This window comes from Pseudoalteromonas prydzensis (assembly GCF_011050055.1).
GTDB lineage: Bacteria > Pseudomonadota > Gammaproteobacteria > Enterobacterales > Alteromonadaceae > Pseudoalteromonas > Pseudoalteromonas prydzensis_A.
In genome coordinates this window covers 1-57,671 of sequence record NZ_DRGM01000012.1, presented here as the reverse complement: position 1 = coordinate 57,671, position 57,671 = coordinate 1, and the positions used below count along the sequence as shown (strand labels likewise).

Sequence of the window (57,671 nt, the reverse complement as noted above, 5' to 3'; positions counted from 1 at the left end):
AGCCTTATTAGGTAAGTTCAAAAAGGCCGGTATTCCTGTTGTATCACTGTTTATTAGTGGCCGCCCGATGTGGGTGAACGCGGAATTAAATGCCAGTGATGCTTTTGTTGCTACTTGGCTGCCTGGTAGTGAAGGGGATGCCCTGAGCGATGTGTTATTTGCCAATGCTGATGGCTCTGTGAATCATGACTTTAAAGGTAAGTTATCATTCTCGTGGCCAAACAACCCAATCGACAATGCAAATCGAGGGGACACTGATTACGCGCCATTGCTGCCATACGGTTTTGGTTTAACGTACGCAGATAAAAATACGCTAGGTGATGACTTAGCAGAGCAAAGCCAAGTAACCGAGCAACTTGAAGACTTAGTGTTATTTGAACGTGCTGTAAAAGCGCCGTGGAGCTTGCAGCTGCAAAGTGGTGAGCAGCAAAAAACTATGGTAAGCAGCCGAGCAGCTGTGGGGGCTGTCAGTGTGAAAACCTTTGACAAAGACGTGCAAGAAGATGCGCGTGCTATCACCTTTACTGGAGAACAGCTTGCTGCAGTGCGGTTAATGGCTGCATTTCCGTCTGACTTACGTTCGTTTGTTGAAAAACAAGGGCAGCTACAGATGCAGATCAAAGTTGATAAAGCAGGCACCAGCCCACTGTGGTTAGGCATGCAATGTGGCGATGATTGCCAAGGTAAGTTAGATATCACTGAGCGACTAAATAATGATGCACAGTGGCAAACAGTGAATATTGATCTAGCCTGTTTTGCAGAGCAAAACGTCAACCTTGGTCAGGTGTTTTCACCGTGGCAATTAAGTACCCAAGGTGATTGGCAGCTATCAATTGCGAAATTAACAGTGAGTAGCAAACATACACAGGAGTCGGCTATCCTATGTCAATAAAAACTCCAACACTATTATTATTGGTAGGCGCACTTAGCGCCTGCCAACAGGTAGTGCAAACTGAGCCTGTAACTGCCAGTTTAGGTGATGGTTGGCAGCTGGTTTGGCAAGATGAATTTAATGGCTCACAAATTGATTCGCAAAAATGGCAGCATGAAGTGAATTGCCGTGGTGGTGGCAATGACGAAAAACAATGTTATACCGCCCGTGCAGAAAATAGCTTTGTCGATCAAGGTCTGCTGCATATTATTGCTCGTAAAGAGCAGTACACAGGAGCTAAGCATAATCGCGATGAAGTTAGTAGCGATGCTGAGCGAGCAATCACCCAAACCCAACCGTTTACCTCGGCACGTTTACGCAGTAAAGGTTTAGGCGATTGGCAATATGGCCGCTTTGAAATACGCGCCAAATTACCCGCTGGGCAAGGGGCTTGGCCGGCAATTTGGATGCTGCCTACTGATTGGCAATATGGCCGTTGGGCCTCGTCTGGCGAAATAGACATTATGGAAGCGGTTAATCTTAAAGTGCCAACAGACGATAAAACCGCGCCAGCAGGCACACTCGAGAGTCGTGTACATGGTACTTTGCATTATGGCGGTCCAGCACCGAGCAATGTTTACAGTGGTACAGCGTATACCTTTGCTGGCGATCAAAATCCTGCCGATACCTTTCATGTTTATGCTCTTGAGTGGCAGCAAGATGAAATGCGCTGGTATGTGGATGATATTCATTTTGCTACCTTTAAAAGTGAGCAGTGGTATTCAGTTAGTGAGCAAGCTGATGGTACGTTAGTGGAAAACTCAGGTTTTGCACCTTTTGATAAACGCTTTCATATGCTGTTGAACTTTGCGGTTGGCGGTAATTGGCCTGCTAACGTGAATGAAAAAGGCGTGGATGAAAGTGGCTTCCCAAAACAGATGCTGGTGGATTACGTGCGAGTATTTGAGTGTAGTGCTAACCCTGAAACCGGCAAAGGCTGCGCCACCTATCAAGACTCTGCTAAGCAGATCATAGGTAAACGACTTTAAGTTATTTGGGTCTTAAGCCTGCGGTTACATCGCCGAACTCGTTGTAATCGCAGGCTTAAGACTCATCTTATCATTTATATATAGCCAAACCACCCAGTATTAGCGATTTAATTTTTGTAGTAATAGCTGGCGAATTTTTCGTGCAGTCAGTTCATCCACTTCCCCAAGAATGCCTTTTACATCATCAGGTGTGTGTTCACCAAGCTTAACATCGTCATTAAATACATAATGATTAAAGAAAGTCTGCCAGTGAGCTTTATGGCTTGTGGGTAAGTCTTTAATTGCCAGCATACTGTGCAGTAGTGCATCAAATGGATTGGCTAAATGATCAGCTGCTTGGCGCCACCAATAGTTAACCAGTACATTAAATGCCCCTGGTGCGCTCACCTGATGCCACCAAAGTGCAGGAATAAATATGCCATCACCGGGCGCTAACTTGGCGATCAGCGCGCTGTTTAGCGCCTGTTCAAAGCGGGGGAAACGGTTAAAATCAGGGGCAGCAAAATCAACTAAGCTAACGGCTTGTCCTGCTGGGGTAAATTCCAGCGGGCCAATATATAAGTTATCTACTTGCTCTGGCGGGAATAATATAAATTCACGGCTGCCTGCTGCCACACAGGCAAGGTTGTCGGCATTATCATAATGGGCGGCAATTTGGCTGTGATTACCCACCCACAAGCTCTTTAAACAGTGATGCGACGTGACCTGTAACGGGTTACTGACATTAAACTGCGGCGCACAATAATCACTCGCTGTAGAGCCCATATAATAAGAGTCTGGTTCGGCTATCGTCTTCGCTTGTGCTAATTGGCCAAGTAATGCAACTAAATTGCTCGCATATTGGCTAAAATTAAAGCCGTTCATTTGGGCATTGTAAAAATAACGGCCACGCTCTTTGGCTGGGGCTGAAAATGCCCGTACAGGTGAGTCGCTAGCAAGGCTTTTTAAATAACTCAGTGCTTGTTGATCGCTTTGTTTGGCTTGCTCAACCATAGGCCAGTGCGCGCAAACATCTTTGATCACAACAGGGGTTGTTTGCTCGGCTAAAAAGCTCGGCAAGTCGTCGATGTCATCAATATGGCAGTGCCTGACTTGCTGCTTTATTTGTTGAGCTGCGCTTGGCATTACTGCTGCGCCCATTTTTTATTAAGTAAGGTTGGGATCTGCTCAAGCGATGCAATCGCCATATAAATAGCCTGCAAATAACCACTGTGCTGTAAGGCTTGTAGTTGCTCGCTGGTGAGGGTATTTAAGGTTTGTTGATTGATAGTATAAAAACCGCCGACAGTGACTTTATCAGCATTTTTTTGTTGGTATTCAATTGTAAATGCTTCAATTAAATTAAGCTCAAGGAGTTGTTCAAAAAAAGCGGGGAGGGCTTGATTTTCAAGATGCAGGGTATTCAGTACTTGGGCAATATGGCTTAAGTAGTCGCTATTGCCACCGTGTTCTAAAAACACAGCTTCCCCTTCTGTTGTATTAATACGTGGGCTGTCTAAATCTACATGCACCACTAACGATTGCTCAGGTATGCCTTGGTTATACTGTGTTTGCTGGCCGATTAAAAAAGGTTGGCGCTGCATGCTCAGTGGTAAGTAATTCAGTGCTAAGTTGCCTTGTGTATCGAGTAGTAGGTTTTCGCTATTTTCAAAGCCAAATAAGGCTAATGCTTCAAACTGCCCTGACTGTGGGTGCTTACGAAATACAATGGGTTGATTAGCTTGTACTTTAGTGAATTCACTCGGGTAAATAGCTGTGCAGCTGATGTTATCGCCCCATTTTGCGCCACGTTCGGTGATCACTTTTAATTCTTTATGACTAATATTATCAAGTAAAACATGGTTGGCCATGTGGCCTCCTGATTTTAAATAAGGTTAATTCAATTGGTTAACTTAAACCTGTTAAGTTAAATAGGCTGTAAACCAAAGTTTTTAATATGCTCCAGTAACTGGCGGTTAGTGGGTAAGTTGGCTAACCCTTGCTTTGCAGCTTGCTGATTATTGCTAAAATGCTCAATGATACTTGCGGGCATGTTCATTTTGGGAAATGCCGGTAAGTGCTTCATACCGTATAAAACAAACTGATAACTAGCCGCTGAAAACACTTCTTGGGCACGGTCAAAATCATTCAGCCAAGGACTTTGGTATTGCCATAGCGCAAGGTTATCAAGCAGGGTTTGCGGTATTGTGTTGCTATCTCTATGTGCTTGCCAATAGTCGCTACTACGCTTTGATAACACATAGTGCAGTTTTAAAAACTCAATGATACGCTGCCACCGATAGTGGCATTGTTGATCAAAGCGTTTACTGAGCTGAGGCATGGCCTTGCGGTGAGTTGGAAAGTTTGCCAGTAGCGTGTTTAAGCCCAGTTCCACCATCACCAAAGCTGAGGCTTCCAGTGGTTCGATAAAGCCTGCTGACATACCAATTGCGATACAGTTTTTATGCCAAAACTGTGTTCGATAGCCTGGTTGAAAGCTCAATTCGCGGATGGTTAACTTGTTAATATCGAGCTCACTTTGTGTGGCTTTTAAATAACTTATCAGCTTATCTTTCGCGCCTTGGCTAGATTCATATGCACTTGAATACACCATACCAACACCTCGGCGAGTTTGTAAGCCGATATCCCAAATCCAGCCAGTATCTTGCGCCGTTGCTTTAGTGTAAGAAAGGAGCTCTTGTTCACTGTTAGGGTAGGGGACTTGCACAGCCACTGCGCGGTTATTAAATAGAATATGTTGTTGCGATTCTAGTGGTACCTGATAGTGCTTATCAATTAAGCGGCCATGATGGCCTGAGCAATCAATAAATAAGTCGCCAGTGATCAGGCCGTGATCACGGGTTTTTACCCCACTTATATAACCATCGTCATCGTTGATCACCTCATCAACATGACTGAGCAGATGATTGACATTGAGCTTAGCAACGCAGTGGCGCATTAATAGTTGCGCAAATTTTCCAGCATCTAAATGATAGCCATAGTTTGCCTGTGCTTGATAGTCGCTGTGCAAATGTGTTTTTGGGGCTTTGTGGTGATCGCAAAAGTAAGTTTGGCTGGCAACTGCATGACTAAAGCTAACCGCTTCATGTTGGGCAAACCAATAAGGCGCTATATTTAGGCTTTGATAAGCAACGGGCAAGCTAAACGGGTGGTAGTAGTAGTCGTTACTGTCGTCATTGCTTTTATCATCGCACCAGCCATCAAAACGAGAACCTTGTTTAAACGATGCATCACATTCACGAATGAATTGTGTTTCACTAATACCAATGGTTTTTAAAGTTTTCCGCATGGTCGGCCAAGTACCTTCACCAACACCTAAAGTGGCCACCTCAGGCGATTCAATAAGGGTAACTTTAGCGTTGTGAGTCAGATGCCCTTGAGCGGCTATAAGTCCAGCGCTAAGCCAGCCAGCACTGCCGCCGCCAATTATAATAATATGATTTATCGCGGATATTGCCATTAATAATTACCAAATTAAGTGATATACCCTTGTCATAATGAGGGTATAAATAGCGTAGCAAAAAAAAGCCGCTTTGCAGCGGCTTTTTGACAACAAAATATTAGAAAGCGTAGCGGAAACCAATGTTGTAACGGGCACCGTACTGATTAGCACGTAATAACTGCTCAGAGTAACGAACATAAGTACGTTGTGTTTCGTCTGTTAAGTTTAAGCCTTCAACAAACACAGTTAGCTGCTCGTTTACTGCGTAGTTCACGTTAATATCCCACTGACCATAAGATTCAGTAAAGATAGGCGATGAATGTTGATCAAAGCCATTTAAGAACTCATCACGCCAGTTATACGATAGACGCGCTGATAAACCGTTTAAATCATAAATTGCCGAGAGGTTAGCTGAGTCACTTAACCCCGGTAGTGCAAATTGGAAACCAACAGCATCACGATCTGCTTCAACATCACCAAATACGAAGGTGGCGTTTGCAACGACACCAAATCCAGTGTCGCCAAACATGTGCTGAGCAGCAAGCTCCCAGCCCCATAAGTTACCTGTCTCAACGTTGGTATCGCGGGCAACATCAAAGATAGTTAATGGATCCGTTGCTGCGCCTGTGATGCCGGTACCTTGTGCTGTGCCTTGGTTTTCATTGATCTTGTCATGAATTGCTTGATCAGAAGGGGTGACACCTTCGGCTGCTAAATCTTCGCGAGCTTGTTCTGCGCGCTCACCGACAAATGGGTCACGAATATCACCCATGGTTTCTTGAGTTGTGACATTAACAATAAAGTTTTCAACTTGTTTACGGTAATAACCCGCCGACATATAGCTGCCTTCGCCGTAGTAATATTCAAGTGATAAATCAATGTTATCAGATACAAATGGTTTTAGGTTTGGGTTACCTACAGCTACTTTACGTTGACCCACCTTAGGGTTACCTAAAAATGAGGTGGTGGAACGTAATGAACCTACTGGAGGGCGTGCCAGTGTACGGCTATAAGAGAAACGCGCCATTACATCTTGGGCAACTTCAACATTAATATCTAAGTTTGGTAAAAACTCACTGGTGCTACCTGTACCTTCAGAGAAAATTGTATCACCAAAGTCATAAGACCACTCGTTACCGTTTATCCAGACCATACTATTAGCAGGCTGCTCTGAGCTATCAGAGCTAACGTCAGTTTTTTCATAACGTAAGCCAACCGCCATGGTGACGTACATGTTGTTAAATTCGGTTTCAAAATTAGCTTGCGTGTAGAATGAGAGCGTTTTTTCACTCACACGTTGGTCGTTGTCGATAGGGCCTGCTTGCACCTTGCCATTTAACTCGGCTGGCCAGCTACAGGCACCAATACCACCATCAGGGTGGTCACAATCAATGCTTTCTGCGATTGCCACAATTTCATCAAAATCGGCATCGTAATAGTAGTTAAGTAGTTTGTCGTTACCACCACCTGAAAAACCATCGAGTAAGCCTGAGCTGTCAACACGAGTAAACAAGCTATCGTCGTACCAATCCGCAGAGTTTAACCACCAACCTGCAGCTAGCTGCTCTGAATAAGTTTGTGTAGTTCGAAAATCAATCTTTGTGTGTGATACACCAAAGTTGATGCTTGAAAGCGCACTGCTGTTTTCGTTATACCAAGTGCTTTTAAGCTGATATTGATCAATGTCATTGGTATTGGAGTCTTTATTAACACCGGCAAATAAGGAGCCCATATCGCTTGGCATTAACTCTGCTTGGCCATTGGTTAAAGTCATGCCGATCAACGGAATTTCACCTTGACTAAAGTCAGCCATTTTTTCATCAATATTCACGGTTGGGTTAGCACACGAACCACATGAGGTGTTACCAATGATCATAAATGCATCGTGGCCAATGCCAGCACCGGCACTTTCTGCCGATGAATTATGGGCATCAAACTCAATGTTGAAGTTGTCAGTTACTTGCCAATCAAGGTTTAAACCCAGTGATTTATTTTCGTTGGTGGTGGCACCACGGTTTAAGTTAGTTGAGTAATCCCCACCAAACTCGCTTACTTGTGTGTAGGTACCATTTTCATTGATGTTAGCTGAATTTACGTTACCACCGTTGTTAAACCATACACCAAAACTACGGCCGTCTTTTTCAAACTCAAGTTTTGAATACGTGTAATCAAGTGTTGCGGTCAGTTTTTCAGATGGTGCATATTGTAGTACCAGTTGGCCATTGGTACGTTTACGGGTGTTATCTGAAAATGCATAACCAGCATTTTGCGGATACCACGTAGTGCCGTCTGCACGTTGGTTGTTATCGGTTACTGATAAATTCGGTGATGTTGAAATATCAACATTTGGGATCCAGTTATCAACCGCCATTGATTGCTCGCGGTTGTCACGCTCTTGCACAGAGCCTGAAATTAAAATACCGAATTTGTCGTCATTAAATGTGTTGCTGTAAATACCTGAATATTCGGGAGTAACATCTTTACCAGTTTCATTTGAGGTGTCATGTACGGCTTTTGCACCTACTGAGGCATGTAAACCTGGGTTCGATAAAGGTTTAGCGGTACTGATATTAACGGTTGCGCCAATGCCACCACTTGGAATGTCAGCGCGGGCTGTTTTATAAACTTCAACACCGCTAACACTTTCGGTGGCGATGTCGGCAAAGTCAAATGAGCGGCCACCGGTGGTTGGCATTTGGCGACCATTTAGCGTCACTAAGTTAAACTCAGGGCCAAAACCACGTACGGTGATTTTACTGCCTTCACCGTTGCTGCGGTCAATTGATACACCAGTGATCCGTTGCAGCGATTCAGCAAGGTTAGTATCAGGGAACTTGCCGATATCTTCAGAGGTGATAGCGTCTACAACGCCAGCAGATTGGCGTTTAATATCCATAGACTTAACTAAGCTGCCGCGAATACCTGACACTTGAATAACTTCTATATCTGTTTTTGCAGCGGGCTCTTCTTCGGCGACGGCGGAATGAGGAATTAGCACACTTAAACCCATAGCCATGGACAGACTAATAGCAAGCTGCTTTTTCTTGAAATGTGTGTGGTTCATGCAAATCTCCAGATTTGATTTTATTGTTGTGTTTGTCGTCTAATGTAAGCGCTTACATTTAATTGTAAAAAAAATCGCCGAACCCGACTTTATTTATGTAACCGCTTACATTAAGTTAGTAGAAAGTAAAACAATCGTCAATAGTTATTAGTTTATGTATCTACGGCCAATCAGTATGTTTATGTTATTATAGGGAATATTTAATCATAATTATTTGCTAAGCTGTTGTTTATCTCCATTTTTAGTGGCAAATATAGGTATTAATGTATGATAATACTTGTTAATATCTTTAACTTATAAGTAATGTTAGCAACGAGACATAGGTACGAGGAAGGTTTGCAATGAATACCATTAAAGTGGCAGGGCAATCAGTCACGCCCAATAAAATTATCTGTATTGGCCGTAATTATGCTGCACATATTGCTGAGCTGGGCAATGAAACCCCCAGTGAAATGCTGTTATTTATAAAGCCGAATAGCGCTATCAGTGAACAGTTACACAGTCAGCATAATCAAGACACTTTACACTTTGAGACTGAACTTTGTTTTATCGTTAAAAATAATCAGCTTAGTGCTGTGGGCTTAGGGTTAGATTTAACTAAACGAGCAGTGCAAACGCGATTAAAAACGCAAGGTTTGCCATGGGAGCGAGCGAAGGCGTTTGATGGCTCGGCATTATTCAGTGAATTTGTGGCAATTACAGCTGCGCAGCAGCCATTTAGCTTTCAGCTGACGATTGATGGCCATATCCAGCAACAAGGCGATTGTGGGTTAATGATCCACAAAGCGGATGCCATATTGGCTGAAATTAGCCAATTTATGAGCTTGCAAGATGGCGATATCATTATGACAGGGACGCCCGCAGGGGTTGGTGAAGTCAGTGCCGGCAGTGAGTTTATTGTTCAGCTTTATTTGGATGCTCAACTTCTTCTGGAGCAGCGCTGGCTGGCAGATTAACGTTTAATACTTGTTGCTGATACTGCACAAGAAAGTCAGGAAACGTTGACTCAAGCCATTGTCGTTGCGACATTTGGTATTGAGCTGATGGTAAAATACTTTGCTGTAATACGCGATTAATTTGACGTAGTGCGTTATTAGCAAAGTTATTTGGCGCATTTGCAGAGCAACCTATGGCTCCAAGCACTAAGTTGTTCTGGTGGTCGGCTATTGGCAAAGCAACCACATTACTCAACTCGCTAAAACGATTGTAATAATCGGCTAGGAACGGATAGTCGATGGTATAGTCAATATAGCCATGATTTAGCCTTGCAATGACGGCGCTACTTTCGTTCTCACTGCTCCAACTTAAAGAGGCGTTTTCGTAGCTTTTAGTGTTATAAGCTATTTCATTTATTTTGCGGGTAAATTTTCTTGCAGCGGTTTGGCCAAAAATAAAATGATTGTCTGTGAGTAAGTTAATTAGTTGTACGGGAGCACCATGGCGCAAGCTGATTGCCTTGGCATTTGTGGGTGTGGTAATTATATTAAATGCAGGGTATACCGTAGTTGGTATGGAATAGGCAGCTCGATCTGTGCTTTTTGTACGGTGGATCATACATGGGTAGCAAGCCATTTTTCCTTCATCTAAATATTTGCCGATACGCTTTTGCGGTAATAAAAAACGGGTGTGCTTTATCTCAGGTAATTGTGCAATCAGTTGTTCAACTAAATAATCGCACAGCCCTCCAGCAGGAGCTTGCGTACTTTTCTCTAAATGAAATGGAGCGGTATCACTTTGTAGCCAAGTAATTTCAGTAATCGTGTTAGTGCGATTTGCATATGCGTAGTTACTTGAAAAGTAAAAGAATAGAGTAATAATGTAATACACGCTTCGCATAGTTAAATATCTTACTTGTTAACAACTTATTTTCGAGTATACAACAACTAATATTTTCTGCTACCTAAGACTGAGGGCTGTTATGGAAAGTTATAAAATCTCATACTTTGTTGGTATTTTACCTTTTTGTTTATGACTCAAAGCGTGTTGTGAGGAAGAGGTAAAGCGCGAAGTTAAGCCCAACCAATGTTATTGATTGGGCTAATTTACTTAGAATGGCATTGGATATTGTCTAAATATTGCATCAATATCAGTGAGTGCTTGCTCACTTAGCTCGATATTAAACGCTTCTATGTCTTCTTTTAATTGCGCTAAGCTGGTCGCACCAATAATTGACGAGGTTACGCCATCTACTTGGTCGCACCATGCCAGCGCCAACTGTGCAGGGGTTAGCTGATATTGCTGGGCAATCTCAACATAGTGACTAATTGCTTGTTGTGATTGCGCGGTATCACGGAATAAGCCGTTACGCTGTACTAAGGTCCAGCGGCTTCCTTCAGGGCGAGCGTCATTGAGATATTTACCCGTTAACATACCGCCTGCGAGTGGCGACCAAGGAAGATAGGCAATATCTTCATGAATACATTGCTCAATTAAATAAGGCCAATCTTTGGCATGTAATAAACTAAACTCATTTTGAATTGATACCATGCGCGGTAAATTATGTTGCTCACTTAAACGTAGAAATTGGCTTATACCCCAGGGCGTGTCGTCAGATAGGCCACAATGTTTAATTTTACCGGCTTTAACGCAATCATTTAAACCTTCCAGAATGTCTAACATACCTGCCGTGTGCTGCTGTGTATTGGCATCACTAAAGCGGATCATACCAGGCCATTGTTTGCTAAAGTGCGGCGATTGGCGATTTGGCCAATGTAGTTGATATAAATCGATTACATCGGTTTGCAGGCGTTTTAATGATGCATCAACGGCGCTGACCACCGTTTGACGAGTAATATCACCCCCATCACGCACCCAAGCTAGGCCATTACCAGCAATTTTGGTTGCCAGCACTATGTCATTTCGTTTACTTGGATTACGTGCTAGCCAGTTACCTATAATTTGCTCTGTCTTTCCGTAGGTATCAGGCGTGGGTGGAATGGCATACATTTCAGCGGTATCAATAAAATTAACACCTTGCGCTAGGGCGTAAGCTATTTGCTCATCCGCATCGGCTTGATTATTTTGCACGCCCCACGTCATACTGCCTAAGCACACGCGTGATACATTGATACCACTACTGCCAAGAGGGTTATAACGCATAATGATTCCTTATTTAATCTTGCGAGTAGGTTTTAAGAGCCGCTAAAAGAGGTTCACTTAAATTAGCTTTGTTGCCTGTTTTAAAGTTGAACATCACCACTTGTGATGAGCCAATAGTCGTCAACGCGTTTTGTGCTTGGCTAAACACCTTGTAATGCATCATAAAGCGATCAACTTGAATGTCACTGATTGTTACTCCTACAAGCACAGTATCTGGAAACGTAACTGGGCGCTTATAACGGGCGTTATTTTCGCTGATCACCGGTCCTACCCCTGTTTTTTGTAAGTCTTCGAGCAAATTAATTTGATTAAAAAAATCAATTCGGGCAGTTTCAAAATAACGGAAATAAACGACATTATTAACGTGCTGTAAGGCATCCATTTCACCCCAAGCAACATTAATTTTGGTGTGAATAGGGTGTTGTTCTATAAACGATTGCATAAACAAACTCGATTACTGTAATGAATACTCAGGTTAGCAATATGCTGCTTTTAGCTCAAGAAAATTAGAAAAATCATCAAAACATGCTAGCTTTAGTAGTTCACGCTTACGTAAATGATAACTTTCAGTTTGGTGTTTTGATGATTTAAAGGAGCAAATTATGAACTTAGTTGCAGCAAAAATTACCAAATGGTTGGCCCTGCTTGGCCTGCTGGGTTTAGCATTTTTGTGTTATGCAATGGGCAACGCATCAGGTGCTATAGCATTAGTGATCCTTGGCTTTGTATTCGAAGGTGCTTTTTGGTTGTTTGGGCATAGATTATTTACACGCAAGAAAAACCTAGAAGAAGAATCCCCCAGCTGATAACTTGCTTATAGGGTAAAGTTAATTAATAATAACTGTTCATATATACAGTTGTTTGGTTTTGGGAATGAAAAAGTTTATTCATATCGACATGGATTGCTTTTATGCCGCGGTAGAAATGCGCGACAATCCAGCTTTAGCTAATGTGCCGTTGGCTATTGGTGGTAATAGTAGAAGAGGCGTACTGTCGACGGCCAATTATATTGCTCGTGAATACGGTGTGCGCTCGGCTATGTCCAACTATCATGCTAAACAACGCTGCCCTGATTTAGTGATTGTACCTGGCCGCATGCAGGTATACAAAGCAATCTCTCTACAAATTCGCGCTATTTTTCAGCGTTATACCGATTTAATCGAACCCCTTTCCTTAGATGAAGCCTACCTTGATGTCACCGACAGCACAGCGTGTAAAGGCAGTGCGACATTAATGGCGCAGCAAATCCGTGCTGATATTTTTGCCGCTACTGGCTTAACCGCATCAGCAGGTGTGGCACCAATAAAGTTTATTGCCAAAATCGCCAGTGACGAAAATAAACCAAACGGCCAGTTTGTAGTGTTACCAGAACTAGTTGATGAGTTTTTGGCGCAATTACCTCTAGGCAAAATACCCGGTGTGGGTAAGGTCACTTTGGAAAAGCTTAATTTAAAGGGCTTATACACAGGTGCCGATGTGTGCGAAAAAGGTGTTAACTGGATGCAGCAGCATGTTGGTAACTTTGGCGTGTCGCTGTATCAAAAATGTGCGGGCTTACATATTGGTAAAGTGTCTACAGAGCGGGTGCGTAAATCTCTGAGTGTAGAACATACCTACGAATACAATAAAACCAGCTTACAAGAATGCCTAGAACAATTGCCCATTTTGTTAGAAGAACTTACTCGACGATTAGCAAAACAGCAATTACAACAACGCATCAATAAACTCAGTGTGAAAGTAAAATTTGCTAATTTTGTGGTGACATCGGCAGATCAGTCCTATCATCAAATTGACACAGCTATATTTACTGAACTACTAAGCAAAGCGTATCAACGTGGTCAACAGCAACCGGTACGATTACTTGGCATCGGGATTGGCGTAAAAAACGAGCCGCAACAGCATCTTCAGTTAAGTATATTAGACTAAAGGTTTAGAGTGTTTTTTACTCAAGTCTTGCTAGTGTAGAAAGTGAACAACACACATTTATATAACTATAACTATAAGGAGAGCGCTATGCAATCAGTTGTAATTGTACTGCTAGGTATGGTTGGAATGCTTTTTGGTTGGTTTGTTTATTCTAAATTTATCGCCGAAAAGATTTTCAAAATGGATGACAGTTTTGTCACCCCAGCGCATGAACTCGAAGATGGTAAAGATTTTGTACCTACCAATAAAGTGGTGCTTTGGGGGCATCATTTTACCTCTGTCGCAGGTGCTGCGCCAATTGTTGGCCCTGCGATTGCTGTTTACTGGGGCTGGGTGCCAGCCGTATTGTGGGTCGTATTAGGTACTATATTTTTTGCCGGTGTGCACGATATGGGCGCGCTTTGGGCCAGTGCGCGTAATAAAGGCAAATCCATGGGCGCGCTCTCAGAAACCGTGATTGGTAAGCGTACCCGCGCGTTATTTATGATTGTGGTTTTTCTGGTGTTATTAATGGTTAATGCGGTGTTTGGGGTGGTGATAGCAAAATCATTTATCAGTAGCCCAAATGCGGTTTTCCCAGCTTGGGCTGCAATTGTGGTAGCGCTCGTGATTGGTCAATTGTTGCGTAAAAAAATCTCTCTTATTCCGCTGTGCTTTATCGGCGTGGGGATTTTATATTACACCATCTATTTAGGCAGCAGCATGCCTATTACTCTCCCTGACGAGCTATTTGGTTTAAGCGCCAATGCTAACTGGATCATTATTTTATTTATATATGCAGCTATCGCGTCATTGTTACCGGTTTGGATGTTGTTACAACCGCGTGATTTCATCAATGGTATGCAATTATTGGTAGGTTTAGTGCTGTTATATGGCGCAGTTTTTGTTTCTATGCCTGATATCACTGCTCCAGCTTTTAACACGCAAACTGCGATAGATACCCCGAGTATTATTCCTTTACTATTTGTCACCATAGCCTGTGGCGCGGTGTCGGGCTTTCACGGTATTGTGTCATCGGGTACTAGCTCTAAGCAGCTTAATAAAGAAACCGATGGCCGTTTTGTTGGCTACCTCGGTGCTGTGGGCGAGGGCATGTTAGCCCTGATCACTTTGGTTGCTGTAAGTGGTGTGGCGCTTGCTGTATCGCCAGAAGAATGGCATGAAATATATAGCCATTTAGGGGCCGGTAGCGTCGGTGCTTTTGTTAATGGCGGTGCCAACCTAATTGAAACTGGTTGGGGTATTTCAAACGAAATTGCATCGACATTGCTTGCCGTTATGGTGGTGCTATTTGCTGGTACGACGATGGACTCTGGAGTGCGCTTGCAGCGTTATATCATTCAAGAGTGGGGTGATATTTATAATATTAAAGTGATAAAAAATGGCGTAATAGCCACATTGATTGCAGTGCTAAGTTGTTTATTATTGGCCTTTGGTGCTGGTGGCGCTGATGGCAGTGGTGGCATGATCATTTGGCCGTTGTTTGGCTCAACGAATCAGATTTTAGCGAGCCTGACGTTGTTAGTTATTTCGGTGATGTTGATCAAAGCAAATCGCCCAGCTAAGTACACGCTTATTCCGATGAGTTTTGTGCTAGTGATGGCGTTTTTTGCTGGGGTGATCAAGCTTGGCGAGTATTACCAACAAGGTAACTGGTTATTAGTGACATTGGATATCATTGTCTTAATCATCAGTGTGTTGGTGATGCTTGAAGCCTGGTCTGTGATCGCTAAACATCGCGCAGAGAATAAACCCGTAAGCAGTGAGTAACTGATTTATTTTACACTGTAACTGCAAGTTGCCAGCGGCACATAAGCTTGTCGTGCTTTGCTGGCAATAGCTAGTTAAATCAATGATAATAAGGTCCTCAGTTTTTCGACAACAGGACCTTTTTATGGCATATCCTCACGCAGTTGCAGCCCCGCAATTAGATAACGCAAAACATGACGCGCTTATTATTATTGCCGATAATTTTTCACAATTAGACGATCCGAATCTAAGCCTAGCGATTAAAGCGCAAATGGCGGTTGATGCACGTATCGGTAAACAAGTAACGTTCCTCGTGGTTGACTCAAAACGCGTAATTTTAGCGCCGACAGGTCCGTTAAATCGTGATTATGACGATGTCCGTCGTTATTTTGATGCCGCTAAACTGGCGATAATTGAGGCGAAAGCATCGGGTAGTACCAAACCTGCTATTTACTTACCACAAGCAAGCCAAGACAGCCGTTATCAGTATGCCTTAGAAGTTGCCTATTTAGGTGCATGCCAAGCTCTTTGGCAGCCGCTAGAAGCGCGTGAGCATCATGGTGAAAGTATCGAGCCAATCACCCAAATTGCGTTATTTGGTGCCAATGAGCAGACTATTAAAGCGGTTAATGCGATTGCCGCTGGGCAATACGCGGCGCGTGATTTATGTGGCACTGAACCTGAGCGTATGGCGCCACCGCGCTTTGCAGATTACTGCGTAGATTTATTTAAAGGCTCTAAAGTCAGTGTTGAAGTGATTGCAGATATCGCCACTATTGATAAAGAGTACCCAATGATGAGCACGGTAGCTCGCGCTTCATATGCGGTTGAGCGTCATCACCCGCGTGTTGTAAAACTTGAGTATGTGCCAGAAGGTGAAGTAACTCGTACTTTAATGTTTGTTGGTAAAGGCTTAGTGTATGACACCGGCGGCGCGGACTTAAAAGTAGGCGGCTTTATGGCGGGCATGAGCCGTGATAAAGGTGGTGCTGCTTCTGTTGCTGGGTTTATGAAATCAGTTGCTGATTTTGCGCCACAAGGCGTAAAAGTAATGGCTTTTTTAGCGGTGGTACGTAACTCGATTGGCTCTGATTGTTTTGTGCCAGATGAAATTATCACTAGCCGTGAAGGTGTTCGAGTACGTATTGGTAACACCGATGCGGAAGGTCGCTTAGCGATGGGGGATTTACTAAGCGAAATGAAAGAGCTTGCTAAAACGCAAGTGAACCCAGAGCTCTTTACTGTTGCGACACTAACCGGTCATGCTGCCCGTGCTATGGGACCATACAGTGCGTATGTTGAAAACGGCCCTGCACGTGCTGCGAATATCTCTCGTAAATTGGCTGATTGTGGCGATTTATGGGCAGATGGCGCAGAAGTTTCTCGCAGTCGCCGCGAAGACTATGACTTTATTAAACCGCGCACTCTAGCGGATGATGTGCTATCAAGTAACAACGCGGCATCGGCTGTCACTGCGCGCGGACACCAGTTCCCAATGGCGTTTTTAGCGATTGTGGGTGGCCTAGATAAACATGGCACTGACTCTGCCCAGCCAATTCCCTATGTGCATATGGATATTGCCGGTAGTGGTGTTGAAGGTGGCGATTGGCAACATGGCAAACCTACTGCAGCTGGTTTAAGCAGCCTATTTGCGCGTTACTGCTTATAATATTTAATAAGCAAAAGCCCCGCCATTGAACATGACGGGGCTTTGTTACGACTGCATTGTAAGTTAATTAATCTAGCTTAAAGCGACTCACAACATCGCTTAGTTCTTGGCTGCTATGTTTTAAATTATCACTGGCACTAGAAAGTTGTGCTGTATTCGCTAATGAATGCTCCGTTGATTGCGATAATTCATTAATACGTAAATTCACTTCGTCAGCGGCACTTGATTGTTGCTCGGTTGCGCGGGCAATTTGGCCGTTCATATCGGTGATCACAGAGACCAGTCGCTCAATTTCAGTTAACGAGTTATTGGCAGTGCCAGCTTGCTCTACGGTGCTACTTGATAGTTGTTGGCTCGCCGTGACAGCTTCAACCGCCGCCTGCGCGCCTTTTTGTAGTTTGGCTATCATGGCTTGAATTTCGTCGGTACTTTTCCCCGTGCGACTAGCTAGCGTGCGTACTTCATCGGCAACAACGGCAAAGCCACGGCCTTGTTCACCAGCGCGTGCCGCCTCAATTGCAGCATTGAGCGCGAGTAAATTGGTTTGTTCAGCGATTCCTCTAATTACATCAAGCACTGAGCCAATATTATTACTTTCGTTGGCTAAATCGGCAGTCACTTGACTCACTGTTTCAATATTGTGTGATAGGGTTTCAATGGCTTTAATTGTTTTTGCCACCACTTCTTTGCCTTGTGAGGCATTACTTGCTGCATCAACAGCAGCATGTTCGGCAGCCTCAGCATTACGACTTACATCATGTATTTGATGGGTCATCTGTTCCATTGCTGCAGCTACTTGGGTTGAGCTGTCATTTTGCAGCTCGATGAAAGAATGATTGGTTTTACTTGCATCATCAACAGTCTGCGCATGATGGTTTACATCGTAAGCATTGGTCGCGACTTGTTTAAGTGATTCGCGAATTTTTGTGGTATATAAATTAAAATACCGAGACAAACGAGAGACTTCATCATTGCCGCTTTCATCTAACACTTGCGTTAAATCGCCTTCGCCCTGTGAAATATCTTTCATCATATCGGCTGCAAGTTGCGTTGGCAGTAAGATACTACGTGCAATTAAGTAACTTAAACTAATAAACAGTAAGAGAATAACACTGGCATTGATGATCATTAGGGTTCGCAGTTCAGAGAATGTTTCATCAATCGTATCTAAATATACACCTGAGCCAATGATCCATTGCCAAGGCGTAAAACCTTTCACAAAGGCAATTTTATCTACCGGCATGTCTTTGCCTGGCTTTGGCCATTTATATGGTACGAAGCCGCTACCTTGTTGTTTTACTATATTCACCATTTCAATAAATAATAGAGTGCCATCGGGATCTTTGTTGTTGGCTAAAGATTTACCATTGAGGTCTGGCTTAATTGGATGCATCACCATATTTGGCTGATAGTCGTTGATCCAGTAATAGTTGCTTTCGTCATAACGCATGGCTGCAATGGTATCTAAGGCATGTTGTTGTGCTTGCTGTTTGTTTAATGTGCCAGCCTGTTCTAAAGAGTAAGCATGGCTAATAAGGCTATGAGCTGCTTCCACTAAGTTTTTTGTTTTAGTATATTGTTCTGTTTTTAGTGAACTATATTGTTGCGTAAGGCTGGTAATACTTAAGAAAAGTAAGCCAATTACCACCACACTAACCAGCATTGCTAAACGCTGGAAAATTGTAAAACGGCGTAGATACGACATAGAAGATCCTTTGTGTGTGCTCGCATTGTTCGCGAATATCATTAAGCGTAGTTAAAAAGGTATAAAAATCTAGGTAATTAGCGGTTATTATTGATAATAAATAACGCTGCAATTTTTATTAATGCAAAAAAAAGGCTGATCACACAATCAGCCTTTAGTTTAATTATAAAACAATTGAAGCATGTTATTTAACGTCAAAATGGCGGTTAAAGAAACTGGTAATTGTTTGATGTAAATGCGTTTGTACACTTTTACCACGTAAGCTGTGCTTTGAACCTGGGTAGGTCATCATCTCAAACTGTTTTTCGTTATCTTGTAGTTGCTTAAATAACTTAGTGGCATGCGTGAATAGTACGTTGTCATCAGCCATACCATGGTAGATCATTAATGGCCCTTTTAAGCCATCTGCGTATGGGAATACTGCACTGTCGGTGTAACCTTTAGCGTTTGTTTCAGGGTGGCCTAAATAGCGCTCTGTGTAATGAGTATCATACAATGCCCAATCAGTCACTGGTGCACCTGATACACCGGCTTGAAAGTAATCACCGGCTTTAAACATGGTCATTAATGCCATGTAACCGCCGTAACTGTGGCCATAAATACCAATACGCTGCGGGTCAACGTAATCAAGAGTACGTAAAAATTCCACGCCCTTGATTTGGTCGGCTACTTCCACCACACCTAAATGCTTGTATATGGCATCTTCGAACTTTTTACCGCGATTATATGAGCCGCGATTATCAAGTTGGAAAACCACATAACCTTGTTGCGCCATATATTGGAAGTATAAGTTTTTACTGCGCCAGCTGTTCGTTACACGTTGTGCATGTGGGCCGCCATAAACATTCACCAGTACAGGGTGCTTTTTACCATCATTAATAGTGGCGGGCTTAAATAAGCGGTAATGCATCACTTGGCCATCATCGGCTTTTATTGTGCCGTATTCTGGCTCAGCTAAGTCAGCTAAATAAGGTGTAAGAGGGTGTGTTTTATCTAGCTTGTTTTCCTCAAGCCAAGTAATAAACTCGCCGTTTATGTTACGAAGTGCAGCCGATCCTGGTTTATTTACCGATGAGCTGTTATCAATAAAGGTTTTACTGTCTTTGGCAATGACGACATTGTGGTATTGGCCTTGCTCGGTAATACGTTTAATGTCGCCCTTTTTAAATAATGGCACACTGTATAAGTGGCTTTCAAGAGCGGTATCTTTACGTCCGGCAAAATAGACGATACCTTTTTTCTCATCAATACCCTTTAAACTATCAACCACCCAGTCACCATTAGTGATTTGGCGTACCAATTTACCGTTGCTACGGTAAAGGTATAAATGCTTAAAGCCATTGCGCTCAGAGGCCCAAATAAAGTGTTTTTTGTCTTTCAAAAACTGTAGGTCAAAGTGCAGGTTGATCCAAGTATCGCTGGTTTCAGTTAAGGCAACTTTTTGCTCTTTTGTGTCGCTGTTATAAAAGCGCAATTCCAAGGTGTGCTGAGAGCGGTCTTGCCATTGGTATGAAAGCGTTTTATCGTCTTCTAACCATTTCGCACGAGCGATGTAAATATCGTCGTCTTTGCCAAGGTCCACCCAATCAACACTTTGGTCGTTAATAGCCACAACGCCAAGCTGGATTTTAACATTGTTAGTGCCAGTAAATGGATAACGTTGGTTGAATAGTTTAACTTCTTCGGCGTAAATTTCGTTGCGGATCGCTTCTTCTACTGGGCTTTCGTCAATGCGGGTGAAGGCGATTTTTGATTCATCACCTGACCACCAGTAACCAGTCATGCGGCCCATTTCTTCTTGCGCAACAAATTCAGCCATAGCGTTTTTGATTACGCCACCGCCATCTTTGCTCAGTTGAGTTTCTTTGCCCGATTTTAGGTTTAGCACATACAAGTTTTGTTCACGGACAAACGAGACGAAATTCCCTTTTGGTGAAAAACGGGCATCTGTTTCAAACGCTTCTGTGTCCGTTAGTTTACGGCTTTTTGCTGATGCTAGTTGGTAGTAATAGAGGTCGCCATTAAGTGGGAATAACAGCGCTTTGCCATCCTTAGACCACTTGTACTCTAAAATGCCTTTACCAAAAATACGTTGCCGTTCGCGGCGCGCTTTTTCTTCATCTGAGAGATTTTCTGGGCCTGAAAATAGTTTAGCCGAGTCCACTAAAATACGATTTTTGTTATCTTTTAAATTGTATTCCCATAAATCATAGCGGTTGTAATCATCGCTTTTACCTTGCAAATAGGTAACACGGCTACCATCGGGTGAAAACTTAAGCTGCACAGGTGCTTTACCCGCTAAACTAGGATCATCAAAAATACGTTCTAACGTAAGTGGCTGTGCTTGCACTGTGATGGCTGTTACCACCAAAGGAAGCAAGCAGGAGAGGCGTTTAATTTTTTTTAACACGTGTTTACCTTCGCTCGAATAAAAACTGTGATGATGGTAAAGGCAAGCGTGGGCAACTGCAACTAAATGCTATAAAGTAGCGAAAAAGTACTTTTGGTAAGGAATAAAAAATGACGGTTGAATTTTCTCTCGCCCCAGAGCTTGCTCGAGATTGTATTGAAGTGGCAGATTGGCCTTTATGTAAAGTATTACTGATGAATGACAGCCAATACCCTTGGTTTATTTTGGTACCTCGTAAGGCGGGTTTAAAAGAGATCATTGATTTAGATGACGCTGAACAATTGCTATTAATGAAAGAGTCAGCGAAATTAAGTCTGTTACTTAAAGAAGTGTTTAACCCAGATAAACTCAATGTCGCAGCGCTTGGTAATATGGTGCCCCAGTTACACATTCATCATATTGCACGTTTTAAAACTGATGTTGCATGGCCGGCACCAGTATGGGGTAAGTATCCTGCAGTGCCTTACAGTGAAGAGCAATTGACACGTTTAAAAACACATTTTTAATACTGGTTTATTTTTTACATAACAGAATTTTATCACGGTATTATGACTTTTAGTTGGGTAAAAATAGACTATGCTTAGAGCCACTAAGTCGTGGCTGCTTATTGCATTCAGTATCTAGGGATTACAAACTAATTGATGAAAGCTTTTGTATTGTTTACCTTGTTAAGTGTATTTTCGCATCACAGTGCTGCAGATACATTTTACTTTGTTGGTACCACCTTTCCGTCGGTACTTGAAAAAAATGAACAAGGTCAAGTCGAAGGCTTAGGCGCCGACATCGCAGGTGAAATTTGCTTGCGTTTAGGTTGCCAAATTAAAATTGATATTTTGCCATTTAAACGGGCGCTAAAAATGGTTGAACTTGGTAAGGCTGATGCGTTTATAGGCCCTTATAAGTCGGCTATTAGAGAGCAATATATGATTTATAGTGAGGCTGCTTTCTATCAAGACCCGCTGGTTTTTTATGTCAAAAATAGTAATGAATTCCAGTGGCATAATAATTTAGAGACACTAAAAGAGTTATCGGTTGGATTAACCCGAGGTTGGAACTATGGTGACGATTTTGAGCAATATAAAAGTCAGTTAGAAATTTCTGAAGTGGGTACTGTTGAAGCCAGTTTTTTGCAGTTAGTTCATGACCGCGTCGATATTTTAGTGACTCATCCAAGAGCTGCACAGCCCGTTATTAAGCAGTTAAAATTAGCCAATCAAGTTAAACGGTTACAGCCACCATTAATTGTTAATAAAGGCTATTTTGGTTTTTCAAAGAAACGCAATTTAAATGAGTTTATTACCTTATTCGATAAAGAATTAAATCATATGGTTGCTAATGGAGAAGTAAAAAAAATGAGTGAAAAATATGGTTTAATATTCCCATAATAGCAATACTGAATTAAAAAGGCGTTTTAGGTGAAGTCCTAAAACGCCTTTTTAGTATTATATTAGTTTAAACCTAGTACATCTTTACCTTGTTTAAAGGTTACATCTACAGGGATATTTGCTTGGCTTAGTTTTTCAAGATCTTTAGCCAGCTCAGCTTTAATATCACCGTGTGTAGCAATCAGCTGATCAACCTTTTGGTAATCGCCGTCACCTTGTAAGGTTAAGATCAAGCGCGATAGTTTCGCCATTGCTTGGCCCATTTTTTCCATATTAACGCTGTAAAGGCCTTGCTCGTTTTTAGCAAACGCCCCTTCTTGTGCGAAAAAGTTAAAACGGATCATATTTGCTTTACCATGAGCACTCGATGCACCAAAGCGCACTGAACGGAAGATACCAGCCATAAAGGTAATATAGTAATCTTCTAATGTACCTTCGGTGATTTCACCTTTGTTAAGTAACTGCTCAACCATGTACAAACCTAAGATATCGGCTTTGCCTTCTTCAAGCGCACTGGCGTGTTCTTGCAGTGATTGGCGTACAGTGCCTTTCTCGGTGATGGTGTTTTTAATGCCTAAACCGTGAGCCACTTCATGGAACATAGTATTGGCAAAAAATGCATCAAAGGTAATATGTTTGCGCTGTTCAGGCACGATCAGTTGCTCAGCGATCGGCACTAAAATTTTATCAAACTTAGCGCGCATCGCATTTTTAAGTTGTAAGCGACGAGTGCCTTTTTCAAGTTGCACTTGTTCGTCATTAGGTAAGTTGATAGCAATGGTTTTACTACCGGCATTTGAATGCCCAGCATAATACACAACATCGTATGCGTTTAAGTCTGCGTCAGAGCCTGGTACTTCTTGTTTATATTTGGCATCAACAGGCAAGCCTTTTTGTAGCTCGGGTAAAAATGCCGCAAATTTAGCGAGGCGTTCGCTCCAGGCTAGATCTTTTACTAATACATAAGATTCAAATGCAGCGCGATAACCAAACAGTTGATCTTCATAAGTCTCGATTGGACCAATAACCACGTCAATAGGGTTATTCTTCATGTCCATCCATGCAAAATCAGATGCTTGATAATCATCATTTTGTAGTGCGTCGGCACGTAAGTTTAAGTAGTTAGCAAATTCTTTGTCATCAGCTAGTTTACTTGCTTCACGTAATAAGTTTGCTGCTTTTTCAAGTGCTTGTGCGTATTCAATTGAGTAGGCTACGCTATACAGCTTGCCATTTTCATCCCGTTTAATAACAGAGTATAGGCCATTTTTATCTGTTACATCGGCGTTGTTTAGCTCTTCTTTGCTGATATCGGCTGGGTAAAATTGTGCCCCAGCGGTTTTTTCTTCATAGCCAGATAAGAAGGTTTGGTCGCCATTTAATCTGTCCCACGGGCCATAGTTGATATCGGCAAATTTTTGTACTTTCGGATCGTTAATTTTAGCTAGAAAAGCCGCCTTATCTTCACCGAATGCTTGACGCCAAAACAGCTCGTCCATAATTTTTGAGGCATCGATAAGTTTTGCTATTAGGGCTTTTTGATTATCGCTTAAATGTGATAAATCAGTTGTTAAGCTAAAGTCGGTGTAGATATCTAGGCGACTAGCAGCGGTGTTAATAAGTTGTGGGCCGCTAGCTTGTGTTTGTTTTACGGGGGGTGCAACGTCAGCAGAGGTTTTCGAGGTGCTGGCTTGTTCAGAACATGCGCTAAGAAAAACGGCACCGCTAAGGATGAGTGCTTGGCTTATTTTATTAAGAGTCATTATGTTGCCTGTTAAAAAGTGGATTTAATATATGCCCTAGGTACAAAGGACTGCGCTTCCTTGTTGTGTCAGCATTAAAGCAAATGTTATGCGTAAATAGCAAGCTTCCTAGGTTGTGGTGCGCTAAGCTTTGGGATATAAATTTTAGCAGAAAAATAAACTAACATAATTTCTGTAATTTTCTTAACTTTAGCGGTAACTTAGGCAATACTGTATCTAAAAGAATCCATGATTTGAGTATTTAAACAAATCATACAAAAGGATGGCACATTTATGTCAACAGAAAACGCACTACTGACCATTTTGGTTGATCGTATTAATAATGACACGTTAGTTTTACCAACCCTACCTGAGGTTGCGGTACGTGTACGCCAAGCTGCCGATAATCCAGATGTAAATTTGGCGCAAATGGCTGATGTTATTTCCCATGATCCAGCATTAGCAGCACGGATGATTAAAGTCGCAAATAGTGCGTTTCTGGGACGCTCGGTTAAAGTTTCTAATCTTAATCAGGCGGTAACCCGCATTGGTTTGCGTCAAATTAAGAACATTGCGACGGCAATGGCGATGGAGCAGTTATTTGTTTCAAATAATGAATTGATCAAAGGGTATATGGACAAAGCATGGCAAAAAACGCTAACAGTAGCGTGCCATTCAATTACATTGCTGGAGTTTTATTTAAAAGAAAACAAAAACACATCACTCAATCGCGATACCATCACGCTTGCATCTTTAGTGTATAACATCGGCGTACTGCCTATTTTAACTGAAGCAGAGCGCCACCCAGAAGTGTTTGCTAACCCAAGCTTTTTAGCGCATGCAATTCAAAAGCTGAGCGGTAAAGTTGGTGGGGCAATTATGCGCGCGTGGGAGTTTACCGATGAGTTTGTTGAAGTGGCTGAAAGCTGGGCAAACCCAAACTATCGCCCAGAACATATTAGCTATGTTGATTTCATTCGTATTGGTGCAATCATGGAAGGTATCTTACAAGTCTCTGATAAGTCTGCTGCACTGCAAACTTATATAGATAAAGGGGTGATCCCATCGTTAGATGTTTTTTCAAGTGATGAATATAATGATATGCTCGATGATGTGAAATCGGTCTTTAGTTGAGCTAAGTCGTTAGTTAAAAAAGCGCCAACAGGGCGCTTTTTTAGTATTTAAAACTCAGTCAGTATTTAGGCTAAATCTTCAACGTCGCCTAAGCCTGCTGTTAACTCTTCGAGCATCTGCTTAATTTCTTCTGAAGCAAGAATAAAGTCGGCATCAAGTTTGACTAACATGTCTTCTTTAGGGATGTCGGCGTTTTCTTCTTTTAAAGTTTCTGAGTAACTGAGGCGTTTAATCGAGCCGTCATTTTGCAGCATAAACTTAAGGCGCTCTTGCCAATCAAGGGCTAGTTTAGTAACGCGTTTGCCGCTTTCAAGGTGCGATTTTACTTCATCGCAAGCAAGGTCATGGCCTTTAAGTTTTACTTGTGCGCCACTGTCATCGGCTTCTTCAAGTTCTGCATCTGAGCCAATCGCAAAGCCTTCTGGGGTGCTAAAATTGGTTAACCAGTCTGTTAAGAATACGTCTAAATCATAGTTAGCAAACGCAGGAACAACAGGTAACGTGCCTAATGATTTACGAAGTAACGCCAATAACTCTTCAGCTTTGTTAAAACTGCCGCTATTGACCACGACCCAACCGTTTTCTTGGTCGATAAAAGCAAACTGCAAGCTCGACTTTTTAAAAGCTTGCGGTAGTAAGCTATGCAGAATATTTTCTTTGAGCTCATCTTTTTCTTTTTTCTTAACGGGGCGATTTTCTTCCGCTTCGATAAGTTCTATTTTCTCAGCAACCATGTCGTTGATAACGGATGCAGGAAGTACTTTTTCTTCACGTTTAGCACAGATTAAAATGCTTTTTTGCGAAAAATGAGCAAGTGTATCACCGTGTTTACCAAAGGCTTTAGTCCAGCCAAAGGTACTTAAATCTTGGCTGCCACAAGGACGAAATAAATCTTGTTCTAAGGCTTTATCAAAGTCTTCTTGGCTGTATGAGACGTCTTGTTTAAAGCGGTAACAAATAAGGTTACTAAACCACATAGGGGGATTGATCCATTCGGTAAATTTGCCCAATCATAGCAATAAAAAGCTGATGCGCAAATGACTGATTGGCCAAACGTTTAGCAATTAAGCAAAGTGTTAGGCAAACAGTGAAGGCGCATTAAGCGTGGCTAGTTATTAAATATCGACAACGGTTTTGGCATGTCTTTAGGAAAACTAATATGGTAGTGCAAGCCTTGACCGGGTGAGCTGGTTACATCAATTTCACCACTGAGGGTTTGTTTGACCAAGTTAAAGGTGATGTGGGTGCCGAGCCCACTGCCGCCTTGATCGCGTTTGGTGGTAAAAAACGGGTCAAACAGCTTCTCTAATTGTTGTTCAGTAACACCATTGCCATTATCTTTAAAGTCGATAATAACTTGGTCGTCTTCATTTTTAATTGCAATATCAATAATGCCGTTGCTGATACCATCAAAAGCGTGGATCAATGAATTCATAATCAAATTAGTGAATATTTGACTAATAGCACCCGCTGGTAGGTTTAGGGTTAAATCTGCTGGGCAATCTAAATTAATATGGTGGCTGGTATTTTTAATTTTAGGGTGTAATGAGCGAATGACCTCGCCCAAATACTCTTTAAGGTTAATGGTGCGTACCGCTTCACTGGCTTGATCAACGGCTATTTGCTTAAAGCTGGCAACCAGCTCAGAGGCGCGGTCTAAATTGGTTGTCAGCAAGCTGGTGCTTTGCTTGGCATCATTAATAAACTCTTCCAGTGCTTTAGGGGAGAGAGTTTTATTTTTGTACGCTGTTTCTATTTGTAATAGCCGCTCTTGTAAAAAAGAGGTGGCAGTAACACCAATGCCTACTGGTGTATTAATATCATGAGTAATACCGGCAACGAGTCCACCTAAAGCAGCCATTTTTTCTGAGCCTACTAGGCGCTCTTGTGCCATATTGAGTTCATCAACATAACGCTGCATTTCGGTTTGTTTGGTCAGTAATTCTTGTTCAGTATGACGGCGTAAATCAATTTCTTCAGTGAGCGTTAGTTTTTGTTTTTCTAGTTCGTATTTTTGCTGCTGTAAATCCATCATCGCTTGGCTTAAATTTGATGTTTTACGCGCCACTTCTTGTTCGAGTTGCAGGTTTTGTTGATCAAGTTTTTCGTTACTGATCATTAATTTCTTTTGTGTCTGTTCGAGTTCTTTACGGTATTTTACGACTTTATCGATTAATTTATTGAATGACTCCTCCATCACTTTTAATTCGTTGTGCTCACTCGTTTCAATTTCGATATGTTGCCCTTCGAGGTCATTTAATTCAAGATCTTCTATTTGCTCGGTCAATTGTGCGAGGGGCTCGGTGAGTAATTTTCTAAATGCCATTAAAAACAGAATGATCAAAAAAGTAGTTTTGATCATCGCATTACCAATTAAAAAGTAAATGGAGATCATGATACGGCTAAATACCACTTCTCGACTTGAGAACAGTGTGACATCACCGACTTGGGTGGCGCGCCCTGAAAATTCAAAGATCAATGGAAAGGTATAACCGAATAAACCCGACGGGGTATCTTCGATGATGGCTTCTTCTTGCACTAATTGTTGGCTGTACAGCTCACGAATATCCAAAGAGCGGCCAAGCTGTGAAATAATTTCGCCGCTATCATCACGGACAATAATGCCTTCGATCATGGGAATGGCTAATAAACCTTCTGCGGTGGTGATGGTTTGTTTGGTATTTAGCTCCCAAATAGCGCGAGTTAAACTGCGACTGAATGTTTTTTGCAGGGTCGTTAATTCATCACGAATATAATCTTTCGTGTTAACATACTCTGCAATAACTTGCCCGCACGTCACTACAAAAGTTAATAAAAAGTAGACGGATAACACACTGGTAAGTAGCTTTTTCGACAGGCTTTTTTGTAGCATGGGTGTCCCATAGCTCCTTTATTTTTTACACAAAGCTTAATTCATACCCTAGCAACGAGTACATTCAATACTAAAGTTAGCTAATAAATGTTTAAAAATAAATAAAATAATCTTATTTAACGACACAAACATTAGGGCGTGTTGACCTTTCAGGATTAAAATTTGTTCAAACTAGGGGCGATTTAATCGCGGCGCGAGATTTGTAACCTAGTGGGCTAAGTAAAAATCGAGCAAAGCTTCCGCGTCCTGCTCACGCCCCTTACTTACATCCATGTAAGCAACAAAGAGTTAATCGCCCCTAGGAAGAACCCGAAGGGCAGCGCGTGTTTGGCATTGATGCTGCGTTATCGCCTATTTATGGGGAACAACCACACCACATAGGCTCTGCCTTGCCTAAATACCAAACACACTGCTGCAAATTTAACCTCGAAAGATAAACACGCCCTAGCATTTTCTTTTTTTAGCAAAAACTTAAGCTTATCGTTGTTAAATTTTTGTGTTATAAAATCACACTCACTTTTATAACATTATGATTCTTTGAGTGGCGATTTACTGCACTCAGTGATCTATTATCGGTATTTTAGTTGTCAATATTATGAATTTTTCTGTCTTGGTGTGTGATGATTCTACAGTAGCACGCAAACAAGTTGTGCGCTGTTTAGATGAATGTATTACAGCAGATATTATGCAAGCAAAAAATGGCCGCGAAGCCCTAGAATTAATGCAAACGCATAATTTTGATTTACTGTGTCTTGATTTAACAATGCCTGAAATTGATGGTGTGCAGGTGCTTGAGCGTATTAAAGCGCAAAAAATAGAATGCTTCGTGCTGGTTATTTCTGCTGATATTCAACATGCAATGAAACAGCGTGTCGCAAAGTTAGGTGCTATTGATTTTATTGATAAGCCAATAGATAAAACCAGATTAAATGAAATCCTGCATAAATTTGGCATTCATTAGATTTGTTTATAACCAAAAAGCATAATTTATCTTTTTATTAAGGGTTGACAGAATAGCCATGTTTAAGGCAGTCTAAGGGCTATGAAAACAAATAATCACGTATTGACCATTATTATTACAACCACCATTCTAACTGGATAGTGGCATAGGTCGGTGCAACAAATTTAAAGGCCTGTGTTCACTAAGAACACAGGCCTTTTTTCGTTTTATGGGATGAGGAAACATAAAAAATGCGCGTATTAAAATTTGGCGGGTCGTCGCTTGCCGACTTTGCATGTTTACAGCAGGTAGCTCAGTTAGTTAAAGCACAATTAAAAGATGAAATGTTATTGGTGTTATCCGCACCCGGTGGCATGACCGATTCACTGGTTGCCTTAGCAAGTGCCGCAGAGCAGGGGCTTGATTATAGCGAGCAATGGGATGCACTGGTAGCGCGTTGCGAAAGCTTAAAAAGTGCCGTTACAGCTGATTTTGGAGCAGTACAGAACTGGCCTGATTTAAATGAGCTACACAATAAATTAGCCGGCGTTAAGTTGATCCAGTGCTGTCCTGATCAAGTACGTGCTTATGTAATTAGTTTTGGTGAGCGTGTCAGCGTATCATTGATGCAATGTTTATTAAGCTCACACAACGCCCGTTACCTCGAAGCCACAGATTGCATCGCATCAACAGGCGGTTATATTGATGCCGAAGCTGATTTAGTGGCGAGTAAAATTCGTTTTCAAGCTGCATTAAAAGCCAATCCTGCCACTATTTATATCATGCCTGGTTTTACTGCCAGCAACGAACAAGGTCAGTTAACAACTTTAGGTCGTAATGGTTCTGATTATTCTGCCGCAATTGCGGCGGCGTGTTTAGAAGCGCAAGTGTGCCAAATTTGGACTGATGTTGACGGTGTGTACAGTGCCGATCCGCGTTATATCAAAAAAGCCACTAAAGTTGATTTCTTATCGTATAAAGAAGCGATGGAACTATCTTACTTTGGCGCTAAAGTACTGCATCCTAAAACCATCCTACCGTGTGCTAAAGCGGGTGTGCCGTGTGAAATTAAAAATACCCATAACCCCGATGCGCAAGGTTCATTGATCAGCAATGATAATGTGTCATCAGAGCCGGTAAAAGCATTATCTAGTCTACAAAACCTTGCCATGTTAACGGTGTCAGGTCCTGGGATGAAAGGCAAAGTAGGGATGGCATCGAAGGTATTTAATGCCCTTGCGCACGATAATGTATCAATTGTATTAATTACCCAATCTTCATGTGAATTTAGCATCAGCTTTTGTGTTCATGAATCAGATTTACCGCTTGCCCTTGAAGCATTGCAAAGCGCTTTTGAGCTTGAGTCACAAGCGGGGTTAATTGAGCCGGTGCATGTGCAACGTAATTTAGCAATTGTAACCTTAGTTGGTGATAATATGCGTGCCCACAAAGGCTTAGCGGCTAAGTTTTTTGCATCCCTTGCGCAAGCACAAGTTAACATTGTGGCAATCGCGCAAGATTCGACTGAAAGTGCAATTTCAGCGGTGATTGATGGTGAACTTTGTAACGATGCGGTGAAAGTGTGCCACGAAAACTTCTTTACGCATATTCCATCGATTGACGTGTTTTTATTAGGTTGTGGTTTAGTCGGCCAAGAATTAATTCAACAATTAGAGCGTCAACAAGCATGGCTTGAAAAACGTAACATCAAACTAAACCTGTACGGTGTTGCCAACTCTCGTCAGTTACACTTAGATAGTGAAGGTATTGCCTTTGATGATTGGCAACAAAAGTTAGCAGTATCAGAGCAAGCTTTTGAGCTAAAACTGGTTGAGCAATTTGTTAAACAAAACCATTTGATCAACCCAGTACTGGTTGACTGTACATCGTCTGATGCTTTAGCTGCGCAGTACGTGGACTTTTTAAATGCCGGCTTCCACGTTGTTGCCGCAAATAAAAAAGCTAATACTAGCTCGTATGCTTACTATCAAGAGCTAATTGCCGCAACGCAAAAGAACAACCGTAAGTTTTTATATGAAACGAATGTCGGTGCCGGCCTTCCGGTAATCGATAATCTACAGTCACTATTTGGTGCCGGCGATGAACTACTCGAGTTCAGCGGTATTTTATCGGGTTCACTGTCGTATATGTTTGGTGCGCTGCAAGATGGCTTATCATTATCAGAGGCCACCATCAAAGCCAAAGAAAGCGGTTTTACAGAGCCTGATCCGCGCGATGATCTATCAGGCACTGACGTTGCCCGTAAGCTGTTAATTATTGCCCGTGAAGCAGGGTTGAAATTAGAGCTTAGCGATATCGAAGTTGAATCTGTACTGCCAGCGGGTTTTGCTGAAGGTGATGATGTTGCTGAATTTATGGCAAAACTACCCAGTTTAGATGCTGCGTTTAACGACCGCATTGAAAGTGCGGCCAGTGAAGGCAAAGTACTGCGTTATGTTGGGACTATTAAAGCAGGTCACTGCAAAGTTGGCATCGAAGCTGTGGATCCGACACACGCGCTTGCCGTTATTCGTGATGGTGAAAATGCCTTGGCAATATTGAGCGAATATTACCAGCCACGGCCATTTGTTATTCGTGGTTATGGTGCCGGCTCTGCGGTAACGGCTGCGGGTGTATTTGCTGATATTTTAAAAACACTATCGCGCTAGGAGAGAGCTATGATTGAAGTATATGCTCCGGCTTCTATTGGTAACTTTGCAGTAGGTTTTGATGCACTTGGCGCAGCACTTGCGCCAATTGACGGCACCTTATTAGGTGATGTCGTCGCTGTAAGCGCCGCGATAACGGATGAGTTTGTTTGTTCAGGCGAATACGCTCATAAACTGCCCAGTGATGCCAGTGAAAACTTGGCGTATCAGTGTTTAGTGCATTTTCGCGAACAGGTTGCGCCAACCATGCCAAGCGTAAAATTGGAACTGAAAAAGAATTTACCGATTGGTTCTGGTTTAGGTTCAAGTGCTTGCTCTGTGGTTGCCACATTCGCGGCACTGGATAAATTTGCTGGCACTAAACTTAGTCAAGTACAACTTATTGAGTTAATGGCTGACTTTGAAGCGATTGTCAGTGGTGGTCGTCATTACGATAACATCACACCGTGTTATTTAGGTGGTTTGCAGTTAACAGGTGATTTAATTCCAAACAAATCAATAGCCTTACCGGTTGATGAAAGTTGGTATTATGTGGCGGCTTTCCCTGGTTTTTCACTTAATACCGCTAAAGCGCGTTCAGTGTTACCAAAACAACTGAGTATGCATGCCAGTGTTGAATTTGCCCAGCGGCTATCAGCGTTTAGCAGCTTGTTGCTAACCAGTCGCTTTGATGAAGCACTTACTATTATGAGTGATGAAATTGCAGAGCCGCATCGTGCACCACTGATCAATGGCTTTCGTGAAGCGAAAGCGGCGCTGCCAGAGCTTGGTGCTGAAATTGTCAGTATATCGGGTGCGGGTCCAACTTTATTTACCGTGTGTAAAACGTTTGCAGCAGCGCAGCAATGCGCGCAGTGGCTTGAACAAAACTATATTAATGAACAGGGCTTTTGCCATATTTGTAAGCTCGATAACGCCGGCACGCGTCAGTTATAAGAATTTAAGGAATTAATAATGCAATTACATAATTTAAAAGATGATTCACAACAAGTGTCGTTCGTTACAGCGGTTAAAACAGGGCTTGGGCGCAATCAAGGGGTATTCTTTCCCGAGTCATTAGCGCCAATAGCGGATATTGATGCGTTGCTGGATATGGATTTTGTTAGCCGCAGCAGCAAGATTTTATCGCACTTAATTGGTGATGAATTGCCTGCTGATACGGTCGCGCAAATGGTGAAAAATGCCTTTAACTTTCCAGTTAAACTGGTTGAAGTTGAAAAGAACATTTATTGTTTAGAGTTGTTTCATGGTCCAACGCTGGCGTTTAAAGACTTTGGCGGGCGCTTTATGGCTGAATGCTTAGCACAATTTAGCCAAGGTGAAAAAACCACAATCCTAACGGCAACTTCAGGCGACACTGGCGCAGCGGTTGCGCATGCGTTTTATAATAAGCCAAATATCGATGTGGTTATTCTATATCCAAAGGGCAAAATCTCATTAGCGCAGCAAAAGCTGTTCACAACACTGGGTAATAACATCCACTGTTATGCGGTTGACGGCAGCTTTGATGATTGCCAAGCGATGGTTAAAAATGCCTTTTTAGATGATGAAGTTAAATCGCGGTTAGGATTAAATTCAGCAAACTCTATCAATATCAGTCGTTTGGTTGCACAAGTGTGTTATTACTTTGAAGCAATCGCACAACTGCCAAAACAGCAACGTGCTAATGCGCATATCTCAGTGCCAAGTGGTAACTTTGGCAATGTGTGTGCGGCGATGATCGGTGCGGTCATTGGTTTGCCCGTGGCTAAATTGAGCGCTACAACCAATCAAAATGACACAGTACCGCGTTTTATGCTTGATAAAAACTGGGCACCAAACGCCACAATTGAGTCACTATCAAATGCCATGGATGTGAGTAAACCTAATAATTGGCCGCGGGTGCAAACCATGCTCGATAATAATTGGTTTAGTTATGATGACTTTTATTCAACTAGTGTGAATGAAAATGACACTCAAGCAGCGATGAAAAAAATTCAACAAACAGGTTATGTGGCTGAACCGCATACAGCGATCGCTTATCAGGGTCTTAAAGCTAACTTAGCTGCTGATTCAGCAGGTATTTTCTTAGCTACAGCACATCCGGCTAAGTTTAAAGAGAGTGTTGAAGAGATACTTAATATTGAACTTGAAATGCCAAAACCATTAGCGGATGCCCTAGCAAAGCCATGCTTAGCACAAGATATTAAAGATGATTACCATACATTGCGTGAAGAGCTATTAGCGAAGTTAGGTTAATCAAGACATTAAAATAGTACAATAAAAGCGCTATGAGGCTTATTTATAGCGCTTTTTTATTGCATTAAAGCTATTACTACAGCGGTTCCCGAGAGAGTTTTAAGAACGATTAGTTAGCATTAAAAAATCAAATGTAATCTTGGTTCTAACATTAAATATTTTTATGTTTCAATAAAAAAATATCATTACAAAAACACTGTGAATTAAATTCAATCCCTGTTTAAATATGTTCATCTTTACAGCATAGGCAAATTGACGTTTTCAGCGTATAATTCAGCCTTTAAAAAAATACCATACACGTTGCCCTAGGAGCCCCCATGTTAGAACGTAGCATGAATATTTCGGATTTTGATCCAGAGTTATTTGACGCAATCAACAAAGAGACTGCTCGTCAAGAAGAACACATTGAGCTAATTGCATCTGAAAACTACTGTAGCCCGCGCGTACTTGAAGCGCAGGGATCACAGTTAACTAATAAATATGCTGAAGGCTACCCAGGCAAGCGTTACTACGGTGGTTGTGAGCACGTTGACGTAGTTGAACAATTAGCGATTGACCGTGCCAATGAATTATTTGGTTCAGATTACGCGAACGTACAACCACATGCTGGTTCTCAAGCGAATGCAGCTGTGTTCTTAGCACTTTTAGATGCGGGCGACACTGTACTTGGCATGAGCTTAGCGCATGGTGGTCACTTAACGCACGGTTCACACGTCAGTTTCTCTGGAAAGCTTTACAATGCAATCCAATATGGACTAGATGAAGCAACAGGCGAAATTGATTACGCACAAGTTGAAGCGCTGGCTCTTGAGCACAAGCCAAAAATGATCATCGGTGGCTTCTCAGCATACTCAGGTATTGTTGATTGGGCTAAATTCCGTGAAATCGCTGACAAAGTAGGTGCTTACCTGTTTGTTGATATGGCTCACGTTGCTGGTCTTATTGCTGCTGGCGTTTACCCAAGCCCAGTGCCTCATGCACACGTTGTTACTACAACGACTCACAAAACATTAGCGGGTCCTCGTGGCGGCCTAATCATCTCAGCATGTGGCGACGAAGCGATTTACAAAAAGCTTAACAGCGCGGTATTCCCTGGTGGTCAAGGTGGTCCTTTATGTCACATTATTGCTGCAAAAGCAGTGGCATTTAAAGAAGCACTACAACCAGAGTTTAAAGTATACCAAACACAAGTTGTGAAAAATGCCAAAGCTATGGTTGCAGTAATGCAAGAGCGCGGCTACAAAATCGTTTCTGACAAAACAGAAAACCACTTGTTCTTACTTGATTTAATCGATAAAGACATCACTGGTAAAGACGCTGACGCAGCACTCGGTAATGCTAACATCACAGTAAACAAAAACTCGGTGCCAAATGATCCGCGTTCACCGTTTGTTACTTCTGGTCTACGTATCGGTTCTCCTGCAATCACGCGTCGTGGTTTTAAAGAAGCTGAATCAAAAGAGCTTGCTGGCTGGATCTGTGACGTACTCGACAACATCAATGATGAGTCGGTACAAGCACAAGTAAAAGAGAAAGTTAAAGCAATCTGTAAAAAATTACCTGTTTACGCTTAATTGTTAAGCTGACAGTAATTTAGATCACAATAGCGTTGTTTTTTGCTATTATAAAGGCCGCTTAAACGCGGCCTTTTTTGTTTTTTAACGGAAGCTGATACCTATGCATTGTCCATTTTGCACCGCAAAAGATACCAAAGTGATAGACTCGCGCCTTGTCGGCGGTGGTCACCAAGTAAGACGTCGTCGTGAATGCAATGAATGCCATGAACGCTTTACTACCTTTGAAGGGGCAGAGCTTGTAATGCCAAGAGTGATCAAACAAGATGGCAGCCGTGAACCGTTTAATGAAGACAAATTGCTTAATGGCTTGCACCGCGCACTAGAAAAACGCCCCGTCAGTACCGAGCAAGTTGATGAAGTGGTTAACATTATCAAATCGCAACTACGTGCCACCGGTGAGCGAGAAATATCAAGTCACTTAATTGGTGAATGCATCATGGAAGCGCTGAAAAAACTCGATAAAGTAGCGTATGTACGTTTTGCCTCAGTGTATCGTTCATTTGAAGATATTCGCGAATTTGGTGAGGAAATCGCCCGTTTGGGAGAATAACATGCACCCACCGCAATTTAGTGAACACGATAAAATTTATATGGCGCGCGCGATAGAGCTTGCCAAGCAAGGGCGTTTTACCACAACACCAAACCCCAATGTGGGTTGTGTGTTGGTAAAAGACAATATTATTGTTGGTGAAGGTTTTCATCAAGTTGCAGGCCAAGGTCACGCCGAAGTTAATGCGCTGTTGATGGCTGGTTCGCAAGCAAAAGGCGCAACCGCTTACGTTACCTTAGAGCCATGTAGTCACTTTGGGCGCACGCCACCTTGTGCCGAAGCCTTAAAAGCAGCTGGTGTGGTAAAAGTGATTGCGGCTATGGTGGATCCCAACCCACAAGTGGCGGGTAAAGGCTTAGCCATTTTAGCCGACGCCGGCATTGCGGTTGCATCCGGTTTATTAGAACCCCAAGCACGATTGTTAAACCGTGGTTTTTTAAAGCGCATGGAGCAGGGAATGCCGTTTGTTACCTGTAAAATGGCGGCAAGCCTCGATGGTAAAACCGCGCTTAAAAACGGTCAGAGCAAGTGGATCACTGGCACTGCTGCCCGTCAAGATGTGCAATTACAGCGCGCACAAAGCTGCGCTATTTTAACCGGTGCAGACACAGTATTAATTGACGATGCAAAGCTCAATGTGCGTGTTGATGAACTGCCTGAGCCATTACCGACGCAATTACCAGTTCGCCAGCCTGTCCGTATCATTATCGATTCACAAAATCGTTTAACGCCTGATTTAGCTTTATTTAGCATTGCAAGCGACATAATAATTATCACCACTGCGCTTGATAAATCAGTGCAATGGCCGCATTACGTAACTCATATTGTGGTGCCTGCAAAAGATCATAAAGTTGATTTAAAGGCCGCATTACGGCAATTGGCACAACAGCAACAGTTTAATCATATTTGGCTAGAAGCAGGGGCAACCTTAGCGGGTAAAATGGCTGAATATAATTTAATCGATGAGTATATTGTCTATCTGGCGCCGAAATTGTTAGGAAATGATGGTAAAAGCTTACTAAACTTTGCGGAACTGAGCTCTATGCAAGAGGCGGTTGATTTAACAATAAACGAATGCACACTGATTGGTGATGACATTCGTATTACTGCAATACCGCGTTTAGTTGCATTGCCTTAACCAAATTATTTAAAGAGTAACGACTATGTTTACTGGGATCATTGAAGCGACTGGCACGATCAGCGAATTACAGCAAAAACAAGGCGATTTAGCTATTCGCATTCAAAGTAATAACCTAGATATGGCGGATGTCAATTTAGGTGACAGCATTGCAACTAACGGCGTGTGTTTAACCGTAGTAGCAAAACACAGCGATGGCTTTAGTGCTGACTTATCTAATGAAACGATTGGTTTGACTGGCTTTGCTCATTATAAACAAGGGCAAAAAGTAAACCTTGAAAAAGCCATGCAACCGGTGTCGCGACTGGGTGGGCATTTAGTGTCTGGTCATGTTGATGGCATTGCAACAATCACCGCAATCACGGCTAATGCCCGCGCCGTGGAATATTGGCTCAGCACCGATGCACAATTGATGAAATACATTCCTTATAAAGGCTCAGTGTGTATTGATGGCATTAGCTTAACGGTCAATGCAGTTGAGGCTAATACGTTTAAATTGACCATTGTGCCGCATACCAGTGAGCAAACGACCATAGCCGATTTTAAAGTTGGCACGCAAGTGAACTTAGAAGTCGATCAAATAGCCCGCTATTTAGAGCGCTTGATCAAAGGCGCAGAGCAACCAGCAAGTTCAGATATTTCAATGAGCTTATTAGCTCAAGCGGGCTTTATAAAGTAAAAATACTCCACAACTTACACGAGCAGATTATGAATTTACACAGCGCACAAGAAATTATTGATGACATTAAAGCCGGTAAAATGGTTATTTTGATGGACGATGAAGACAGAGAAAATGAAGGCGATTTAATTATTGCCGCTGAACATATTAGTGCTGAAGCAATCAATTTTATGGCGACTCACGGCCGCGGTCTGATCTGCTTAACGATGACTCAAGAGCGTTGTGAGCAACTAGATTTACCACTGATGGTGAAAAATAATGGCGCGGCATTTTCGACGAACTTTACCATGTCGATTGAAGCCTCTAAAGGGGTGACTACCGGTATTTCAGCTGCGGATCGTGCGCGTACAGTGCAAGCGGCGATTGCCAAAGGTGCAGTACCAAGCGATATCGTACAACCTGGACATATTTTTCCAATTATGGCGCAACCGGGTGGCGTGCTAACTCGAGCAGGACACACAGAAGCAGGTTGTGATTTAGCGCGTTTAGCAGGGCTTGAGCCATCATCAGTGATTGTGGAGATTCTCAATGCCGATGGCACTATGGCGCGTCGCCCTGATTTAGAAGTGTTTGCTGAGCAACATAATATTAAAATTGGTACTATTGCTGATCTTATCGAATACCGCAATATGAATGAAACCACCATTGAGCAAGTGGCAAAGTGTAAATTGCCAACCGTGCATGGTGAGTTTGATTTAGTGACTTATAAAGACACTATCGATGGTCAGCTGCATTACGCGCTATTAAATGGTGAAGTGAAAGCGAATGAGCCAACCTTAGTACGGGTTCACTTACAAAGTACTTTTAACGATATTTTATTATCAGATCGCAGCGCCGACAGAAGCTGGGGTTTATCAGATGCGATGGCCTATATCGCAAAGCACCAAGGGGTGTTAGTGATCCTTGGTAAACAAGAATGCACCGATGAGTTAGAAGCAACGGTTAAAGCCTTTGCCGCCGAAGATGCTGGTGAGACAGTAGCGCATCGTAAGTTCCAAGGTACATCGCGCACTGTTGGTGTGGGTTCGCAAATTTTGGCTGACTTAGGCATAGAAAAAATGCGCTTAATGAGCCTGCCTAAAAAGTACCATGCATTATCAGGCTTTCACCTAGAAGTGGTTGACTACGTTGAACCACAATAAGCACGACGCTTAAACTAGGCTATTATTTTATTTATATGGTATGATGCGCAGCAATTTTTGCGCAATCGCAACCGCTTGAACTTATTTTTTAGGGTTATCGAATGAAAATTATTGAAGGTAATAAATACGCTCCGGGCAAGAAATTCGCTATCGTTATTTCTCGCTTTAATGACTTTATTGGTAGCAGCCTTTTAGCAGGCGCTGTTGATGAATTGAAACGTACTGGTGGTGTATCAGATGATGATATTACTGTAGTTTATGTACCAGGTGCGGTTGAATTACCTTTAGCAGCGAAACGCGTTGCAGCAAAAAAAGAGTATGATGCAATTATCGCTTTAGGCGTAGTGATCAGAGGTGGTACGCCACACTTTGATCTGGTCGCGGGCGAATCTAATAAAGGCTTAGCGCAAGTGTCGCTTGAGTACGATATCCCAGTTGCATTTGGCGTATTAACCACAGAAAGCATTGAGCAAGCGATTGAACGCGCGGGCACTAAAATGGGCAACAAAGGCGGCGAAGCTGCTTTAGGTGCACTTGAAATGGTTAATGTGTTAGATAAAATTTAAGTTTAAGGAATTTTTGTGAAACCAGCAGCAAGACGTAAAGCACGTATCTTAGCACTTCAAGCCGTTTATTCTTGGCAATTAAGCGGCAATGCAATTGCCGATATTGAACAACAAATGTTGATCGAAAACGATGTAACTAAAATTGATGTTGAATACTTTAAAGATCTTTCGCGTGGTGTTGCGGTAAATCATAAGCAACTAGACGAAGCCGTATCGCCACATTTAACTCGTCCATTTGATGAGTTAGACCAAGTTGAACGCGCTATTTTACGTTTAAGCAGCTATGAGCTGAAATTTCGTGAAGATGTACCATATAAAGTGGCTATCAATGAAGGTATTGAGCTTGCTAAAATTTTTGGCGCAGAAGATAGCCATAAATTTGTTAATGGTGTACTTGATAAAGCGGTAAAGCATTTACGCAAGTAATGTAACCGTAAAAGGAGAGCCGGCATAGGCCGGCTTTTTTGTGTATGAAGGAATTTGAATTAATCAATCGCTACTTTAAAGGTCGCGGTATTAGTCGCCGCGATGTTAATTTAGGGATTGGTGATGATTGTGCTTTGGTTACTGTGCCAGAGAACTGCCAATTAGCCGTTACGACAGACACACTTGTCGCTGGCGTGCACTTTTTTGATGATATTGCACCGCGTGCTTTAGGCCATCGTGCCTTGGCGGTAAATTTAAGTGATTTAGCGGCAATGGGGGCTGAGCCGACATGGATTTCGGTGGCGTTAACCTTACCGAGTATTGACGTTGAGTGGCTTGAAGAGTTTACCGAAGGCATGCATGAAATTGCCGAATACTTTAACGTGCAAATCATCGGTGGTGATACCACGCAAGGCCCGTTGACTATTACTATTTGTGCGAAAGGCACTGTACCGCAAGGCAAAGCATTACGTCGTAGCGGCGCTAAAGTAGGCGATTGGGTTTATGTCACTGGGCCACTAGGCGATGCAGGTCTTGCCATTGAAGCGCGTAAACAAGGGATTAAAATTGCTCCCGAGTATTTAAGTTATGTTAATCAGCGATTTGATTATCCGACACCGCGGGTTGCTGCAGGGCAAATGTTGCGTGGTCTAGCATCGGCCGCGATTGATATCTCTGATGGACTGGTCGCAGACTTAGGACATGTACTGGCTATGTCTCAAGTGAGTGCGTGTATTGATGTGAATAAAATACCAACCTCAGATGCAATGCGTGCTACTTTAGAGCCAAATCAGCAACTGCCTTTTATCCTCAATTATGGGGATGACTATGAGTTACTCTTTACTGTGCCTGATAGTAATAAAAGTATGTTGGAAGTGAAATTACAGCAATATGGGGTTGATGCCGCCTGTATTGGTCAAATAAAAAGTGGTGAAGGGCAAATCGAGTTAATGCTTGATGGCGAAAAGCTAGCGTATGAACATACAGGTTTTGAGCACTTCACCAAGGAGTCGGTTTGAATAAACCCGCGTTATTTAATTTAAAACGCCCTCATCAATTTTTTGGTTTGGGTTTTGGTTTAGGGCTGGCGCCGAAAGCACCCGGTACATTTGGTACCTTTGCAGCACTGCCTTTTATTTTTACTACTATGTATTTTCCGCTGTGGTTACAAATAGTGTTTGCTGTGGTGATCAGTGTTTTTGGCCTTTGGGCATGTGGAAAAACCGCCGATGATCTTGGTGTTCATGATCACCCTGCTATCGTGTGGGATGAAGTGGCCGGATTTTACATTACCATGATAGGTGCAGCGATCAGTTGGCAATCTTTATTGGTTGGCTTTGTACTGTTTCGCTTTTTTGATATCGTTAAACCTGGGCCTATTCGAATACTTGATAAACGCCTACACGGTGGCTTCGGTATTATGGCAGATGATGTTTTAGCGGGTATATTTTCATTAATTTGTGTCCAGGCATTGTTTAAAATGGGTTATTTGCCCTTTTAACCTTAGTTTTTGCAACGAGGTATTGACGTTATGATGCGGTTTTTATTGGTTATTATTGTGCTGTTATGCAGTATGCCAAGTAAGGCGTCAATTACCGACTATGTTGTACAGCAATGGAATATGCAAAATGGCTTACCTTCGCAATCACTGAAAAGTGTTGTACAGGATGAGCAAGGTTATATGTGGCTGGGCACTCAGTTTGGCCTCAGCCGTTTTGATGGTAATACATTCACCAATTACAACACCCTAAATAGTAATTTTTTGCCCAGTAATGGCATCAATAAGTTATTGATTGATAGCCAAGGCTATTTATGGGTTGGTACTAAAGATGGTCTTGTGGTGATAGACCCAACCACAATGGCTGCGCAAGAATTCAGTGTAAAAGGCCCGGTACGGGATATTATAGAAGATGCTAAAGGCAGTCTTTGGGTTGCTGCCAACGGCTTATACTTTATATCTCGCAATCAAATTAACCTCACTATAAACAATAGCCCATACATACCCGTTGTGGCAGCCAGTTCAGTAAAGCAAATTGTTGGTACTGTGAGTCAGTTGGCATTATCACCAGAAGGCATTTGGCTAGTAAACGAACGCTATTTACTACGCTTGACAAATTCGTCTTCTGATTTTGCCAAGTTACGCTTAGAGCTGACTGCAAAAATATCGCTCCCAGAGCGCTTAGCACAAACCATTATTCATGACTTAGCTTGGCTTGAAGGTAATTTATATTTAGCTTCAGAGCTCGGTGCTTACTTTTTAGATTTAGATGATGAACTAAGACCTTTCCCGCTGCCGAATGCCAATAACTCTGCGGTCTATAAATTTATGAGTGACTCCAACGGAGCATTGTGGATTTCGACCTATGGGCGCTTATTATTTCGTGATAACTCAGGTGATTGGCAATGGGTTGAACCCAGCCAGCTTGACCAAAGTATTTGGTTTGCTGATTTATTTCGTGATAATGATAATAATATTTGGCTTGCCAGCTTTAGTGAAGGCTTATGGCTTGCCCATGAAGGACGTATCGAGCGCCACTCTGCTATATCACAAATGACCGAGGCGGTAATGGCAATTAGCCAAGCCCCCGATGGGCGATTGTGGGTCGCAAACCGCAGTGGGGTGGGGTATTTTGATCTCAATAAAAACTTCATTAATCAAATTCCAAGTAATCAATATGGCCGTGCAGCTGTGCATGATTTACAGTTTGATGGCTCGCGCTTATACATTGCCACCGGGCGCGGGGTGTATTTTTATGAAAACAATACCTTGTTCGCAGTTCCTGGGCGTGCGTTAAAAGATAACCCTGTGTTCGCAATCAGCCGCTCTAGCAAAGGAGGGTTTTGGCTTGGCACCGGGCGGGGAATGTACCGGCTGAGTTACGGTGGGTTAACCCCGTTTGCATATAATGCATTTTTAGGTAGTAAGTTTATTACCTACGTTGTTGATGAAGCAAATTTTGGCTTAATTGGCACCAGCAAAGGGGCTTACTATTTTACCGATCGTGGTATTGAAAAAATTGGCGACCAAACCAGTCTTGAAAGTGCTTATGTTACCAGTATTCTAAATATTGATGGAGTCGGTATCTTGATCGGCTCATTAAATGACGGTTTGTTTTATCGCAGCGGTCAAGGATATTGGCGCCAGCTAGATGCAACCAATGGTTTACCTTATGGTTCTATTTTTAGTTTACGTTACGATGAGAAGCTAAAGCGTATTTGGGTGAGCACCATGAAAGGTGTATATCGCATGCCGGTTGAGCAATTTAGTGGTGATATTGAAAGTTTAAAAGTAGAGCAAGTTATTTCATCCTATGATCGCCAACTAGATGGTAAAGCTAGCCAATGTTGTACTGGCCTTGGCCATGATGCGGTGGCTGAATCGGGTAATTCAATCTGGTATCCAAGCTTACAAGGTGTGGTAGAAATTCCCAAAGACATTGAGCTATTTGGTATTAAACCATTAAAGCCTAAAGTTGAGAGTTTAAGTACTGGGCTACGCAAGCTTGCTACAGCGGCGCTAGGGCGTAACCCACAGTTAGAGATTGATGAACGTGATATCACCCTAAAATACACGGCAATCGACTATTATGCGCCAACCAGTATTGAATTTCGTTACCGCTTAACTGGTCTCGACAGTGATTGGCGTTATGCCAATACTCGTCGCGAAGCTATTTATACTAATTTACCGCCAGGGGCCTTTTTATTCCAGCTTGAAGCTAAACGCCAAGGTGAAGGCTGGCAAAAGGCGCAACGTACAGAATACTCATTTGTGGTACCAAGACGGTTTGATGAAACAATTTACTTTAGACTGCTGATCACCGGCAGCTTTATTTTGTTATTTTATTTGGTGTTTTGGGCATTTAGAAAACAAGAGCGGCGTAAACAAACCGCACTTGAAAGCCTGATCACCGAACGTACTGGTGAGCTGCGCCAAGCAAATGATAAGCTTAATCAAGTTAACTCACAGCTTAAATTGATGAGCCATTCTGATGAGCTCACCGGGCTGCGTAGCCGTCGTTTCTTGTTTGATCAGTTGCCAAAGGATATTGAACATTTCCAACGTAATTCGCAATCATTACAAGCGCAAGGGAAATCCTTGATATTGCTAATTATTAATTTTGATAATTTTAGCCGTATCAATGATGCTCATGGCCCGATTGGTGGTGATAGTTGTTTACAGCAAATGGCTGCATTACTAAACTCGCGAACTCAGGGCTCAGATTATGTGGCGCGTTGGAGTGGTGATGAGTTTTTATTACTATTACGGGATTTTAAGCGTAGCGCTATCGACAATTATGCCGCTGAGCTTTGCAAAGTTATAGCCGATCACACTTTTAGACTCCCAAGCGGTGATACTATTAATCTGACTGCATCAATTGGTTTTTCATTTTATCCGTTGCCACTATTAGGCGGTCAAGTGATTGGGTGGGAAACCTCCGTCAATTTGGCGGATATCGCGCTGCATCAAGTAAAAAAACGCGGTGGCGATGGTGTCGCCAATATCACTTTTGATGAACAGTTAGATGCCTTTGAATTTGAACAAACTAATAATATTGATCAGCAACTGAGTGTGTTACAAGCCAATGGTTTAGCCGATATTAAAGTCTGGATGCGCTAATGTTTGCGGGTTTGCTTGTGTTTTTGGTCGCTAGCAATAAGAAATGCCTTAACTCGAAAAGTTAAGGCATTGGGAGGCCAACTAAAGGCAGTTAAATTAACTGTCCTTGATGGTTAGCGGTTTAGCCAAGTTGGTAAAATAGCCACTGATTCCGGGGCTGTGAACGAGTAGCTTAAGTTGGCTGCAATATCACCACTGGGGCTATTTAAAATATTGTCAAAACGCATTACTAAGCCATTTGATTTTTCGGCAACAAAAAGATGGTTACCGGTAAACATAATATCGACTGGGTTACCAAGCATAGTCGCAGGTCCTGCGATATTGACACTAACATTACTCAAGCCTGAGCTAGTACCCGCATTATTCAAGACAAATAATTTGCCATCTGTGGCGTCTGCTGCACTGCCTACATCTGAGACGATCAACGAGTCACTAAGCGGATCATAATCGATGCCATGGAGATTGGTCGGAGCAGGGAAGGCAGCGCCAGCTGTTGCTGGTGTGATCAAGCGATCTTCGCCTGTAATTGTGCTCATACCGGCCATTAGTTTACTGTTAACTTCATCAAACACGGCAATCGTACCATTGGTTAATGCAACAAATGCACGGTCTGTGGCGACATCGTAATCGACATCCCAAGGGCGTGCGCTGTTACTTGGTGTGAGTGTGATAAGCGGGCTTGCATCACCTGTAGTACAGGTTGAAAACACTAAAATACCCGGTGTGGTCGCATTATTTTCAGCAACAAAAATCAGGCCACGGTCAGATGCTACATCAAGACCTTTAGGTGAAATTAGGCCTGTATTTGCACCACTAATAATAGAGTCTTGGCTTAGAGAAAATACCTCACCATCGCGATGCATGGCGACTTTGTTGGAAATGACAATACCACCGACTGAAGTTGTGCTGTTATCAAAGGTTGTATAACTATTACCAGCTTTATCAAAGGTCACGCTTTCGATTGTTTGACTGGCATTATAACTGCCCAGTTCGCTGGTAAGTGGCGCATTTAGACGTGATATTTGCCCTGTTGTTGGACCAGCAGCAGCTGGGTTGCTACTGACTGCAATACCCATTAATGGCATGTTAGCCAAATAACTGTCTGATACATCCGCCATGTCATTGTGCATTACTGTTTCAGTAATTGATTCTGGCTTAACTGTGGGTGTCACGCTATCTGGGCTGATATCACCGCTGGCACCTGAAAAAATATTGCTAAATACCAGTACTGCGTCATTTGATTTTTCTGCAACACGTAAATCGCTGCCTGTTAGGCTGATATCAACAGGGTTGCCAAGCATACTTGCTGGGCCTGCAATACTACGTGCAACAACGGTGTTACCATCGGCAAGCGATGCATTATTGATCACAAACAAGGCACCATCAGTTGCATCACTGGCACTACCGACATCAGAAAGCACTAATTTATTGGTGTTAGCATCATAAACAATACCATGAAGGTTGACGGAAATTTTCTCGCCAGCTTCATTGCTAGGGGTGATGGTACGTGTAGGCATTGCCACAAAACCGCCATCGACATAATTGTCATAGACAGTAACGTCACCATTGGTTAGCGCCACATATAAGCGGTCGTTGCTATCATCGTAGGTAACATCCCACGGTTTTGCGTCTGTTACTGTGCTTGCTAAAGGTGCAGCATCACCCGCTGCGGTGGCACCAAAAACAGTGATCTGAACGGCATTAAAGTCGGCGATAAAAATGAGTCCACGCTTAGTAGATACATGAATGCCTTTAGGATTGACTAAGCTGGTATTGCTCCCAGTAATAGTGCGGTCACGGTTGCTATCGAACATTGTGCCATCTGCGCGACTTAATACTTGGCAAACGGTGCTCAGTGCGCCATTACCAGAATCGCTGGCTTGCACTAAATTACCTAAGCCATCAAATGCAACACCTTCATTGGCACCACTGTTAAATGTTTTTAACTTCGCAGCATTTTGGTCAATTAGATCAATCGTGCCAGCATTATCAGCACCATTATTCGCTAAAATAAAAGTGGCAGCTGCAAAACCCGTAGCGCCATCAACTCCATCAGTACCGTCACTGCCATTTGCACCGTCAGTACCATTTGTTCCGTTAGTGCCAGCAACACCTGCCGCGCCTTGTGTACCCGCAGCACCATCGCTCCCATCGTCACCATCACAGCCGGTTAAACTAAACAAAATTGCTAAAGTAAGTGCCGATAAGCAAAGTTTACTTGCCATTGATTGAGCGTGAATAGACTGTGTTGTTGCGCCTGATTTGAACGTTTTCATAATTTGTACCTTCTTAAATATTCCATCAAATGTGAACATACAAAGAGTTTTGCTTAAAACAGCCTATACCAATCGTGTTAAGTTATTAGTCATTTATAGCGACGGATAAATAGCGTGATAACAAGGCATAAATTTTAATATGTAGTTGTTCTACATGAAAAATTTATAACGCCGTTAACGCTTTATTTAGCACGCTAGAAAGGCTAAATATTTAAGTCGATTGGTATTACATAAAAGCGTGAACGCTTTGCTCACGAGTTAACCTCAGTGAATAAACGTGACAGGGAAATAATTGGATGCAAAAAAATGAAAATAAAGTGAAGTTTTTTTAGTCAGTTGATTTTTATAGGGATAATAAAAAAAGGAGCCGTTGCTCCTTTTTTATTATCTCACCTGACTCTATGTGCTACAGCGTAGTTTAGTCAGTAATAAAGCTGTTTATACTATCGAGTATACCTTGCGAGCCTAAACCCATTTCATCGTGCATTTGCTCTTGCGTACCGTGTTTGATGAATTCATCCGGAATACCTAAATTTAGGATGCTTACCTTTGCTTTTATAGCTGCTAAATATTCATTAACGGCAGAGCCTGCGCCACCAACAATGGCATTATCTTCAAGTGTTACAATAATTTCATGATCGGCTAATAAAGTGTCGATTAGTGCGCTATCTAGCGGCTTAACAAAACGCATATCAACGAGGCTTGCGTTGAGCTCTTTTGCAGCCAGTTGAGCATTCTCAAGCAAAGTACCAAAAGATAAAATAGCGATTTTAACACCTTGCTTAATCACACGGCCTTTGCCGATTTCAAGCTCGGTCATTTGCTCGCAGATCTCAGTTGTGCCAGCACTACCGCGAGGGTAGCGTACCGCGACGGGTTGATTACATTGGTAACCCGTGTAAAGCATTTGGCGGCATTCATTAGTATCACTTGGCGCCATGATAATCATATTTGGAATGCAACGCATAAAACTTAAATCGTAAGCGCCCTGATGGGTTTCACCATCCGCACCAACAATACCGGCACGGTCAATAGCAAATAATACCGGTAAGTTTTGCAGTGCTACATCGTGAATGAGTTGATCATACGCACGTTGTAAAAAGCTGGAATAAATAGCAACGACCGGTTTTAAGCCTTCACAAGCAAAACCTGCCGCTAAAGTAACCGCATGCTGCTCTGCAATGGCAACATCAAAATATTGCTCAGGGTGTTCTTTTGAAAAGCGCACCATACCAGAGCCTTCACGCATGGCAGGGGTGATGGCCATTAGTTTGTGATCTTGGCTTGCCATATCACATAGCCAATCACCAAATACTTTAGAAAAAGTTGCTGCCCCCGGTTTTGATTTTGGCAAACTTGAAATCGCAGGATCGAATTTTGGCACACCGTGATAACCAATCGGATCGGCTTCAGCTGGTTTGTAGCCTTTGCCTTTTTGGGTTTTGATATGCAGTAGCTGTGGGCCTTTTAAATTACGCATATTACGTAATGTATCTACCAACATATTTACATCGTGGCCATCAATTGGGCCGATATAGTTTAAGCCAAGTTCTTCAAAAAAAGTGCCAGGAATAACCATACCTTTTAAATGCTCTTCCATGCGACTGGCTAATTCTTTTACTGGGGGAACACCAGCAAGTAGCTTTTTACTGCCTTCGCGAATATTAGTGTAAAAACTGCCGGATAAGATGCGCGCAAAATGGTTAGTGAGTGCCCCCACGTTTTCTGAAATCGACATTTCGTTATCATTTAAAATGATCAACATATCAGACTTAACATCACCTAAGTGATTCATAGCTTCAAATGCCATGCCTGCAGTGATCGCACCATCGCCAATAACCGCGACTGTTTTACGACCTTTGCCTTCTTTTTGCGCCGCAATAGACATGCCTAAAGCCGCAGAAATTGAGGTGCTTGAATGACCGACACTAAAGGTATCGTATTTACTTTCTTCACGAAATGGGAAAGGGTGTAGGCCATCTTTTTGGCGAATAGTATGCATTTGATCGCGACGACCCGTTAATATTTTATGCGGGTAAGCTTGATGGCCTACATCCCACACTAAACGGTCTTCAGGAGTATTGTAAACATAATGCAATGCAACCGTCAGTTCTACAGTGCCTAAGCCTGATGCAAGGTGACCACTGCTTTGCGACACTGAGTTAAGTAAATAATCACGCAGCTCATTGCTAAATGCAGGTAATTTTTGTTGCGCTAAATCACGCAGTTGGGCTGGTTCATCAACCAAACCTAATAATGGATACTTGCTACTATCAAGTGTCATGATTTTTAATACATCCTTCGCTAACCAGACGTTATTATAACGCAATGTTACTCTGGTTTTTTAGTTATTTTGTACATCATTATCAGCTTAATCTGAAGCTGCAATTAATAATCGCGTTCCACAATATATTTCGCTAAATGCTCAAGCTCTGTGGTATCGGCATTTATTGCAGCTAAAGCATGCAGTGCTTGTTCAAGTAAGTGTTGTGCTTTTTGCTTTGCACCAGCCAGACCAAGTATAGCTGGGTAGGTTGCTTTATTTGCTGCAACATCGGAACCTTGTGGTTTTCCTAGCACTTGAGTATCACCTTCGATATCTAGGATATCGTCTTGTACCTGAAAAGCCAGTCCAATTGCATCACCAAAGCGCTTTAATTGTAATAATGTATGCTCATCAATATCCGTTGCACACAGTGCCCCTAAACTAATTGCGCAGTTTAGCAAAGCACCGGTTTTTAGCTGATGAATACGCTCAAGTTCAATGAGGCTTACTGCTGTGTTTGTTGCGGCAATATCCAATGCTTGGCCACCGACCATCCCTTCAATGCCGGATGCTTTGGCGAGTGTTGCAATCATTTTTAGCTGTTGCTGGGCAGGGACATCAAATGCATGATTAGCGATTAAATCAAACGCCAGCGTTTGCAGCGCATCGCCAGCTAAAATGGCATGCGCTTCACCATATACAATATGGCAAGTCGGTCTACCGCGGCGTAAATCATCATCATCCATAGCAGGTAAGTCATCATGGACTAACGAATAGCTATGAATACATTCAATTGCGGCAGCTAAAACATCTAAATCCTGATGCTTAGCACCAAGCATTCTGCCAGTGGCATAGACCAAAAATGGCCGCAGCCGTTTGCCGCCGTTTAAAACACTATAGTGAGTGGCCAGCTTGATAGTTTGATCGGTATCCAGTGGCTGCTCAAAATACCGATTGAGAGTGGCTTCAACATCACGTTGAGCGCATTTAATTTGCTCTGTTATTAACACTCGTTATTCCAAATCATTATCAAAGTTAGTAAGCGATGACTGACTATCGTTACCCATCAAAATAGCGACTTTTTGCTCTGCTTGTTGCAATTTATTAGACGATGCACCAGCCAACGCAATGCCGCGTTCAAATTGTTTTAACGATTGTTCAAGCGAAAGCTCACCTTGCTCCATTTCTGTGACGATTAAGGATAATTCTTCAAGCGCTTGCTCAAAGCTTAGGTTCTCTGGTTTTTTAGTCGCCATAGTGGATTCAACTTAGATGATAGAAATGTGAGGCCAATTTTAGGGGGAATGCTAAACTAGGTCAAAGACTGATGCATTTTTTTTGAATAATAAACTGTTTTCTTATCACGATTAATGGTTTGTACCTGAACTTAAACCTTGCAGGTTAAGCATGGTAGATTAAAATGCCAATAGAGCAAAAAACTTTCATTTCATTTTTTTCATTAAATGGTTTAAGTAATTCAATAGATTGCCGATAAGCAGTTAATAATAAAAGTTTGCTGCCATAGGCAGTAAAGCATGAGTTCCTTTGGAGGGGTAAGTGGATTTAGCAACCATTATAGGTATTCTCGGCGCTATTGGCTTGATAATCATGTCCATGTTTTTGAGTAGCAGCGGCGAAATAGTGATGTTCTACAACACTCCGTCTGTGGTGATTGTATTTGGTGGTTCGATTTTTATCGTGTTATCAAACTATACGATGAGCCAGTTTTTTGGCATTGGTAAAGTTGCTGCCAAAGCGTTTATGTTTAAAATTGAATCTCCAGAAGAGCTTATCGAAAAAGCCGTTGAGCTTGCTGATTCGGCACGCAAAGGGGGGTTTTTAGCGCTTGAAGAAGCAGAAATACCGAATGCATTTATGCGCAAAGGTGTCGATATGCTTGTCGATGGCCATGACGCCGATGTCGTTAGAGCGACACTACAAAAAGATATTGCTCTTACCTCTACTCGTCATGAATCGGGTGCTGGCTTATTCAAAGCGCTTGCCGATATCGCGCCTGCTATGGGGATGATTGGTACTCTTATTGGTCTAGTGGCGATGCTATCAAATATGGACGACCCTAAAGCAATTGGACCTGCCATGGCGGTAGCGTTGTTAACAACTTTATACGGTGCATTTTTAGCCAACGTGGTTGCGATCCCAATTCAAGTCAAATTAGAGCTACGTAAAGATGAAGAAGCCATGAACCAGCGTTTGATCTTAGATGCTGTATTAGGTATTCAGGATGGTCAAAATCCAAAAGTAATAGAAGGTATTTTGAAAAACTATCTCGCTGAATCAAAACGAAAAGTCGATACTGAGGAGTAAGCATGTCTGAGCAAGAGTGCAAGTGCCCACCACCAGGACTTCCTGCTTGGATGGGTACGTTTGCGGATTTGATGTCGCTATTGATGTGCTTCTTTGTACTTTTGCTCGCGTTTTCAGAAATGGATGTGCTGAAATTTAAACAAATTGCGGGCTCGATGAAATTTGCTTTCGGTGTACAAAATAAAATAGAAGTTAAAGATATACCTAAGGGAACATCCGTTATCGCGATGGAGTTTACGCCAGGTAAACCAGAACCGACACCAATAGAAACAATTCAACAGCAAACCGTGGAAATGACCCAGCAAATGTTGGAATTTCAAGCTGGTGATGAAAGCTCTGCTGGTGGTCGTCAAGAACAACGCGGTAACAAGCGCGGTGGTGAGTCACAAAGCACAGCACAACAACAAGCCTCTGAGCAAGCAATTTCTGCCGCTGATCAAGAGCAAGTGAATGAGCTTGTGAAAAAAATAGCACAGCAGTTAGAGCAGCAAATCATGGACGGGGCGATTGAGCTGGAATCTTTAGGTCAGCAAATTCTTATTCGTATTCGCGAAAATGGCTCATTTCCTTCGGGCAGTGCTTTTTTGCAGCCTAAATTCAAACCCATTATTCGTGATATTGCAACGCTTTTAAAAGATGTTCCTGGTGAAATTACTGTCTCTGGGCATACCGATGATTTTCAAGTATCCAATGAGTTGTATACCAATAACTGGGATTTATCTTCGAAGCGTGCTGTTGCAGTGGCAACAGAAATGCAAAAAGCGCAAGGCTTTGATAAGACGCGTATGGTTGTAGTAGGCCACGCAGAAACTCGACCACTTGTTCCCAATGATTCTGACGCGGATAGACGACGTAATCGCCGTGTTGAAATCTCCATTATGCAAGGTAAAGCAAAAGAGTCAGATCCGATAGATGTAAGATAAAGGTACTTGGCAAAGTACCTAATTTAGCTTAAAGTGACTTTTTAACAAGTGTAACGGAGTGTACGATGAAAAACGTTGATAAATATAGCTATATGCCGGGTAATGGTGGTGGTAATGATGATGATAAAAAACCTGATTAATAATCATGCCTGATTGGTTTTTAAAATCTATTTTAATTCTTGAAAATAGCTGGGTGTTTATTTTAAGCCCAGCTATTTTTGTTTTTTATTTACGTAAGGATTATCTCGCACTGCGTTTTGCGTTGGTTACTGCTGCGTTTTTTTTGTATGGCGCTTTAATTTACGATAGCCTAATGAGTATTGATGAAGGCGTTTATGTTTATCGCTACGTAGTCTGGGCATTTAATGATATTGCTTGGATGGCCTTGATTGCTTACTTAGGTATTAAAGATAAAGTATACCTTTGGCAAAGTGTGCTTGGTCAATTGGTTGTAATTAGTGCGCCTATTTTACAATTATTTAGATTAGTGGATCGTCACCTTTGGGATTTATCGTATAGTACCATGCTATATAAAACGTTATTACCGTTAATCAATATTGGCACTGTCGTTGTGTGCTACCTTCCTCTGTTGTATTTATTTATGCGAAAAAATCGCAGTCTAAAGAGCTAATCATTAACTATTTGTAGATTAAATTACGTGTGCTAAACTACTGTGTAAATAACCAGTTGTTGATAGTGGCCAATGAAACTTTATATAGCCGAGAAACCATCTTTAGGTCGTGCCATTGCCGATGCCTTACCAAAGCCTCATAAAAAACATGATGGCTATATTGAAGTGGCTAATGGCGATTGTGTTTCTTGGTGTATAGGTCATTTGCTAGAACAAGCTGAACCGGATGACTACAGCGAACAATACAAAAAATGGCGTTTTGATGACTTACCTATAGTGCCTGAGCAATGGCAGTTAAAGGCTAAATCTAAAACCCGTAAGCAACTCACTGTTCTTAAAAAGTTAATCAAGCAAGCTGAGCAGCTTGTTCATGCTGGCGATCCCGACCGCGAGGGTCAGTTGCTGGTTGATGAAGTGATTGAGCAAGTCAAGTTATCACAAGCTAAAAAGCACAGTATCCAACGGTTATTGATCAGCGATTTAAACGTTAGTGCAGTTAAAAAAGCATTAGCGAGTATGCGTACTAATCGTGACTTTATTCCCCTAAGTGTTTCAGCTCTTGCGCGCTCTCGTGCTGATTGGTTGTTTGGCATGAACCTGACACGTGCTTATACCCTAGCGGGGCAAAAAGCAGGGTTTGGTAATGTACTCTCTGTTGGACGAGTACAAACACCTATTTTAGGCCTAGTGGTAAATCGTGATAATGAAATTGCTAACTTTATAGCAAAACCATTCTATGAAGTGTTTGCCCATTTACATACCCAAGAACAACAGAGTTTTACTGCTAAATGGCAACCAAGCAAAGCGTGCGAACCTTATCAAGACGAAGAGGGGCGGATATTGCACCGAGGGCTTGCGGAAAATGTTGCAGCACGTGTCACGGATCAACCCGGCGAAGTGACGGCACTTGAGCAAAAGCAGAAAAAACAGCAAGCGCCTTTACCGTATAATTTATCAGCTCTACAAATCGATGCAGCAAAAGCGTTTACGATGCCAGCACAAAAGGTGTTAGATATTTGCCAAGTTTTATATGAACGCCATAAACTTATCACCTACCCACGCTCAGATAATCGCTATTTACCAAAAGACCATCATCAAGAAGCCGCCAGTATTATAAAAGCAATCGCGACTAATGGTGGGCAAAGTGACGCAACGTGCCAAGGCGCTGATACCCGCATGCGCAGTAAGTGTTTTAATGACGCCAAAGTTGCTGCGCACCATGCAATCATACCCACGGCTAAACAGTTAAAGTCCGCAAGTTTAAATAGCGATGAAGGCGAAGTGTATAGCTTGATTTGTCGTCATTATCTCATTCAGTTTTACCCTGATTATGTTTTTAATGAAACGAAAGTTGAGGTTACCATAGCGGGTGGTTTATTTAAGGCCAATGCTAAACAAGATGTTGAGCTAGGCTTTAAAGTGCTGATGGGCCGATCGGAGCTTAAAGATCAGCAAACATTACCGCCATTGGTTAAAGGGCAAAAACTTCATTGTAGCCATGGCGAAATCATCGATAAAATGACCACGCCACCGGCACATTTCACTGATGCAACGCTGTTAAGTGCAATGACGGGGATAAGTCGTTATGTTAAAAATCCAGATATCAAAAAAATTCTTAAAGAAACGGATGGCTTAGGGACTGAAGCAACTCGGGCAGGTATTTTAGAGCTGTTGTTTAGGCGGCGCTTTTTACAACGCCAAGGTAAATCAATTTTGGCTACCCAGACAGGTAAAGCGTTAATAGGTGTATTACCCGAAGGGTTAGCTAGCCCCGATTTAACTGCAAAATGGGAAGCTTCACTAGGTGACATTGCCGAACAGCGTATGAGTTACCAGCAGTTTTTAACACCGTTATTAAGCGATTTATCACATTTTATCGATCAAGCCGGGCAGTGTAATAGTCAAGTATTTGCGCAATTACCAAAAACGCCGCAAAAGCGACGTTTTAAAAGCAAGGCAAAACCCAAATCGGCTTAGTTGTTATGGGTAGGCGATTTATTGGTTAAATAACGCAACGGCGGCATTACTCATCGCTTTTATCCCTGTTGGCAGTGCAACCTTATAATCGGGGGCGAACTTACTTGAATGCAACGATGGTAGAGTATCCCCCGATTTTTGTGCAGCAGCGTATTGAGTTTGCTCAACACCACCTAGCCAAAACAAGGTAATTGGAATATTTTTGTCAGTTCGGCCATATAAACCAAAATCCTCACCAGCCATAACAGCTTCTGTTTCAAGTACATTACTTTCACCAATTGCGGCGCTAATTGCACTACGTACAATATTTGTTTGTGCTGGGTTATTGTAAGTTGAGGGGATTGATTCATCTTCATGCACATAGACTTCAGGGGTTAAGCTCTCATCAAGTCCTGCACTAATCGCAATGCCTTTACTAATACGCTTAATTGCAGCAATTTGTTGTAAACGTACTGCGGGATTGTAGCTTCTTAGTGTTAGCTGTAGTTTTACTTGATCGGAAATAACATTGTGTTTAGAACCACCATGAATTGAGCCAACGGTGATCACCGAAGGTTCAAGTGGCGAGAGTTCGCGACTCGTTATTGTTTGCAGTGCTAAAACAATGCGTGAAGCGATCACAACAGGATCAATCGTTGTATGTGGGTAGGCACCATGGCCACCTTTACCTTTTACAGTAATATCAACTGAATCAACACTTGCCATAGTGTATTCGTTTTTCATACTTACTTTGCCTGCAGGTACACTGGCACTGACATGCAGAGCAATAACATGATCAGGAGTTGGGTATTTAGAGAATAACCCTTCTTTAAGCATTGCTTTTGCACCACCACCTACTTCTTCGGCAGGTTGTGCCACCATCATTAAAGTACCCTGCCATGCATCTTGGTGCATAACTAGCTGCTGGGCTGTGCCAATAAATGAACTCATATGAATATCATGGCCGCAACCATGCATAACACCAACAGTTGCACCTTCATCATTAGTAACGGTTACTTTAGAAGCATAGGGTTTGCCAGTTTGCTCTATAATTGGCAAGCCATCGGTGTCGGTGCGGATCATAATTGTTGGGCCATTCCCATTTTTATAAATTCCCACTACACCAAACCCGCCAACATTATCAGTGACATCAAAACCAAGTTGCTTGAGTTGTTTTGCTATTTTCTGTCCTGTTTGTTGCTCGTGGTAGGAAAGCTCTGGGGATTGATGTAAATCTAAATAAAGCTGTTCAATCGCAGGCATGGTTTTATCTAGCTTGAGATCTAACGTCGTTGCACTGAGCAATGGACTTATAAACAGTAGGGCGGCGTAAATTTTGTGAAATTTCATAAAAGACCTTTTTGATTTATGGCTTGTGATCTGGACTTGTAATTATTGTATCTGCCACCATATAAAACCCTAAATAGTCTGATATGGCAATCAATCGTAATGAATAATATGGTAAATGTTAATCCGCAAAACCTTCAGCAAGTATTAGGTGAAACTTCACAACAAAAACTTGTATTACTTAGTTTCTACTCTGCACAGAGCCCTGAGTGTCAATCACAAGCAGCCATTTTAGAAAAAATTGCCAGCCAATACGGTGAACATTTACTTGTTGCGACGTTGGATTGTGATATTGAACAGCAATTAGCAGCGCAACTAGCACAACAAATTGGTTTGCAAACACTGCCAACACTGGTGTTCTTAAAAGACTCAGCGCCTGTTGATATGTTAGCTGGTGCGCAGACCGAGCAACAAGTGCGTGATGTATTAGCAAAGCATTTACCAGCACAGCATGAACTTTTGTTAGAGCAAGCCAAACAAGCTTTAATAACACAAGACCTTAACAGTGCGTTTAACTATGCAAAGCAAGCTTACGAGTTAGATACCACTAATGCCCGTATTAAATTGGTGTTGGCAGATATCTGTATTCAAATACATAAGCTTGATGATGCACAAGCATTATTGGCCTCTGTTGCAGAAAATGAACGTGATGCCTATTTCACTAATATTCAAGCAAAGTGCGAGCAAGCACTTTTAGCACAAGAATCTCCAGAAATAAAAGCACTACAAAGCCAAGTTGAAAAATACCCGAATGATTTAGAAATTCAAGCTGAACTTGCTGATGCATTAAATCAAGCGGGTCGCAAAGAAGAGGCGTTAGAGCTACTTTTTAACATTTTGAAAAAGGACTTAAATTTTGCTCAAGCAAAACCAACCTTTTTAGAGGTTATAGCGTCTTTACCTGATGGCGATAGCTTAGCCGCTAAATATCGTAGAAAGCTCTACAGCATATTATATTAAGCAGGTTTATAGCAGATATTGAAAGCACCACAGCGAAATGGTGCTTTTTTATACTAAAAACTTGCTAAATACTAAATTTAAGTAATACTCAAGATCCTCTCGAGAAAAGTTTGTTTGTTTTTTGTCCAGAAAACCATGTGTTTTATGTGTTTTAGTGTGTTTTTTGTACGAGTTGCACTTTATTTGAAGTTTTCTTTAAAAAACGCTTGCGTAAAATCCGCGGCGCCCTATAATGCGACCCCACTGAGACGGCAGAGCGCAACGCATAGCGGGGCATGAGCTACTTAGTAAGTCGAGTAAAACTTGAGTTTAGATTTTTAATAAAGT

General features: G+C 42.2%; 46 protein-coding genes (1 of these 46 running past the window's edge). 29 read left to right on the top strand and 17 right to left on the bottom strand.

Annotated features, from left to right (window positions below):
• Together ENH88_RS01015 and ENH88_RS01010 are read left to right on the top strand one after the other, a co-directional pair.
• Positions 1 to 892 carry the 3' end of a glycoside hydrolase family 3 protein gene (locus ENH88_RS01015; protein WP_304178531.1) on the top strand. It extends 1,628 nt beyond the left edge of the window, so 892 of the gene's 2,520 nt are visible here — the last part of the coding sequence; its start codon lies beyond the left edge, outside the window; the stop codon is at positions 890 to 892.
• Positions 883 to 1,920, top strand: a complete 1,038-nt coding sequence (locus tag ENH88_RS01010; RefSeq protein ID WP_304178529.1) for a glycoside hydrolase family 16 protein — start codon at positions 883 to 885, stop codon at positions 1,918 to 1,920. The genes ENH88_RS01015 and ENH88_RS01010 overlap by 10 nt, the downstream gene beginning before the upstream one ends.
• Before the next feature lie 99 nt (positions 1,921 to 2,019).
• Here ENH88_RS01010 and ENH88_RS01005 read toward each other — a convergent pair whose 3' ends face one another.
• From ENH88_RS01005 to ENH88_RS00990, 4 genes are all read right to left on the bottom strand, one after another.
• On the bottom strand, positions 2,020 to 3,045 hold the full coding sequence (locus ENH88_RS01005; protein ID WP_304178527.1) for a cupin-like domain-containing protein: 1,026 nt from the start codon (positions 3,043 to 3,045) through the stop codon (positions 2,020 to 2,022).
• Entirely contained in the window at positions 3,045 to 3,770 is a 726-nt protein-coding gene (locus ENH88_RS01000; RefSeq protein WP_304178525.1) for a SapC family protein, read from the bottom strand. Before ENH88_RS01000 ends, ENH88_RS01005 begins: the two co-directional genes overlap by 1 nt.
• Positions 3,771 to 3,826: 56 nt before the next feature.
• Positions 3,827 to 5,380 (bottom strand): tryptophan halogenase family protein, encoded by a 1,554-nt coding sequence (locus ENH88_RS00995; protein WP_304178523.1) that lies wholly within the window; start codon positions 5,378 to 5,380, stop codon positions 3,827 to 3,829.
• Between the two features lie 100 nt (positions 5,381 to 5,480).
• Positions 5,481 to 8,426, bottom strand: a complete 2,946-nt coding sequence (locus ENH88_RS00990) for a TonB-dependent receptor (RefSeq protein ID WP_304178520.1) — start codon at positions 8,424 to 8,426, stop codon at positions 5,481 to 5,483.
• Positions 8,427 to 8,767: 341 nt separating this feature from the next.
• Here ENH88_RS00990 and ENH88_RS00985 point away from each other — a divergent pair, with 341 nt between their 5' ends.
• Positions 8,768 to 9,382 (top strand): fumarylacetoacetate hydrolase family protein, encoded by a 615-nt coding sequence (locus ENH88_RS00985; protein WP_304178518.1) that lies wholly within the window; start codon positions 8,768 to 8,770, stop codon positions 9,380 to 9,382.
• On the opposite strand, the gene ENH88_RS00980 is transcribed toward ENH88_RS00985, so the two are convergent.
• From ENH88_RS00980 to ENH88_RS00970, 3 genes are all read right to left on the bottom strand, one after another.
• Positions 9,321 to 10,262, bottom strand: coding sequence for an ABC transporter substrate-binding protein (locus ENH88_RS00980; protein ID WP_304178517.1), 942 nt, complete (start codon positions 10,260 to 10,262; stop codon positions 9,321 to 9,323). The genes ENH88_RS00985 and ENH88_RS00980 overlap by 62 nt on opposite strands.
• 210 nt (positions 10,263 to 10,472) lie before the next feature.
• The gene (locus ENH88_RS00975) at positions 10,473 to 11,525 is read right to left on the bottom strand and encodes an aldo/keto reductase (protein WP_304178515.1); all 1,053 of its coding nucleotides are present in this window, start codon (positions 11,523 to 11,525) and stop codon (positions 10,473 to 10,475) included.
• 13 nt (positions 11,526 to 11,538) lie between these two features.
• Positions 11,539 to 11,967, bottom strand: coding sequence for an acyl-CoA thioesterase (locus tag ENH88_RS00970; protein ID WP_304178512.1), 429 nt, complete (start codon positions 11,965 to 11,967; stop codon positions 11,539 to 11,541).
• Between the two features lie 160 nt (positions 11,968 to 12,127).
• Here ENH88_RS00970 and ENH88_RS00965 point away from each other — a divergent pair, with 160 nt between their 5' ends.
• The 4 genes from ENH88_RS00965 (at position 12,128) to ENH88_RS00950 (ending at position 16,869) form a co-directional block, all read left to right on the top strand.
• Positions 12,128 to 12,331: a hypothetical protein gene (locus tag ENH88_RS00965; RefSeq protein WP_304178510.1), complete on the top strand. Its 204-nt coding sequence runs from the start codon at positions 12,128 to 12,130 to the stop codon at positions 12,329 to 12,331.
• A gap of 67 nt (positions 12,332 to 12,398) precedes the next feature.
• A complete protein-coding gene (gene dinB / locus ENH88_RS00960) occupies positions 12,399 to 13,451 on the top strand; it encodes a DNA polymerase IV (protein WP_304178508.1) in 1,053 nt (350 codons plus the stop codon).
• 87 nt (positions 13,452 to 13,538) lie between these two features.
• On the top strand, positions 13,539 to 15,221 hold the full coding sequence (locus ENH88_RS00955) for a carbon starvation CstA family protein (RefSeq protein WP_304178507.1): 1,683 nt from the start codon (positions 13,539 to 13,541) through the stop codon (positions 15,219 to 15,221).
• 124 nt (positions 15,222 to 15,345) lie between these two features.
• Positions 15,346 to 16,869 (top strand): M17 family metallopeptidase, encoded by a 1,524-nt coding sequence (locus tag ENH88_RS00950; protein WP_304178505.1) that lies wholly within the window; start codon positions 15,346 to 15,348, stop codon positions 16,867 to 16,869.
• 67 nt (positions 16,870 to 16,936) lie between these two features.
• On the opposite strand, the gene ENH88_RS00945 is transcribed toward ENH88_RS00950, so the two are convergent.
• Both ENH88_RS00945 and ENH88_RS00940 read right to left on the bottom strand, forming a co-directional pair.
• A complete protein-coding gene (locus ENH88_RS00945) occupies positions 16,937 to 18,574 on the bottom strand; it encodes a methyl-accepting chemotaxis protein (RefSeq protein ID WP_304178502.1) in 1,638 nt (545 codons plus the stop codon).
• A 184-nt stretch (positions 18,575 to 18,758) separates the two neighbouring features.
• The gene (locus ENH88_RS00940; RefSeq protein ID WP_304178500.1) at positions 18,759 to 20,984 is read right to left on the bottom strand and encodes a S9 family peptidase; all 2,226 of its coding nucleotides are present in this window, start codon (positions 20,982 to 20,984) and stop codon (positions 18,759 to 18,761) included.
• Positions 20,985 to 21,094: 110 nt separating this feature from the next.
• Here ENH88_RS00940 and ENH88_RS00935 point away from each other — a divergent pair, with 110 nt between their 5' ends.
• Both ENH88_RS00935 and ENH88_RS00930 read left to right on the top strand, forming a co-directional pair.
• Entirely contained in the window at positions 21,095 to 21,490 is a 396-nt protein-coding gene (locus tag ENH88_RS00935; RefSeq protein WP_304178498.1) for an HIT domain-containing protein, read from the top strand.
• Between the two features lie 135 nt (positions 21,491 to 21,625).
• Complete coding sequence (locus ENH88_RS00930) at positions 21,626 to 22,369, top strand: substrate-binding periplasmic protein (RefSeq protein ID WP_304178496.1); 744 nt, start codon at positions 21,626 to 21,628, stop codon at positions 22,367 to 22,369.
• A 62-nt stretch (positions 22,370 to 22,431) separates the two neighbouring features.
• On the opposite strand, the gene ENH88_RS00925 is transcribed toward ENH88_RS00930, so the two are convergent.
• Complete coding sequence (locus tag ENH88_RS00925) at positions 22,432 to 24,132, bottom strand: dipeptidyl-peptidase 3 family protein (RefSeq protein ID WP_304178494.1); 1,701 nt, start codon at positions 24,130 to 24,132, stop codon at positions 22,432 to 22,434.
• Positions 24,133 to 24,405: 273 nt separating this feature from the next.
• Between ENH88_RS00925 and ENH88_RS00920 the strand changes: the two genes are divergently transcribed.
• On the top strand, positions 24,406 to 25,245 hold the full coding sequence (locus ENH88_RS00920; protein WP_304178492.1) for an HDOD domain-containing protein: 840 nt from the start codon (positions 24,406 to 24,408) through the stop codon (positions 25,243 to 25,245).
• A 65-nt stretch (positions 25,246 to 25,310) separates the two neighbouring features.
• On the opposite strand, the gene rdgC is transcribed toward ENH88_RS00920, so the two are convergent.
• Both rdgC and ENH88_RS00910 read right to left on the bottom strand, forming a co-directional pair.
• Positions 25,311 to 26,222 carry a recombination-associated protein RdgC gene (gene rdgC / locus ENH88_RS00915; protein ID WP_304178489.1) on the bottom strand — a complete coding sequence of 304 codons (912 nt, stop codon included), beginning with the start codon at positions 26,220 to 26,222 and terminating at the stop codon, positions 25,311 to 25,313.
• 131 nt (positions 26,223 to 26,353) lie between these two features.
• Positions 26,354 to 28,117, bottom strand: a complete 1,764-nt coding sequence (locus tag ENH88_RS00910) for a sensor histidine kinase (RefSeq protein ID WP_304178487.1) — start codon at positions 28,115 to 28,117, stop codon at positions 26,354 to 26,356.
• Between the two features lie 595 nt (positions 28,118 to 28,712).
• On the opposite strand from ENH88_RS00910, the gene ENH88_RS00905 reads away from it, so the two are divergent.
• From ENH88_RS00905 to ENH88_RS00840, 14 genes are all read left to right on the top strand, one after another.
• Complete coding sequence (locus ENH88_RS00905; protein WP_304178485.1) at positions 28,713 to 29,078, top strand: response regulator; 366 nt, start codon at positions 28,713 to 28,715, stop codon at positions 29,076 to 29,078.
• 230 nt (positions 29,079 to 29,308) lie between these two features.
• Entirely contained in the window at positions 29,309 to 31,726 is a 2,418-nt protein-coding gene (gene thrA, locus ENH88_RS00900) for a bifunctional aspartate kinase/homoserine dehydrogenase I (protein WP_304178484.1), read from the top strand.
• A gap of 9 nt (positions 31,727 to 31,735) precedes the next feature.
• The gene (gene thrB / locus ENH88_RS00895; protein WP_304178481.1) at positions 31,736 to 32,662 is read left to right on the top strand and encodes a homoserine kinase; all 927 of its coding nucleotides are present in this window, start codon (positions 31,736 to 31,738) and stop codon (positions 32,660 to 32,662) included.
• 18 nt (positions 32,663 to 32,680) lie between these two features.
• Positions 32,681 to 33,964: a threonine synthase gene (gene thrC / locus ENH88_RS00890; RefSeq protein ID WP_304178479.1), complete on the top strand. Its 1,284-nt coding sequence runs from the start codon at positions 32,681 to 32,683 to the stop codon at positions 33,962 to 33,964.
• A 317-nt stretch (positions 33,965 to 34,281) separates the two neighbouring features.
• Complete coding sequence (gene glyA, locus ENH88_RS00885; RefSeq protein ID WP_304178478.1) at positions 34,282 to 35,538, top strand: serine hydroxymethyltransferase; 1,257 nt, start codon at positions 34,282 to 34,284, stop codon at positions 35,536 to 35,538.
• 103 nt (positions 35,539 to 35,641) lie between these two features.
• On the top strand, positions 35,642 to 36,091 hold the full coding sequence (gene nrdR, locus ENH88_RS00880; RefSeq protein WP_016708083.1) for a transcriptional regulator NrdR: 450 nt from the start codon (positions 35,642 to 35,644) through the stop codon (positions 36,089 to 36,091).
• A 1-nt stretch (position 36,092) separates the two neighbouring features.
• Positions 36,093 to 37,229 carry a bifunctional diaminohydroxyphosphoribosylaminopyrimidine deaminase/5-amino-6-(5-phosphoribosylamino)uracil reductase RibD gene (ribD, locus tag ENH88_RS00875; protein WP_304178476.1) on the top strand — a complete coding sequence of 379 codons (1,137 nt, stop codon included), beginning with the start codon at positions 36,093 to 36,095 and terminating at the stop codon, positions 37,227 to 37,229.
• Between the two features lie 25 nt (positions 37,230 to 37,254).
• Positions 37,255 to 37,908 (top strand): riboflavin synthase, encoded by a 654-nt coding sequence (locus ENH88_RS00870; protein ID WP_304178472.1) that lies wholly within the window; start codon positions 37,255 to 37,257, stop codon positions 37,906 to 37,908.
• A gap of 29 nt (positions 37,909 to 37,937) precedes the next feature.
• A complete protein-coding gene (ribBA, locus tag ENH88_RS00865) occupies positions 37,938 to 39,050 on the top strand; it encodes a bifunctional 3,4-dihydroxy-2-butanone-4-phosphate synthase/GTP cyclohydrolase II (protein ID WP_016708080.1) in 1,113 nt (370 codons plus the stop codon).
• A gap of 101 nt (positions 39,051 to 39,151) precedes the next feature.
• A complete protein-coding gene (ribE, locus tag ENH88_RS00860) occupies positions 39,152 to 39,616 on the top strand; it encodes a 6,7-dimethyl-8-ribityllumazine synthase (protein WP_016708079.1) in 465 nt (154 codons plus the stop codon).
• 15 nt (positions 39,617 to 39,631) lie between these two features.
• Complete coding sequence (gene nusB, locus ENH88_RS00855; RefSeq protein WP_192542055.1) at positions 39,632 to 40,042, top strand: transcription antitermination factor NusB; 411 nt, start codon at positions 39,632 to 39,634, stop codon at positions 40,040 to 40,042.
• Between the two features lie 44 nt (positions 40,043 to 40,086).
• Positions 40,087 to 41,061 carry a thiamine-phosphate kinase gene (gene thiL / locus ENH88_RS00850; RefSeq protein ID WP_304178468.1) on the top strand — a complete coding sequence of 325 codons (975 nt, stop codon included), beginning with the start codon at positions 40,087 to 40,089 and terminating at the stop codon, positions 41,059 to 41,061.
• Positions 41,058 to 41,543: a phosphatidylglycerophosphatase A family protein gene (locus ENH88_RS00845; RefSeq protein WP_283710215.1), complete on the top strand. Its 486-nt coding sequence runs from the start codon at positions 41,058 to 41,060 to the stop codon at positions 41,541 to 41,543. Before thiL ends, ENH88_RS00845 begins: the two co-directional genes overlap by 4 nt.
• A gap of 30 nt (positions 41,544 to 41,573) precedes the next feature.
• On the top strand, positions 41,574 to 44,660 hold the full coding sequence (locus ENH88_RS00840) for a ligand-binding sensor domain-containing diguanylate cyclase (protein WP_304178463.1): 3,087 nt from the start codon (positions 41,574 to 41,576) through the stop codon (positions 44,658 to 44,660).
• 113 nt (positions 44,661 to 44,773) lie between these two features.
• On the opposite strand, the gene ENH88_RS00835 is transcribed toward ENH88_RS00840, so the two are convergent.
• The 4 genes from ENH88_RS00835 to ENH88_RS00820 all read right to left on the bottom strand — a co-directional run bounded on the left by ENH88_RS00835 (position 44,774) and on the right by ENH88_RS00820 (position 50,458).
• Positions 44,774 to 46,936 (bottom strand): YncE family protein, encoded by a 2,163-nt coding sequence (locus ENH88_RS00835; protein ID WP_414704772.1) that lies wholly within the window; start codon positions 46,934 to 46,936, stop codon positions 44,774 to 44,776.
• 418 nt (positions 46,937 to 47,354) lie between these two features.
• Positions 47,355 to 49,220 carry a 1-deoxy-D-xylulose-5-phosphate synthase gene (gene dxs, locus ENH88_RS00830; protein WP_304178462.1) on the bottom strand — a complete coding sequence of 622 codons (1,866 nt, stop codon included), beginning with the start codon at positions 49,218 to 49,220 and terminating at the stop codon, positions 47,355 to 47,357.
• Between the two features lie 104 nt (positions 49,221 to 49,324).
• Positions 49,325 to 50,212 carry a (2E,6E)-farnesyl diphosphate synthase gene (gene ispA, locus ENH88_RS00825; RefSeq protein WP_304178460.1) on the bottom strand — a complete coding sequence of 296 codons (888 nt, stop codon included), beginning with the start codon at positions 50,210 to 50,212 and terminating at the stop codon, positions 49,325 to 49,327.
• A gap of 3 nt (positions 50,213 to 50,215) precedes the next feature.
• Positions 50,216 to 50,458 (bottom strand): exodeoxyribonuclease VII small subunit, encoded by a 243-nt coding sequence (locus ENH88_RS00820; RefSeq protein WP_304178457.1) that lies wholly within the window; start codon positions 50,456 to 50,458, stop codon positions 50,216 to 50,218.
• Positions 50,459 to 50,759: 301 nt separating this feature from the next.
• On the opposite strand from ENH88_RS00820, the gene pomA reads away from it, so the two are divergent.
• The 4 genes from pomA to ENH88_RS00800 all read left to right on the top strand — a co-directional run bounded on the left by pomA (position 50,760) and on the right by ENH88_RS00800 (position 55,058).
• Entirely contained in the window at positions 50,760 to 51,527 is a 768-nt protein-coding gene (gene pomA, locus ENH88_RS00815; RefSeq protein ID WP_304178455.1) for a flagellar motor protein PomA, read from the top strand.
• 2 nt (positions 51,528 to 51,529) lie between these two features.
• Complete coding sequence (locus tag ENH88_RS00810) at positions 51,530 to 52,450, top strand: flagellar motor protein MotB (RefSeq protein ID WP_304178453.1); 921 nt, start codon at positions 51,530 to 51,532, stop codon at positions 52,448 to 52,450.
• 145 nt (positions 52,451 to 52,595) lie between these two features.
• A complete protein-coding gene (locus ENH88_RS00805) occupies positions 52,596 to 53,081 on the top strand; it encodes a hypothetical protein (protein ID WP_304178452.1) in 486 nt (161 codons plus the stop codon).
• Positions 53,082 to 53,153: 72 nt separating this feature from the next.
• Positions 53,154 to 55,058 (top strand): DNA topoisomerase III, encoded by a 1,905-nt coding sequence (locus tag ENH88_RS00800; protein ID WP_304178450.1) that lies wholly within the window; start codon positions 53,154 to 53,156, stop codon positions 55,056 to 55,058.
• Positions 55,059 to 55,076: 18 nt separating this feature from the next.
• Here ENH88_RS00800 and ENH88_RS00795 read toward each other — a convergent pair whose 3' ends face one another.
• Complete coding sequence (locus tag ENH88_RS00795) at positions 55,077 to 56,387, bottom strand: M20 metallopeptidase family protein (RefSeq protein WP_304178448.1); 1,311 nt, start codon at positions 56,385 to 56,387, stop codon at positions 55,077 to 55,079.
• A gap of 99 nt (positions 56,388 to 56,486) precedes the next feature.
• Here ENH88_RS00795 and ENH88_RS00790 point away from each other — a divergent pair, with 99 nt between their 5' ends.
• Positions 56,487 to 57,344 (top strand): tetratricopeptide repeat protein, encoded by an 858-nt coding sequence (locus tag ENH88_RS00790; RefSeq protein WP_304178446.1) that lies wholly within the window; start codon positions 56,487 to 56,489, stop codon positions 57,342 to 57,344.
• Positions 57,345 to 57,671: the final 327 nt, after the last annotated feature.

Excerpts from the sequence above, each read along its gene's own strand:
- ENH88_RS01010 (WP_304178529.1), top strand. The coding sequence starts at position 883 with ATGTCAATAAAAACTCCAACACTATTATTATTGGTAGGCGCACTTAGC.
- ENH88_RS01005 (WP_304178527.1), bottom strand. The coding sequence starts at position 3,045 with ATGCCAAGCGCAGCTCAACAAATAAAGCAGCAAGTCAGGCACTGCCAT.
- ENH88_RS01000 (WP_304178525.1), bottom strand. The coding sequence starts at position 3,770 with ATGGCCAACCATGTTTTACTTGATAATATTAGTCATAAAGAATTAAAA.
- ENH88_RS00995 (WP_304178523.1), bottom strand. The coding sequence starts at position 5,380 with ATGGCAATATCCGCGATAAATCATATTATTATAATTGGCGGCGGCAGT.
- ENH88_RS00990 (WP_304178520.1), bottom strand. The coding sequence starts at position 8,426 with ATGAACCACACACATTTCAAGAAAAAGCAGCTTGCTATTAGTCTGTCC.
- ENH88_RS00985 (WP_304178518.1), top strand. The coding sequence starts at position 8,768 with ATGAATACCATTAAAGTGGCAGGGCAATCAGTCACGCCCAATAAAATT.
- ENH88_RS00980 (WP_304178517.1), bottom strand. The coding sequence starts at position 10,262 with ATGCGAAGCGTGTATTACATTATTACTCTATTCTTTTACTTTTCAAGT.
- ENH88_RS00975 (WP_304178515.1), bottom strand. The coding sequence starts at position 11,525 with ATGCGTTATAACCCTCTTGGCAGTAGTGGTATCAATGTATCACGCGTG.
- ENH88_RS00970 (WP_304178512.1), bottom strand. The coding sequence starts at position 11,967 with ATGCAATCGTTTATAGAACAACACCCTATTCACACCAAAATTAATGTT.
- ENH88_RS00965 (WP_304178510.1), top strand. The coding sequence starts at position 12,128 with ATGAACTTAGTTGCAGCAAAAATTACCAAATGGTTGGCCCTGCTTGGC.
- dinB (WP_304178508.1), top strand. The coding sequence starts at position 12,399 with ATGAAAAAGTTTATTCATATCGACATGGATTGCTTTTATGCCGCGGTA.
- ENH88_RS00955 (WP_304178507.1), top strand. The coding sequence starts at position 13,539 with ATGCAATCAGTTGTAATTGTACTGCTAGGTATGGTTGGAATGCTTTTT.
- ENH88_RS00950 (WP_304178505.1), top strand. The coding sequence starts at position 15,346 with ATGGCATATCCTCACGCAGTTGCAGCCCCGCAATTAGATAACGCAAAA.
- ENH88_RS00945 (WP_304178502.1), bottom strand. The coding sequence starts at position 18,574 with ATGTCGTATCTACGCCGTTTTACAATTTTCCAGCGTTTAGCAATGCTG.
- ENH88_RS00935 (WP_304178498.1), top strand. The coding sequence starts at position 21,095 with ATGACGGTTGAATTTTCTCTCGCCCCAGAGCTTGCTCGAGATTGTATT.
- ENH88_RS00930 (WP_304178496.1), top strand. The coding sequence starts at position 21,626 with ATGAAAGCTTTTGTATTGTTTACCTTGTTAAGTGTATTTTCGCATCAC.
- ENH88_RS00925 (WP_304178494.1), bottom strand. The coding sequence starts at position 24,132 with ATGACTCTTAATAAAATAAGCCAAGCACTCATCCTTAGCGGTGCCGTT.
- ENH88_RS00920 (WP_304178492.1), top strand. The coding sequence starts at position 24,406 with ATGTCAACAGAAAACGCACTACTGACCATTTTGGTTGATCGTATTAAT.
- rdgC (WP_304178489.1), bottom strand. The coding sequence starts at position 26,222 with ATGTGGTTTAGTAACCTTATTTGTTACCGCTTTAAACAAGACGTCTCA.
- ENH88_RS00910 (WP_304178487.1), bottom strand. The coding sequence starts at position 28,117 with ATGCTACAAAAAAGCCTGTCGAAAAAGCTACTTACCAGTGTGTTATCC.
- ENH88_RS00905 (WP_304178485.1), top strand. The coding sequence starts at position 28,713 with ATGAATTTTTCTGTCTTGGTGTGTGATGATTCTACAGTAGCACGCAAA.
- thrA (WP_304178484.1), top strand. The coding sequence starts at position 29,309 with ATGCGCGTATTAAAATTTGGCGGGTCGTCGCTTGCCGACTTTGCATGT.
- thrB (WP_304178481.1), top strand. The coding sequence starts at position 31,736 with ATGATTGAAGTATATGCTCCGGCTTCTATTGGTAACTTTGCAGTAGGT.
- thrC (WP_304178479.1), top strand. The coding sequence starts at position 32,681 with ATGCAATTACATAATTTAAAAGATGATTCACAACAAGTGTCGTTCGTT.
- glyA (WP_304178478.1), top strand. The coding sequence starts at position 34,282 with ATGTTAGAACGTAGCATGAATATTTCGGATTTTGATCCAGAGTTATTT.
- nrdR (WP_016708083.1), top strand. The coding sequence starts at position 35,642 with ATGCATTGTCCATTTTGCACCGCAAAAGATACCAAAGTGATAGACTCG.
- ribD (WP_304178476.1), top strand. The coding sequence starts at position 36,093 with ATGCACCCACCGCAATTTAGTGAACACGATAAAATTTATATGGCGCGC.
- ENH88_RS00870 (WP_304178472.1), top strand. The coding sequence starts at position 37,255 with ATGTTTACTGGGATCATTGAAGCGACTGGCACGATCAGCGAATTACAG.
- ribBA (WP_016708080.1), top strand. The coding sequence starts at position 37,938 with ATGAATTTACACAGCGCACAAGAAATTATTGATGACATTAAAGCCGGT.
- ribE (WP_016708079.1), top strand. The coding sequence starts at position 39,152 with ATGAAAATTATTGAAGGTAATAAATACGCTCCGGGCAAGAAATTCGCT.
- thiL (WP_304178468.1), top strand. The coding sequence starts at position 40,087 with ATGAAGGAATTTGAATTAATCAATCGCTACTTTAAAGGTCGCGGTATT.
- ENH88_RS00840 (WP_304178463.1), top strand. The coding sequence starts at position 41,574 with ATGATGCGGTTTTTATTGGTTATTATTGTGCTGTTATGCAGTATGCCA.
- ENH88_RS00835 (WP_414704772.1), bottom strand. The coding sequence starts at position 46,936 with ATGAAAACGTTCAAATCAGGCGCAACAACACAGTCTATTCACGCTCAA.
- dxs (WP_304178462.1), bottom strand. The coding sequence starts at position 49,220 with ATGACACTTGATAGTAGCAAGTATCCATTATTAGGTTTGGTTGATGAA.
- ENH88_RS00820 (WP_304178457.1), bottom strand. The coding sequence starts at position 50,458 with ATGGCGACTAAAAAACCAGAGAACCTAAGCTTTGAGCAAGCGCTTGAA.
- ENH88_RS00810 (WP_304178453.1), top strand. The coding sequence starts at position 51,530 with ATGTCTGAGCAAGAGTGCAAGTGCCCACCACCAGGACTTCCTGCTTGG.
- ENH88_RS00805 (WP_304178452.1), top strand. The coding sequence starts at position 52,596 with ATGCCTGATTGGTTTTTAAAATCTATTTTAATTCTTGAAAATAGCTGG.
- ENH88_RS00800 (WP_304178450.1), top strand. The coding sequence starts at position 53,154 with ATGAAACTTTATATAGCCGAGAAACCATCTTTAGGTCGTGCCATTGCC.
- ENH88_RS00795 (WP_304178448.1), bottom strand. The coding sequence starts at position 56,387 with ATGAAATTTCACAAAATTTACGCCGCCCTACTGTTTATAAGTCCATTG.
- ENH88_RS00790 (WP_304178446.1), top strand. The coding sequence starts at position 56,487 with ATGAATAATATGGTAAATGTTAATCCGCAAAACCTTCAGCAAGTATTA.